The sequence below is a fragment of the Streptantibioticus silvisoli genome (assembly GCF_027947535.2).
Lineage (GTDB): Bacteria > Actinomycetota > Actinomycetes > Streptomycetales > Streptomycetaceae > Streptantibioticus_C > Streptantibioticus_C silvisoli.
Genome location: NZ_JAAGKO020000030.1, coordinates 1 through 57,671 on the forward strand (window position 1 = coordinate 1; position 57,671 = coordinate 57,671).

General features: G+C 70.3%; 43 protein-coding genes, 4 tRNA genes and 2 pseudogenes. 34 read left to right on the plus strand and 15 right to left on the minus strand.

Annotated elements, in window-relative coordinates; genetic code table 11:
* Positions 1-312: 312 nt before the first annotated feature.
* The 3 genes from POF43_RS20185 to POF43_RS20195 form a co-directional block, all read right to left on the minus strand.
* Positions 313-972 (minus strand): LuxR C-terminal-related transcriptional regulator, encoded by a 660-nt coding sequence (locus POF43_RS20185; RefSeq protein ID WP_282699129.1) that lies wholly within the window; start codon positions 970-972, stop codon positions 313-315.
* A gap of 118 nt (positions 973-1,090) precedes the next feature.
* Positions 1,091-2,428 (minus strand): sensor histidine kinase, encoded by a 1,338-nt coding sequence (locus POF43_RS20190; RefSeq protein WP_372516075.1) that lies wholly within the window; start codon positions 2,426-2,428, stop codon positions 1,091-1,093.
* A 174-nt stretch (positions 2,429-2,602) separates the two neighbouring features.
* Entirely contained in the window at positions 2,603-3,802 is a 1,200-nt protein-coding gene (locus POF43_RS20195; RefSeq protein WP_271324903.1) for a sensor histidine kinase, read from the minus strand.
* A 270-nt stretch (positions 3,803-4,072) separates the two neighbouring features.
* Between POF43_RS20195 and POF43_RS20200 the strand changes: the two genes are divergently transcribed.
* From POF43_RS20200 to POF43_RS20260, 13 genes and pseudogenes are all read left to right on the plus strand, one after another.
* Complete coding sequence (locus POF43_RS20200) at positions 4,073-4,474, plus strand: NADH-quinone oxidoreductase subunit A (RefSeq protein ID WP_271317011.1); 402 nt, start codon at positions 4,073-4,075, stop codon at positions 4,472-4,474.
* Positions 4,465-5,136, plus strand: a pseudogene (locus POF43_RS20205) (NADH-quinone oxidoreductase subunit B); the annotation flags it as partial. The gene POF43_RS20200 and the pseudogene POF43_RS20205, both read left to right, overlap by 10 nt.
* Before the next feature lie 230 nt (positions 5,137-5,366).
* Positions 5,367-6,632: an NADH-quinone oxidoreductase subunit C gene (locus POF43_RS20210; RefSeq protein WP_282704688.1), complete on the plus strand. Its 1,266-nt coding sequence runs from the start codon at positions 5,367-5,369 to the stop codon at positions 6,630-6,632.
* 14 nt (positions 6,633-6,646) lie between these two features.
* Positions 6,647-7,591: a complex I subunit 1/NuoH family protein gene (locus POF43_RS20215; RefSeq protein ID WP_303658465.1), complete on the plus strand. Its 945-nt coding sequence runs from the start codon at positions 6,647-6,649 to the stop codon at positions 7,589-7,591.
* The gene (locus POF43_RS20220; RefSeq protein WP_271324245.1) at positions 7,588-8,310 is read left to right on the plus strand and encodes a NuoI/complex I 23 kDa subunit family protein; all 723 of its coding nucleotides are present in this window, start codon (positions 7,588-7,590) and stop codon (positions 8,308-8,310) included. The genes POF43_RS20215 and POF43_RS20220 overlap by 4 nt, the downstream gene beginning before the upstream one ends.
* Positions 8,307-8,855, plus strand: coding sequence for an NADH-quinone oxidoreductase subunit J family protein (locus tag POF43_RS20225; protein ID WP_271315107.1), 549 nt, complete (start codon positions 8,307-8,309; stop codon positions 8,853-8,855). Before POF43_RS20220 ends, POF43_RS20225 begins: the two co-directional genes overlap by 4 nt.
* Positions 8,855-9,271: an NADH-quinone oxidoreductase subunit NuoK gene (gene nuoK, locus POF43_RS20230; protein ID WP_271324244.1), complete on the plus strand. Its 417-nt coding sequence runs from the start codon at positions 8,855-8,857 to the stop codon at positions 9,269-9,271. The genes POF43_RS20225 and nuoK overlap by 1 nt, the downstream gene beginning before the upstream one ends.
* Positions 9,268-11,484: pseudogene (locus POF43_RS20235) on the plus strand (NADH-quinone oxidoreductase subunit 5 family protein); the annotation flags it as partial. The gene nuoK and the pseudogene POF43_RS20235, both read left to right, overlap by 4 nt.
* A 92-nt stretch (positions 11,485-11,576) precedes the next feature.
* Positions 11,577-13,136: a complex I subunit 4 family protein gene (locus tag POF43_RS20240; protein WP_271315104.1), complete on the plus strand. Its 1,560-nt coding sequence runs from the start codon at positions 11,577-11,579 to the stop codon at positions 13,134-13,136.
* Complete coding sequence (locus POF43_RS20245) at positions 13,136-14,683, plus strand: NADH-quinone oxidoreductase subunit N (RefSeq protein WP_271324242.1); 1,548 nt, start codon at positions 13,136-13,138, stop codon at positions 14,681-14,683. The genes POF43_RS20240 and POF43_RS20245 overlap by 1 nt, the downstream gene beginning before the upstream one ends.
* Positions 14,684-14,823: 140 nt before the next feature.
* Positions 14,824-15,684, plus strand: coding sequence for a zinc metalloprotease HtpX (gene htpX, locus POF43_RS20250; RefSeq protein WP_271315102.1), 861 nt, complete (start codon positions 14,824-14,826; stop codon positions 15,682-15,684).
* A complete protein-coding gene (locus POF43_RS20255; protein WP_271325665.1) occupies positions 15,681-16,073 on the plus strand; it encodes a YccF domain-containing protein in 393 nt (130 codons plus the stop codon). The genes htpX and POF43_RS20255 overlap by 4 nt, the downstream gene beginning before the upstream one ends.
* A 211-nt stretch (positions 16,074-16,284) precedes the next feature.
* Complete coding sequence (locus POF43_RS20260) at positions 16,285-17,235, plus strand: nuclease-related domain-containing protein (protein WP_271325666.1); 951 nt, start codon at positions 16,285-16,287, stop codon at positions 17,233-17,235.
* A gap of 258 nt (positions 17,236-17,493) precedes the next feature.
* On the opposite strand, the gene POF43_RS20265 is transcribed toward POF43_RS20260, so the two are convergent.
* The gene (locus tag POF43_RS20265) at positions 17,494-17,982 is read right to left on the minus strand and encodes a YajQ family cyclic di-GMP-binding protein (RefSeq protein WP_271318134.1); all 489 of its coding nucleotides are present in this window, start codon (positions 17,980-17,982) and stop codon (positions 17,494-17,496) included.
* Between the two features lie 205 nt (positions 17,983-18,187).
* Between POF43_RS20265 and POF43_RS20270 the strand changes: the two genes are divergently transcribed.
* Positions 18,188-18,272, plus strand: a tRNA-Tyr gene (locus POF43_RS20270).
* Positions 18,273-18,428: 156 nt separating this feature from the next.
* Here POF43_RS20270 and POF43_RS20275 read toward each other — a convergent pair.
* The gene (locus POF43_RS20275) at positions 18,429-19,793 is read right to left on the minus strand and encodes a tyrosine-type recombinase/integrase (RefSeq protein WP_271324677.1); all 1,365 of its coding nucleotides are present in this window, start codon (positions 19,791-19,793) and stop codon (positions 18,429-18,431) included.
* Positions 19,794-19,856: 63 nt separating this feature from the next.
* Entirely contained in the window at positions 19,857-20,030 is a 174-nt protein-coding gene (locus POF43_RS20280; protein WP_271324676.1) for a helix-turn-helix transcriptional regulator, read from the minus strand.
* A 146-nt stretch (positions 20,031-20,176) separates the two neighbouring features.
* Here POF43_RS20280 and POF43_RS20285 point away from each other — a divergent pair, with 146 nt between their 5' ends.
* Positions 20,177-23,020: an NACHT domain-containing protein gene (locus tag POF43_RS20285; protein WP_271324675.1), complete on the plus strand. Its 2,844-nt coding sequence runs from the start codon at positions 20,177-20,179 to the stop codon at positions 23,018-23,020.
* A 974-nt stretch (positions 23,021-23,994) separates the two neighbouring features.
* Here the strand turns inward: POF43_RS20285 and POF43_RS20290 are convergent.
* The 7 genes from POF43_RS20290 to POF43_RS20320 all read right to left on the minus strand — a co-directional run bounded on the left by POF43_RS20290 (position 23,995) and on the right by POF43_RS20320 (position 34,614).
* Entirely contained in the window at positions 23,995-26,436 is a 2,442-nt protein-coding gene (locus tag POF43_RS20290) for a glycosyltransferase family 39 protein (protein ID WP_282704689.1), read from the minus strand.
* 614 nt (positions 26,437-27,050) lie between these two features.
* On the minus strand, positions 27,051-28,040 hold the full coding sequence (locus POF43_RS20295; RefSeq protein ID WP_271317644.1) for a zinc-dependent alcohol dehydrogenase family protein: 990 nt from the start codon (positions 28,038-28,040) through the stop codon (positions 27,051-27,053).
* Positions 28,037-28,924, minus strand: a complete 888-nt coding sequence (locus POF43_RS20300) for a carbohydrate ABC transporter permease (RefSeq protein WP_271317643.1) — start codon at positions 28,922-28,924, stop codon at positions 28,037-28,039. Before POF43_RS20300 ends, POF43_RS20295 begins: the two co-directional genes overlap by 4 nt.
* Positions 28,921-29,889, minus strand: coding sequence for a carbohydrate ABC transporter permease (locus POF43_RS20305; RefSeq protein WP_372516079.1), 969 nt, complete (start codon positions 29,887-29,889; stop codon positions 28,921-28,923). Before POF43_RS20305 ends, POF43_RS20300 begins: the two co-directional genes overlap by 4 nt.
* A gap of 29 nt (positions 29,890-29,918) precedes the next feature.
* The gene (locus POF43_RS20310; RefSeq protein WP_271318636.1) at positions 29,919-31,307 is read right to left on the minus strand and encodes an ABC transporter substrate-binding protein; all 1,389 of its coding nucleotides are present in this window, start codon (positions 31,305-31,307) and stop codon (positions 29,919-29,921) included.
* A gap of 226 nt (positions 31,308-31,533) precedes the next feature.
* A complete protein-coding gene (locus tag POF43_RS20315; protein ID WP_271318735.1) occupies positions 31,534-32,295 on the minus strand; it encodes a DeoR/GlpR family DNA-binding transcription regulator in 762 nt (253 codons plus the stop codon).
* Between the two features lie 939 nt (positions 32,296-33,234).
* Positions 33,235-34,614 carry an amidohydrolase family protein gene (locus POF43_RS20320; protein ID WP_271324875.1) on the minus strand — a complete coding sequence of 460 codons (1,380 nt, stop codon included), beginning with the start codon at positions 34,612-34,614 and terminating at the stop codon, positions 33,235-33,237.
* A 269-nt stretch (positions 34,615-34,883) separates the two neighbouring features.
* On the opposite strand from POF43_RS20320, the gene POF43_RS20325 reads away from it, so the two are divergent.
* The 8 genes from POF43_RS20325 (at position 34,884) to POF43_RS20360 (ending at position 40,128) form a co-directional block, all read left to right on the plus strand.
* Positions 34,884-34,956, plus strand: a tRNA-Thr gene (locus tag POF43_RS20325).
* Positions 34,957-35,029: 73 nt separating this feature from the next.
* Positions 35,030-35,102, plus strand: a tRNA-Met gene (locus POF43_RS20330).
* An 84-nt stretch (positions 35,103-35,186) separates the two neighbouring features.
* Positions 35,187-35,351, plus strand: coding sequence for a 50S ribosomal protein L33 (rpmG, locus tag POF43_RS20335; protein WP_004571794.1), 165 nt, complete (start codon positions 35,187-35,189; stop codon positions 35,349-35,351).
* Positions 35,352-35,516: 165 nt separating this feature from the next.
* Positions 35,517-35,969 carry a MaoC family dehydratase N-terminal domain-containing protein gene (locus tag POF43_RS20340; RefSeq protein WP_271324877.1) on the plus strand — a complete coding sequence of 151 codons (453 nt, stop codon included), beginning with the start codon at positions 35,517-35,519 and terminating at the stop codon, positions 35,967-35,969.
* Between the two features lie 2 nt (positions 35,970-35,971).
* On the plus strand, positions 35,972-36,406 hold the full coding sequence (locus tag POF43_RS20345) for a MaoC family dehydratase (RefSeq protein WP_271316487.1): 435 nt from the start codon (positions 35,972-35,974) through the stop codon (positions 36,404-36,406).
* A gap of 296 nt (positions 36,407-36,702) precedes the next feature.
* The gene (locus POF43_RS20350; protein ID WP_271324876.1) at positions 36,703-37,284 is read left to right on the plus strand and encodes a TetR/AcrR family transcriptional regulator; all 582 of its coding nucleotides are present in this window, start codon (positions 36,703-36,705) and stop codon (positions 37,282-37,284) included.
* Between the two features lie 77 nt (positions 37,285-37,361).
* Complete coding sequence (locus POF43_RS20355; protein ID WP_271316489.1) at positions 37,362-38,834, plus strand: MFS transporter; 1,473 nt, start codon at positions 37,362-37,364, stop codon at positions 38,832-38,834.
* A 238-nt stretch (positions 38,835-39,072) separates the two neighbouring features.
* Positions 39,073-40,128 carry a UDP-N-acetylmuramate dehydrogenase gene (locus tag POF43_RS20360; RefSeq protein ID WP_271316490.1) on the plus strand — a complete coding sequence of 352 codons (1,056 nt, stop codon included), beginning with the start codon at positions 39,073-39,075 and terminating at the stop codon, positions 40,126-40,128.
* Positions 40,129-40,206: 78 nt separating this feature from the next.
* Here the strand turns inward: POF43_RS20360 and POF43_RS20365 are convergent, their stop codons facing one another.
* A complete protein-coding gene (locus POF43_RS20365; protein WP_271314066.1) occupies positions 40,207-41,220 on the minus strand; it encodes an adenosine deaminase in 1,014 nt (337 codons plus the stop codon).
* 101 nt (positions 41,221-41,321) lie between these two features.
* On the minus strand, positions 41,322-42,560 hold the full coding sequence (locus POF43_RS20370) for a pyridoxal phosphate-dependent aminotransferase (protein ID WP_271324673.1): 1,239 nt from the start codon (positions 42,558-42,560) through the stop codon (positions 41,322-41,324).
* A 264-nt stretch (positions 42,561-42,824) separates the two neighbouring features.
* Between POF43_RS20370 and POF43_RS20375 the strand changes: the two genes are divergently transcribed.
* The 11 genes from POF43_RS20375 (at position 42,825) to POF43_RS20425 (ending at position 57,538) form a co-directional block, all read left to right on the plus strand.
* Positions 42,825-42,897 (plus strand) — tRNA-Trp (locus tag POF43_RS20375).
* 107 nt (positions 42,898-43,004) lie between these two features.
* Positions 43,005-43,310 (plus strand): preprotein translocase subunit SecE, encoded by a 306-nt coding sequence (gene secE, locus POF43_RS20380; protein ID WP_271314064.1) that lies wholly within the window; start codon positions 43,005-43,007, stop codon positions 43,308-43,310.
* A 78-nt stretch (positions 43,311-43,388) separates the two neighbouring features.
* Positions 43,389-44,318, plus strand: coding sequence for a transcription termination/antitermination protein NusG (gene nusG, locus POF43_RS20385; protein WP_271314063.1), 930 nt, complete (start codon positions 43,389-43,391; stop codon positions 44,316-44,318).
* A gap of 166 nt (positions 44,319-44,484) precedes the next feature.
* Complete coding sequence (gene rplK / locus POF43_RS20390) at positions 44,485-44,919, plus strand: 50S ribosomal protein L11 (protein ID WP_271314062.1); 435 nt, start codon at positions 44,485-44,487, stop codon at positions 44,917-44,919.
* A gap of 209 nt (positions 44,920-45,128) precedes the next feature.
* Positions 45,129-45,851: a 50S ribosomal protein L1 gene (gene rplA / locus POF43_RS20395; protein WP_271314061.1), complete on the plus strand. Its 723-nt coding sequence runs from the start codon at positions 45,129-45,131 to the stop codon at positions 45,849-45,851.
* 120 nt (positions 45,852-45,971) lie between these two features.
* Complete coding sequence (locus POF43_RS20400) at positions 45,972-46,865, plus strand: SCO4651 family lipoprotein (RefSeq protein ID WP_271324672.1); 894 nt, start codon at positions 45,972-45,974, stop codon at positions 46,863-46,865.
* Between the two features lie 387 nt (positions 46,866-47,252).
* Positions 47,253-47,816, plus strand: coding sequence for a 50S ribosomal protein L10 (gene rplJ, locus POF43_RS20405; protein WP_271314059.1), 564 nt, complete (start codon positions 47,253-47,255; stop codon positions 47,814-47,816).
* 87 nt (positions 47,817-47,903) lie between these two features.
* Positions 47,904-48,281 (plus strand): 50S ribosomal protein L7/L12, encoded by a 378-nt coding sequence (gene rplL / locus POF43_RS20410; protein WP_271314058.1) that lies wholly within the window; start codon positions 47,904-47,906, stop codon positions 48,279-48,281.
* A 598-nt stretch (positions 48,282-48,879) separates the two neighbouring features.
* On the plus strand, positions 48,880-52,365 hold the full coding sequence (gene rpoB, locus POF43_RS20415) for a DNA-directed RNA polymerase subunit beta (protein ID WP_271314057.1): 3,486 nt from the start codon (positions 48,880-48,882) through the stop codon (positions 52,363-52,365).
* Between the two features lie 122 nt (positions 52,366-52,487).
* Entirely contained in the window at positions 52,488-56,387 is a 3,900-nt protein-coding gene (locus POF43_RS20420; protein ID WP_271314056.1) for a DNA-directed RNA polymerase subunit beta', read from the plus strand.
* Between the two features lie 419 nt (positions 56,388-56,806).
* On the plus strand, positions 56,807-57,538 hold the full coding sequence (locus tag POF43_RS20425) for a DUF4097 family beta strand repeat-containing protein (RefSeq protein WP_271318708.1): 732 nt from the start codon (positions 56,807-56,809) through the stop codon (positions 57,536-57,538).
* The last annotated feature ends 133 nt before the right edge of the window (positions 57,539-57,671 follow it).

The following is a 57,671-nucleotide window of genomic DNA, read 5'->3' on the forward strand; positions in this document are numbered from 1 at the left end:
GGGGGGCGGAGGGGAGCCTGGGGGAGTGGTGGCCGAAGCAGGCGGGAGCGGTCGCCGATGCGGTCGGAAAATCGGACGGGCGCCGGGCCGATCAGCAGACCCGAGCCGGCCCGGCCCCGCCGGAAGGCGGACGCGAACCGGCCCACCCCCCGCCGGAAGGCGCACGCCCACGCGGACGCGAGCCGGCCCACCTCCGCCCGAAGGCCGGTGCGCAAGTCGCCCGGCCGCGCCGCGAGGCAGACGCGGACGCGGACGCGAGCCGCCCGGCCCCCGCCGGAGAGCGCGCGCACCCGCACGCGGACCTCGGCCCGGTCAGGAGTTGAGATACCGCAGTACGGCGAGGACCCGGCGGTGGTCGCCGACGCTGGGGGCCAGGCCCAGCTTGAGGAAGATGTTGCTGACGTGCTTCTCCACCGCGCCGTCGGAGACCACGAGCTGCCGGGCGACCGCCGAATTCGTCCGGCCCTCCGCCATCAGCCCCAGCACCTCGCGCTCGCGCGGCGTCAGACCGGCCAGCACGTCCTGCTTGCGGCTGCGGCCCAGCAGCTGGGCGACCACCTCCGGGTCCAGCGCGGTGCCGCCGGCCGCGACCCGTACGACCGCGTCGACGAACTCGCGCACGTCGGCGACCCGGTCCTTCAGCAGGTACCCGACGCCGCGGCTGGACCCCGCCAGCAGTTCGGTCGCGTACCGCTCCTCGACGTACTGCGACAGCACCAGGACGCCCAGCGCGGGGTGGTCCTTGCGCAGCCGCACCGCGGCCCGCACCCCTTCGTCGGTGTGGGTCGGCGGCATGCGCACGTCGGCCACCACCACGTCGGGCAGCTCGCCGGCCGCCGCCAGCCGCTCGATCTCCGCCAGCAGCGCCTCCGCGTCACCGACCCCGGCGACCACCTCGTGGCCCCGGTCGGTCAGCAGCCGGGTCAGGCCGTCCCGCAGCAGGACCGAGTCCTCGGCGATCACCACGCGCACGCTGTCCACCACGACTCGTTTCCCCCACGTCGCCTCGGTCGGGACCCGTCGGGCCTCCCGTCGGCCCCCAGCATCGCAGCAACCGGACGCTCCCCGCCGCGCTCCCGCCGAACGGGCCTCACACCCGCCACGGCAACTCCGCGGTGATCCGGGTCGGACCGCCGGCCGGTGAGTCGACCACCAGCAGGCCGTCGACCGCGTCGAGGCGTTCGGCGAGTCCGGCCAGTCCGCTGCCGGCGTCGGGTGAGGCGCCGCCGCGGCCGTCGTCGCGGACCTGGAGCATCAGCCGGTCGCCGGACCGCCACACCTCCACCCCGGCCCGCGTCGCACCGCTGTGCTTGCTGACGTTGGCCAGCAGCTCGCAGACCGTGAAGTACGCGATGCCCTCGATCGCCGGCACCGGACGGCGCGGCAGTTCCACCAGGACGTCCACCGGTACGGTGCAGCGGGCGGCGATGGAGGACAGGGCGGCGTCGAGGCCGCGGTCGGTGAGGACGGCGGGGTGGATGCCGCGGGCGAGGTCGCGCAGTTCGGCGAGGGCGAGTTTGACCTCGCCGTGGGCGTCGCCGACCATGCGGGCGGCGGTTTCGGGGTCTTCGAGGAGTTTTTCCTTGGCGAGGCCGAGGTCCATGGCGAGGGCGACCAGGCGGGCCTGGGCGCCGTCGTGCAGGTCGCGTTCGATGCGGCGCAGGTCGGCCGCCGCGGTGTCCACCACGATCCCGCGGTCCGACTCCAGCTCCGTCACGCGCGTCGCCAGCCGCGACGGCCCCAGCAGCCCGGTCACCAGCAGCCGGTCCACGCCCGTCAGCCCCCGCACCACCCACGGCGTCAGCAGCACCAGCACCAGTCCCACGACCGCGGTCGACAGCACCTCGAACCACGACGACAGGTACCAGCCGCCGCCGTGCCCGTCGCCGTAGACCTGCAACCCCGGCTCACCGGCGTACGCGGGGAAGACCCAGCGGTACGCCGGGTACGCCAGCATCGACCAGCCGGCCGACCACAGCGGCACGACCACGCAGAACGTGAACAGGCTCCACGGGAACGCCAGCACCGCGTACAGCGCGTGCCGCCACGACGGCCCCGACTTCAGCTGGCCGCCGATCCACCCCACCGGCCCCGGCCGCCCGAACCGCACCGGCTCGGGACCGGCCACGTCCACCCGCAGCAGCGCCCGCGCCCTGGCCCGTTCCACCACCCCGATCGCCCGGCAGCCGTACAGCGCGCCCGCCAGCAACGGGACGCCGATGAACGTGATCATCAGACCGGCGCCCACCGACAGCGCGGCCACCACGTAGACGAAGCACGCGATCGCGATCGGCAGCCCCAGCAGGACGTACAGCATCTCCCGCCACATCCGCCCGCCCAGCGGCGCGCGCACCACCTCCGGAATCCTCCGGCCGCGCCCCTCACGGGCGGCCGTGCGGTCGTACCCGCTCATCGTCGCCCCGGTCATCGTCGTACCCCTGTCCCCTCGGGTTGTCGGATCGTCATACGTGGTGGTCGAACCGCCGGAACGTCCGCGTGGCGGTCGGCTCGTCGGCGGTCATCCGTGGTGGTCGAACCGTTCGGATGGTCATCCGTGCTGGACGAAGCGTTCGCATCGTCATACGTGGTGGTCGTCGCAACGTCATCCGTGGTGGTCGAACTCGCGCTCGCGCCACGGGAGTTCGGCGGTGACCACGGTGGGGCCGCCGAGCGGTGAGTCGACGACCAGGACGCCGTCGACCGCGTCGAGGCGTTCGGCGAGTCCGGCCAGTCCGCTGCCGGCGTCGGGTGAGGCGCCGCCGCGGCCGTCGTCGCGGACCTGGAGCATCAGCCGGTCGTCGGACCGCCAGACGTCGACCGACGCCGACCTCGCACCGCTGTGCTTGCTGACGTTGGTCAGCAGTTCCGAGGCGGTGAAGTACGCGATGCCCTCGATGGCGGCGGCCGGCCGGCCGGGCAGGTCGGCGACCACCCGGACCGGTACGGTGCAGCGGGCGGCGATGGAGGACAGGGCGGCGTCGAGGCCGCGGTCGGTGAGGACGGCGGGGTGGATGCCGCGGGCGAGGTCGCGCAGTTCGGCGAGGGCGAGTTTGACCTCGCCGTGGGCGTCGCCGACCATGCGGGCGGCGGTTTCGGGGTCTTCGAGGAGTTTTTCCTTGGCGAGGCCGAGGTCCATGGCGAGGGCGACCAGGCGGGCCTGGGCGCCGTCGTGCAGGTCGCGTTCGATGCGGCGCAGGTCGGCCGCCGCGGTGTCCACCACGATCCCGCGGTCCGACTCCAGCTCCGCGATCCGCCGCTCCAGCTCGTCCGACGGCGACAGCAGCCCGCGGGCCATCGCCCGGTCCGCGTTGGCCATCCCGCGCGCCACCCACGGCAGCAGCGGCCAGCCGACGAACAGCATCACCAGCGTCACGGTGAACGTCACGATGCCCCACGGCAGCCGGACGAAGAAGTACAGCGCGTGCCGCCAGGCCACCGGGTCCTTCACCGCCGCCCACAGCCAGCCGAAGAACCCCAGCCGGTCCATCCGCAGCCGGCGCGGTTCGCCGATCCGCACGCCCAGCAGCGCGCGTACCCGCCGCCGTTCCAGCCGGCCCGCCAGCCGGCAGCCCGACAGGCCGAGCGCCAGCAGCGGCAGCCCGATCACGGTCACCGCCAGGCCGGTGCCGAGCGCCAGCGTGACCACCACGTAGACGAAGCCGAACACGTCGACGGGGAAGTTGGTCAGCAGGTGCGCGACCTCCTTCCACGTCTCCTTGGCGAACGTGGCCCGCACGGGCGGCAGAGGATCGTCGGCTTCGCCGTCCGGATGCTGCGGCGTGCCGCTGGCAGGGGTGCTCATGACGACCACCCTGCCCGTCCCCCGACCTGTCCCGCCATGGGGAGGGTCGGTGGACGAGGGTGGGGTTATCCCCAGTCGTTGACGCGAGGTGTACGGACCCGTGACACCGTGTTCGCCGTGCGGGAACTGGGAACCGCCCGGTCCGGTGGGCGGTTCCCCCTTCCGTGACCCGGCAGTACAGGCTTTAGACTCCGGTGCGTACAGATCGTCTAAAGATTCGCCCAGCTCACTGGACCCGGTTGGACGAACGCGAACGGATGAGGGGTGTACGTGCCGGAGTCGACCGTGCCGACCATCAGCGCGGCGGGCTACTTCCACACCTACTCGTTGGTGGGTCTGGTCGCGGTCGTCGGTGTGCTGTTCGTGACCGTGGCGTTCACGACCGGGCACCTGCTGAGGCCGATGGTGCCCACCCGCGAGAAGATGCTCACCTACGAATGCGGAGTCGACCCGGTGGGCGACGGCTGGGCGCACACCCAGATCCGCTACTACGTGTACTCGTTCCTGTACGTGATCTTCGCGGTGGACGCGATCTACCTCTTCCCGTGGGCGACGGTCTTCGCCGCCCCGGGCTTCGGCGGCAGCACCCTGGTCGAGATGTTCGTCTTCCTCGGCTTCCTCGCCGTCGGTCTGCTCTACGCATGGAAGAAGGGCGTCCTGGAATGGGCGTGACCGATCCGGCGGGCGGGCCTGTGCCCGCCTCCGCCGACCCGCAGCCGGCCACCGAGCCGCAGCCGACCTTCCTGCCGGAGCCCAGACGGCTCGGCACCCTGGCCCGGCTCGCCCCCGAACCGATGAAGGTGGTCCTCAACTGGGGCCGCCGCTACAGCCTGTGGGTCTTCAACTTCGGACTCGCCTGCTGCGCCATCGAGTTCATCGCCGCCTCCATGGCCCGGCACGACTTCATCCGGCTCGGCGTCATCCCGTTCGCCCCCGGCCCCCGGCAGGCCGACCTGATGATCGTCTCGGGCACCGTGACCGACAAGATGGCCCCGGCCGTCAAGCGGCTCTACGAGCAGATGCCCGAGCCGAAGTACGTCATCTCCTTCGGCGCCTGCTCCAACTGCGGCGGCCCCTACTGGGACTCCTACGCGGTCACCAAGGGCGTCGACCAGATCATCCCGGTCGACGTCTACGTCCCCGGCTGCCCGCCGCGCCCGGAGGCCCTGCTCCAGGGCATCCTCAAGCTCCAGGAGAAGATCGCCCGCGAGTCCCTCGGCGACCGCTACGGTTCCCCGGCCGGCCCCGGCCCGTCGGCCGCGGCGCTCGGCAGCGGCCTGGTAGCGGCTCCGCCGGCTCCGGGAGCGGCGGGGGCACCGGCGGCGACGCCGGACGGGCCGGCGGTGGCGCCGGGTGGCTCGGCGGTGACTCCGGACGGCTCGGCGGTGGCGCCGGGTGGCTCGGCGGTGACTCCGGACGGCTCGGCGGTGGCGCCGGGTGGCTCGGACGTGACGCCGGACGAGGCGAGGGCAACGTTGGACGGACCGAGGTCTACGCCGGACGGGCCGGCGGCGACGCCGGATCAGCCGAGGTCGAAGCCGGGCAAGCCGGGGGAGGAGCGCCGGTGACCGACTTCGACCGGCTGCCGCAGGACGCCGCCGAGCTGTTCGGCGCCGGTGCCACCGCGGCGGAGGCCTACGGCCTGCTCACCGTCGACGTGCCCCCCGCCGCCTGGCTCGACGCGCTGCGCACCGCACGCGACACCCTGCGCTGCGACTACTTCGACTGGCTCAGCGCCGTCGACGAGCCCGGCACCGGCTTCCAGGTCTGCGCCCACCTCGCCGACGCCGGCCGCGGTGGCGTGCGGCACCTGGTGATCCGCACCACCGTCCCGCACGACAAGCCCGAACTCCCCACCGCCGTCGGGGTGTTCGCCGGTGCCGCCTGGCACGAGCGCGAGACCCACGAGATGTTCGGCGTCGTCTTCGCCGGCCACCCGCACCTCGTCCCGCTGCTCCTGCCGGAGAACTTCGAGGGGCACCCGCTCCGCAAGGACTTCGTGCTCGCCGCCCGGGTCGCCAAGGCATGGCCCGGCGCCAAGGAACCCGGCGAGTCCTCCGCCGACCACGCCGGTACCAAGCGCCGCCAGATGCTGCCGCCCGGCGTCCCCGACCCCAACGACTGGGGCCCCCTCAAGGGCCAGCTCCCCCCGGCCCCGGCCCGCCCGGCCCGCGCCACCGCCCGCCCCGCCCGCCCGGCCCGGACAACGGAGGCGCCCGCCCCCGGCGAGGCCGCCGGCGCCACGACGGACACCGGCACGCCCCGTCCCCCGCGCCCCGCCACCGACCGACCCGCCCGCCGCTCCCGCAGCGTCACCGAGGGCAGCGCCAGCCAGCGCCCGCCGGCGCCGCTGGTGGAGCCGGTGGAGCCGAAGGGGGAGGCGGAGCCGGTGGAGCGGAAGGGGGAGGCGGAGGCCCCGGCGGTGGAGCCGAAGACGGAGGCCGTGGAGCCGAAGTCGGAGGCGGAGCCGGCCAGGCGGAAGACGTCAGCCGTGGAGCCGAGGACGGAGGCGGAGCCGGCCGGGCGGAAGACGTCAGCCCCGGTCGAGCCGAAGGCAGAACGCCCGCGCCGCCGCACCGACAACGCCCCCTGGGCCACGGAAGCCGACCCGCCGGCCACGCAGGCCGACCCGACGCCGACCGAGCCCGCGCCCGGTGAACCTGCTAAACCCGGTGCCCCCGGTGAGCAGACCCCCGCGTCGGAGCAGCCCGCCGCGCCGGCCGGCCCCGCCACCGGTGAATCCGCTGAACCGGCGGAACCTGCTGAACCCGCGGAGCAACCCCCCTCCGGTGACGCCCCGCGCGGTGAGAACGAAGGCGAGGAGCGGTGAACCCCACCCTCGACATGGTGCTGCGCGCGGTCGGCGTGCTCGTCGTCTTCATGGTGCTGCCGCTCACCGTCGGGCAGGCCGAGCACAAGGTGATGGCCCACATGCAGGGCCGGCTCGGGCCGATGTACGCCGGCGGTTTCCACGGCTGGGCCCAACTCGTCGCCGACGGCGTCAAGTTCGTCCAGAAGGAAGACATCGTGCCCACCGGCGCCGATCGCCGGGTCTTCCAACTGGCGCCCGTGGTCGCCCTGTTGCCGTACCTCGTAGTGCTGATCGCGATCCCGGTCGGCCCGCACGGCTTCGTCGGCGCGACGGTCGACGCCGGGCTGTTCTTCGTCCTGGCGATGATGGGCGTCGGCGTGCTCGGTTCGCTGATGGCCGGCTGGGCGTCCGCCAACAAGTTCTCCCTGCTGGGAGCGCTGCGCAGCGCCGCGCAGTTGATGGCGTACGAACTCCCCATGCTGCTGGCCGCCGCCTCCGTCGCGATGGCCGCCGGCACGGTGTCGCTGCCCGGTCTGCTGTCGGCGTTCCACTGGTGGTGGATCCCGTGGCAGCTCGTCGGCGGCCTGGTGTTCTTCACCGCCGGGCTCGCCGAGCTCCAACGGCCGCCGTTCGACATGCCGGTGGCCGACTCCGAGATCATCTTCGGCGCCTACACCGAGTACACCGGCCTGCGGTTCGCGCTGTTCCTGCTCGCCGAGTACGCCGGCATCGTCGTGCTGTGCGCGCTGACCAGCGTGCTCTACCTCGGCGGCTGGCACGGACCGTGGTCCGGCAGCGTCGGCTGGCTGTGGACGCTGGTCAAGACCGGCCTGCTGGCGTTCGTCGTCATCTGGCTGCGGGTCAGCTACCCCCGGCTGCGCGAGGACCAGTTGCAGAAGTTCGCCTGGACGGTGCTCATCCCTCTCTCCCTTCTCCAGATCGCGCTCACCGGCATCGTCAAGGTGGTGATCTCATGAGTCCCATCCCCGGTCACGGCCTGGCCAAGGGCCTTGCCGTCACCCTGCGGACGATGACCCGCAGGACGGTCACCCAGCAGTACCCCGAGACCCTGCCCGAACTGCCGCCCCGCTCGCGCGGCGTCATCGGGCTGTTCGAGGAGAACTGCACCGTCTGCATGCTCTGCGCCCGCGAATGCCCCGACTGGTGCATCTACATCGACTCCCACAAGGAGACGACGCCGGCCGCCGCCCCCGGGGGCCGCGAGCGCAGCCGCAACGTCCTCGACCGCTTCGCCATCGACTTCTCGCTCTGCATGTACTGCGGTATCTGCATCGAGGTCTGTCCTTTCGACGCGCTGTTCTGGTCACCGGAGTTCGAGTACGCGGAGACCGACATCCGCGAACTCACCCACGAGCGCGACACCCTGCGCGAGTGGATGTGGACCGTCCCGCCCCCGCCGGCCCTCGACCCGGCCGCCGAGGAGCCCAAGGAACTCGCCGCCGCCCGCAAGTCCGTCGACAAGCTCGCCGCGGAGGCACGGGTCGCGGTGCAGGCCCCACCCGCTCCGGCCGCCCAGCCCGCTTCAGCCGCCCAGCCCGCCAAGGGCGCGACGGCCGCGACGGACGCGAACACCAAGGACGCGACGGACCCCAAGGACGCGACGGCCGCCAAGGACGCGACGGAGCCCAAGGACGACAAGGGCCCCAAGGACGACAAGGGTGGTGAGCGGCCGTGAACCTCGCCGTCGCCTCGCATCCCGGATTCCTGTCGCCGACCGGGGTGGAGATCACCTTCGTGCTCGTCGGACTGATCACCCTCGGCGCGGCCCTGGTCACCGTCACCACCAAGCAGTTGGTGCACGCGGCGCTCTGGCTGGTCGTCGCGCTCGGTGGGCTGGCCGTCGAATACCTGCTGCTCACCGCCGAGTTCATCGCGTGGGTGCAGGTGCTGATCTATGTCGGTTCCGTCGTCGTCCTCCTGTTGTTCGGGCTGATGATGACCAAGGCGCCCATCGGGCGTTCCCCGGACGCCGATTCGGACAACCGCTGGACCGCGCTCGCCGTGGCGGTCCTGGCCGCCGCGACCCTGGTGTGGGTCGTGGTGGACGCGTTCCGCTCGACCTGGGTCTCCCTGGGCGGCGCCGCCCAGGGGTCGACCGAGGTGACCGGCGAATTCCTCTTCCGGCAGTGGGTGCTGCCGTTCGAGGCACTGTCCGTCCTGCTGCTCGCCGCGCTCGTCGGCGCGATCGTCCTTTCCCGGCGCGACAGCAGGGAGCGCTGATGCACCTCGCCTATCCGGCAGTCCTCGCCGTCCTCCTGTTCTGCGTCGGCCTGTACGGGGTGCTCGCCCGGCGCAACGCGATCCTCGTCCTGATGTCCGTCGAGCTGATGCTCAACGCCGTCAACCTCAACCTCGTCGCGTTCGACGTCTGGCTCCGCGACACCCTGCACGCGGGTCAGGCGCTCACGCTGTTCACCATCACCATCGCCGCCGCCGAGATCGGCATCGGGCTGTCGATCGTGCTGCTCGTCCATCGCAACCGTGGGACAGCGGACGTGGACAAGCTGACCGACCTCACCGACACCGGTACGGAACCCGGCTTCGACTCCGGCTCCGCCAGCATGGCACCCACCACTGACAATTCCGTCGAAAGCGCCACCGACCAGGCACTTCCCGCCGGGGGGCAGACCGCGTGACCCTGACCAGCCTCGCCGTCCTCGCACCCCTCCTGCCGTTCCTCGCGGCCGTCGTCGTCCTGGTCAGCGGGCGGAGCGCGCCCGCGTTCGTCCGGCCGCTGGCCGTACTGCCCACGCTGGCCGCGTTCGCGCTCACGGTCGTGGTGGCGGTCCGCCAGGGCACCGGCCCGGCCACCGACGCCGGCATGCGGCTGACCCCGACCGGCTCGGTGCCGATCGACCTCGCGCTGCACCTCGACGGCTTCTCCGTGCTCATCGCCGTCCTGGTCGGCCTGGTCGCCACCTGCGTGCAGATCTACTCCACCGGCTACCTGCGCGACGACCCGCGCTACGCCTCCTACAGCGCGATGGTCTCGCTGTTCACCGCCGCCATGCTGACGGTCGTCTACTCCGGTGATCTGATCATGCTGCTGGTGGGCTGGGAGGTCATGGGCATCTGCTCGTACTTCCTGGTCGGCCACTACTGGGAGACGTCCGAGGCGCGCGACGCGTCGCTGAAGGCGTTCCTGACCACCAAGCTCGGCGACGTGCCGTTCCTCATCGGCCTGTTCGCGCTGGCCGGCGAGACCGGTACCTTCCGGATCAACGGCATCCTCACCGGTGTCTACGCCGGCCAGATCCACCACCCGACCCTCATCGCGCTGCTGCTGCTCGCCGGAGTGGCGGGGAAGTCGGCGCAGTTCCCGCTGCACACCTGGCTGCCGGACGCCATGGCCGGTCCGACGCCGGTGTCCGCGCTGATCCACGCGGCCACCATGGTCGCGGCCGGCGTCTACTTCGTGGCCCGCCTGCTGCCGCTGTTCGAACTGTCCGCCGCCGCGATGGCCACCCTCGCCGTGATGGCCGCCATCACGATGATCGGATCGGCGCTGGCCGCCCTCGCCCAGGACGACATCAAACGCGTGCTGGCGTACTCCACCATCGGCCAACTCGGCTACATGATGGGCGCCCTCGCGGTCGGCAACCGTTCCTCGGCGGTCTTCCACCTGCTGACCCACGGCGCGTTCAAGGCACTGCTCTTCCTCGGCGCCGGCGTGGTCATCCACGCGGCCGGCACCAACTCGCTGGCCGCGATGTCCCGGATGCGCGACCTGCGCACCCGGGTGCCGGACGCGATGTGGACCATGGGCGTCGGCCTGGCCGCGCTCGCCGCGATCCCGCCGCTGTCCGGCTTCTTCTCCAAGGAATCGATCCTGCGTGCCGCCGAGCACGCCGCCGGCGGCCACCAGGGCGGTGTGCCGTCCGCCGTCGGCTGGACCGTGCTGGTCGCGGCCCTGCTGACCGCGCCGCTCACCGGCGCGTACGCGACCCGGCTGTTCCTGCTGGCCTTCCGCGGCTCGGGCGGCGCGGCGCCGGCACCGCACCGCGTCCCCGTCGTCATGAACACCGTGCTGTGGGTGCTGGCCATCCCCTCCGTCGCGCTGGGCGTCGCGGTCGGCGCGCTGCCGAAGTGGTTCGACGGCACCGCGCTGACCCCGACCCTGGCCACCGCCGTCCTCGGCGCCGGCCTGGCCCTCATCGGCGTGCTGCTGACCTACGCCGCCTGGCGCGTCGCCGCCTCCCGGGCCGTCCCGCTCACCGCGGTCGCCGCCGGCCCCGCGCCCGGCACCCTCACCGCACCCGCCTCCACCGCCCGCCCCGGCACCGCAGCCCCGGCACCGGAAGCCGCCCCAGCACCGGACACCACGCCGGCACCCGACGCCGCCCCGCCGCCGGACACCGCCCCGCCCGAAGCCGCGGGAGCGCCCGCGCCGGAGAAGGCGTCCGCACCGGAAACGTCGTCCGCGCCGGAGAAGCCGTCCGCGCCGGAAGCGTCGACCGCGCCGGAGAAGGCGTCCGCGCCGCAGAAGCTCCCCGCGCCGGAGACCCGGGCCGAGACCGCGGCGATCGAGGCCGCGCAGGCCGCCGCCGTGGCCGCTGCCACCGGTGAACCCGCCGCCACCGAGGCCGCCGCCATCGCCGCCCACCCCGTGGTCTACGGCGACATCGCCGGCGCCGCCGACCCCGCAGACCCGGGCCGGCTACTGCTGGGCCCGCTGCACCGGCACGCCGCCCACGGTTTCCATCTCGACGCCGTGTATTCGGCGCTGTTCGTCCGCCCGGTGACCGCCGCCGCGAGCCTGGTGCGTTTCCTCGACCGCGAGGTCGTCGAGACGTACGTCAGCGCCGCGGCCGGCACACCCCGCGTCCTGGGCGCCCTGGTGCGCCGCGCGCAGACCGGCAACGTGCAGACCTACCTCAGCGTGCTGCTGGCCGGCTCCCTGGTGCTGGCCGCCGTCGCCGTCCTCGTCGCCGGAGCGTGAGCGTGAACGACACCGTCCTGAGCCTGCTCGTCGCCGCGCTCGTCGTGCTGCCGCTGCTCGGCGCCCTCGCCGCCCTGCTGCCCGCACCCCCCGGGCTGCGCGGCCGCAACCCCGACCAGGCCGTCCTGCGGCACGGCGTCGTCGTCACCGGGCTCGTCCTGGTGCTGGCCGTCGTGCTCGCCGTCGGCTTCGACCACGGTCACGCCGGCCGTATGCAGGGCACCACCGATCTCGACTGGATCCCCGCGCTGCGCGTCCACATCCACCTCGGGGTGGACGGCGTCTCCCTGCCGCTCGTCGTGCTCACCGCCCTGCTCACCTTCCTGTGCGCCCTGCACGCGTACTTCAAGACCCCCGAGGGCCCGACCCCCAAGGCGTTCGTCGCCCTGGTGCTGCTCCTCGAAGCGGGCACCATGGGGACCTTCGTCGCGCTCGACCTGATCCTGTTCTTCCTCGCGTTCGAGATGGTCCTCATCCCGATGTACTTCCTCATCGCCCGCTGGGGCGGTGAGAAGCGCGAGCGCGCCGCCCTCCGTTTCATCCTGTACACCCTGCTCGGCTCGGTCGTCATGCTGCTCGGCCTGATCCTCATCGGCGTCAGGGCGGGCACGTTCGACATGGTGTCACTCGCCACTGACAACGGCTCAGGACTCAGCCGCGGCACCCAGATCGTCGCCGCCCTCGCGATCATGGCCGGCCTCGCCGTCAAGGCCCCCATGTGGCCGCTGCACAGCTGGCTGCCGGACGCCCACACCGCCGCGCCCACCACCGGTTCGGTCCTGCTGGCCGGCGTCCTGCTGAAGATGGGCACCTACGGATTCGTCCGTATCGTGCTGCCCATCACCCCGCGCGGCGCCCACCTGTTCGCGCCGTACCTGGGCGCCCTGGCCGTCATCGGCATCCTCTACGGCTCGCTGGCGTGCCTGGCGCTGGTACGACAGGGAACCGGCGGTGACCTCAAACGGCTCATCGCCTACTCCTCCGTCAGCCACATGGGCTTCGTGCTGCTCGGCATCTCCACCCTGACCGCGACCGGCGTCAACGGCGCGCTGTTCGCCAACGTCGCCCACGGCCTCATCACCGGCCTGCTGTTCTTCCTGGTCGGTGCCGTCAAGGAGCGCTACGGCACCACCGACCTCGACCGGTTGTCCGGGGCCACCGGCGCCGCCCTGTACGGCCGCGCGCCACGCCTGGGCGGCCTGCTGGCGTTCGGCGCGGTCGCCTCGCTCGGCCTGCCGGGGCTGGCCGGCTTCTGGGGTGAACTGCTCGCGATGTTCGGCGCCTTCCACCCCGCCGCCGGCCTCGATCGCGCCGCATACCTCACGTTCCTGGCCCTCGCCGCGTTCGGCACCCTGCTGACCGCCGCGTACCTGCTCAACGTCGTACGGCGGGTGTGCATGGGCGACCGACGTTCGGAAAACGTGACGCTCACCGACGTCCGGGGCTTCGAACTCGCCGCCTGGACCCCGCTGGTGGCCCTCACCGTGCTCGCCGGGCTGTGGCCCGCCCTCCTCCTCGGCCTGACCGACCCCGCCGTACGCACCCTCCTCGGAGGCAGTTGATGACCGCCCTCGCCGCGGGGGCCGTCCAGTCCGTCGACTGGATCGCCATCGCACCTCCCGTGATCGTCGCCGTCACCGGGCTGGCCGTGCTGATCGCCGACCTCTTCGTCACGCCGGCGCGCAAACCACTCCTGGGGGTGATCTCCGCCGCCGGCCTGGTGCTGGCCGGGCTCGCCCTGCTCCCGCTGCTGCGCGGCGACCGCGCCACCTTCTGCGTGGCCGGCGCGCCCACCCAGTGCTCCTACGTCGCCGACCACTTCACCGTCGTCGTGCAGCTGCTGGTGATCGGCGGGGCGCTGCTGACCGTGCTGCTGTCGATGCGCGACACCCGCGGCCTGCCGGCCGGCGAGTTCTGGTTCCTGCTGCTGGCCTCCGCCTCCGGCGCCGCGCTGCTGCCCGCCTCCCGCGACCTGGCCACGCTCATCGTCGCGCTGGAGGTCGTCTCGCTGCCCGCGTTCGCCCTGGTCGGGCTGCGCCGCGGCGACCGGCTGGCCGGTGAGGCGGCGCTGAAGTTCTTCCTGTCCTCGGTGACCGCCACCGCCGTCAGCCTGCTCGGCGTGAGCTTCGTGTACGCGGCCACCGGCACGCTGCACCTGGCGGCCGTCGCCACCGCCCTCGCGCACGGCACCGGGCAGCTCACCGTGCTGGCCCGCACCGGCGCGATGCTCACCCTCGTCGGCTTCGCCTTCAAGCTCGCCGTCGCGCCCTTCCACTTCTGGGTCCCCGACACCTACGCCGGCGCGCCGGTGCCGGTCGCCGCGTACCTGTCGGTGGTGAGCAAGACCGCGGGCTTCGCCGGGCTGATCCTGCTGACGGTCGTCGCCTTCCGCCCGTACGCGCACCTGTGGGCGCCCGCGCTGGCCGTGCTGGCGGCGCTGACCATGACCACCGGCAACGTCGCCGCCCTGCGCCAGCGCCCCGGCCACCCGCGCTCCGCGGTGCGGCTGCTCGCGTGGTCCTCCATCGCCCAGGCCGGATACCTGCTGGTCCCGATCGCGGCCGCCGGGTACCGCGCCGACCCCGCCCGTGACGTCGGCACCACGCTCAGTTACGCGCTGATGTACGCGGTCGTCAACCTGGGCGCCTTCGCCGTCGTCGTCCTGGTGACCGGTGGAGGGCGCTCCGCGCGGCTGGCCGACCACCGGGCGCTGTTCGCCACCCGGCCGCTGGCCGCGCTGGCGCTGGCCTTCTTCCTGCTGTGCCTGGCCGGGCTGCCGCCGGGGATCATCGGACTGTTCGCCAAGGTCGCCGTCTTCACCAGCGCCGTCCAGGCCGGTCTCGGCTGGCTGGCCGCCGTCATGGCCGTCAATGTGGTCATCGCCCTGTACTACTACCTGCGGTGGACCGGGTTGCTCTTCGCCCGCCCGGAAAGCGCCCCGATGATCACCCCCACGGATGATTCCGGCGCCGGCACACTGACGGCCCCGTCCGTCGCCCGGATTCCGTTTCCGCTCGCCACCGCCATCGGCCTGGCCGCGCTGACCGGCGTCGCCCTGTCCGGCGCCCCCCAGCTCATCCTCCGGTTCGCCACCAGCACCCTCTTCTGACCCGCCCTCCCGTCCCCCGTCCGGGCGACCGGCGGCCCTCGCCGGGGGAACCGGAGACTTCCGCATGGCGTTGACCGGTACGGAAGGTTCCACTGGAGCCTGGAAGACACCCCGTCATCGCACGCCTGGGGAGGACGACCGTGCACCGCCGGCACAACGGGCTCAGGACAGCCGTACTGCTCGGAGGACTGTCCGCGATCATCGTGGTGATCGGCGGCACCTTCGGCCGTACCGGGCTGATCGTCGCCGTGGTCCTCGCGCTGGGCGTCAACGCGTACGCGTACTGGAACAGCGACAAGCTGGCTCTACGCGCGATGCGCGCCCGCCCGGTCAGCGAGATCGAGGCCCCCACCCTGTACCGGATCGTCCGCGAGCTGTCGACCGCCGCCCGCCGGCCGATGCCCCGGCTCTACATCTCGCCCACCGAGGCGCCCAACGCGTTCGCCACCGGCCGCAGCCCGCGGCACGCCGCCGTCTGCTGCACCGACGGCATCCTGCGGATACTCGACGACCGCGAGCTGCGCGGCGTCATCGCGCACGAGCTCAGCCACGTCCACAACCGCGACATCCTGATCTCCTCGGTGGCCGGCGCGCTCGCCTCCATGGTGGTCTTCCTGGCGAACTTCGCCTGGCTGATCCCGATCGGCCGCTCCGAGGACGACGACGGCCCCGGCATCGTCGGACTGCTGTTGATCATGCTCCTGGGCCCGCTCGCCGCCTCCATCGTCCAGCTCGCCGTCAGCCGCTCCCGCGAGTTCCAGGCCGACGCCTCCGGCGCGCTGCTCACCGGCGATCCGCTCGCGCTGGCCTCGGCGCTCAGGAAACTGGAAGCGGGCACCCGGCACCTCCCGCTGCCGCCCGAGCCGCGCCTGGAGACGACCAGTCATCTGATGATCGCCAACCCGTTCCGCACGGGGGACGCCTCGAAACTGTTCTCCACCCACCCCCCGATGGCCGAACGCATCGCCCGCTTGGAAGAAATGGCAGGTCATCGCCCATGAAGACGATCCTGAACGTCATCTGGCTGGTGCTGTGCGGCCTGTGGATGGCCCTCGGCTACCTGGTCGCCGGTCTCATCATGTGCCTGCTGATCGTCACCATCCCGTTCGGCATAGCGGCGTTCCGCATCGCGGGCTTCGCCCTGTGGCCCTTCGGCCGCACCACGGTCGAACGCCGCGACGCTGGCGGCGCGTCCCTCATCGGCAACGTCATCTGGCTCGTCCTGGCCGGCTTCTGGCTCGCCATCGGCCACGCCCTGACCGGTGTCGCGCTGTGCGTCACCATCGTCGGCATCCCGCTGGGCATCGCCAACTTCAAGCTCATCCCGCTCTCCTTGATGCCGCTGGGCCGCGAGATCGTCCCCACCGACCGCCCGTTCGCCACCCGGTAGCCGGCGCGCCGCCCGGTTGCCATGGGTGATCCGGCGGCGGGAGCGGCCGGACGCCCGCCGCCCCGGCGCCATACGGGCCGGCGGAAGCCCGCCGCAACGCCGCGTCCGGCACCGGCCGGGCCCTGGGCCGTCGGCCGGTGGCCCAGTTCCTACGAACGCGCAGTCATACGATCAGCCACCCCTGCCTTTCGTCACCAGGAGTGATGCGGACGTGACCGACTTACGCGTGGTCCCGTGGAAGCGCTACGGACACGACCGGCTGTACGTGAACGATGCCGATGCCGGGGGAGAGAAGGTCGCCTGGCTGGACCGCGGCACCGGCCGGCTCACCGTCCTGGTCGAAGCGCACCGGGAAGCGGCGGTCCGCGCCCTGGCGCCCTACCTCTCCAGCACGGCACCGCCGGCGTCGCCACCCCGGCGCCCACCGGCCACGCCACGGCAGCCGGCCGCCACCCCGGCGGCCCCGTCGGCCGCTCCGCGGCGTCCGGCCGGTCCCACGCGCCCGGTGAGCGTCCCCGCCGCGCGAACCGCCGCCGGCCCGGTGCCGTCCCCGAACCCCGACCTGGCCGCCAACCGGCCCGGTGAGGCGCTGCTGGCGAAGATCGACGAGCTCGCCCCGGGCTTCTGGCGTTCCGTGCTGAACCTGCTGCTGGGCAGGCGTTCGCAGGCCGACAGCTGGCGCAAGGGGCTGGCCGGTGAACGTGCGGCAGCCGTCGAGCTGGACCGGCTGGCCGGGCGCGGCTGGCGGGTGCTGCACTCGATACCCCTGCCGCGCGGGGTCGACATCGATCATCTGCTGATCGGCCCGGGCGGCGTCTTCTCGTTCAACACGAAGCACCACCCCGGCGCCCAGGTCTGGGTGGGCGACGAGGCGGTCAAGATCGGCGGCCAGGCGTACCCGTACGTCCGCAAGGCCCGCGCCGAGGCACGCCGGGCGTCAGCCGCCCTGAGCCGCGCCTGCGGTTTCGAGGTCCCCGTCGAACCCGTGCTGGCCTTCGTCGGCACCGACCGGCTCACGGTGGTCGCGTCCCTGAGGGATGTGCGCGCCATCGGCCACCGCGAGATCGCTGCGCTGGGCCGGGCGGGTGGCGTCTGGAGCCGGCGGCAGGCCGAAGTGATCTACGCGGCGGCCCGCGAGCGGGGGACGTGGTCCGGGGCGTGAGGGGGCCAGTCCCGGGTGCGGGGCGTGAGGGGGTGTTCTTGGGCGTGAGGTGGATTTCGGGGCGTGAGGTGGGCTTCGGGGCGCGGAGCCGGCCGGTCCCACGCGGAGGGGGCGGTCGGGGAGACGGCTGACGTCAGCGGTGGTTGGTCGACGACCCGAGCAGGGGGCTGAACGGGCCGGACGTCGCCGTTGGGAGAGGGGGTGAACGGGTCGGGTCGGACGCCGTCCCCACCGAGTAGGTGATGAACGGGCCCGTTGTCAGCGGTAGTTGACGTACTGGAGGGCGAAGTCGAGGTCCTTGCCCTTCAGCAGGGCCTGGACCTCCTGAAGGTCGTCGCGGCTCTTGGAGGAGACACGCAGTTCGTCGCCCTGCACCTGCGCCTTGACGCCCTTGGGCCCCTCGTCGCGGATGATCTTTGCGACCTTCTTCGCGTTGTCCTGGGAGATGCCCTCCTCGATCGACGCGACGATCTTGTACTCCTTGCCGGATGCCTGCGGCTCTCCGGTGTCCAGCGCCTTCAGCGAGATGCCACGCTTGACGAGCTTCGTCTCGAAGACGTCGAGGATGGCCTTGACCCGCTCCTCGGAGTTCGCCCGCATCTCGATCTTCTCGCCCGACCAGTCGATCGAGGCGCCCACGTTCTTGAAGTCGTAGCGCTGCGAGATCTCCTTGCCTGCCTGGTTCAGGGCGTTGTCGACCTCTTGCCGCTCGACCTTCGAGACGATGTCGAAACTGGAGTCGGCCATGTTCAGTTGGCTCCTTGCGTCATATGCGTCGGCTGCGCCGCGATGTCCTCCGTGCGGCCCCGGGCCCCGGGCCCGTCCCCGCAAGAGTAGCCACCACCGGCCCCCGGCACCCTGATCAACCGGGTAGCGGACCACCCCCTGCGATCAGGTATCGTTACGTCGTCGCCAAGGGAGACCGCGCAAGCGAATCCCACCACGACACCCCGGCGGTGTGCCCGAGTGGCCAAAGGGAGCAGACTGTAAATCTGCCGGCTCAGCCTACCCAGGTTCGAACCCTGGCGCCGCCACCAGATCAGAAGGGCCCGTGACCAGCGAAAACGCTGGATGCGGGCCCTTCTGGCATGAGCGGGCCATGTGGACGGTACGTGGCCGGAATCCCGGTCTGTCTCACCCGATCCCACGTGCTGACCACCGCTTGTGGGGCAGGCGTGGGGCACGCCCCACGGTCACTCCCAGGTCTCCAGCGCCTTGTCGATCCGGTCGTTCGCCATGCTCGTCGCGCCGTCCAGACACTTCGCGTAGACCTTCAGCAGGACCGCGACGGAGTGGCCGGCCCGCCGGGCGACCTCCACCGGATCGACCCCGGAGTTCAGCCACAGGGAGACGCACGCGTGCCGCAGGTCGTACGGCCGCGCGGCCAGCGGTGACGCCTGCTGCTCCGGCGGCATGAACGCCTTCCGGGTCCGCGCCCACACCTCCCCGTACCCGCTCTCCTGCACCAGGCCCCCGCGACTGGTCTGGAACAGGCGGCCGTCGTCAGTCGTGCCGTACGTCATCAGGTGGTCGCGCAGCATCGTGACCAGCACAGGAGGGATCGGCACGTGGCGCACCTCCTTGCGCGGGCGCCACTTGAGGCCCCGCACGTCGTGGGAGTCGCCGGTGTCGGTCCACGCGCTGCCCACGCGGGGGCGCGACCCGTCGATGTGCAGCGTGCCCCAGCCCTTGAGCGGGAGTTCGCAGTTCACGCGGCGGAGCCACACGGTTTCCGCCGGCCGCAGACCCGCGTGGTAGAGGGTCCCGAAGAACGCCCGGAGGTGCTGGCCCCGGTCGCCCTGCTCGGCCACGGCGTTCAGGAGCTTGCGCGCCTGCCGGGGGTTGACCACGCACCCGGGGTCCACCTGCTCCACCGGCGCCGGGATCGCCCACTGGACCTGGGGAAGCGGGTTGACCTTGAGCCGCCGGGCCTCCACCGCGAACCCGAGGGCGTTGTGGAAGATCGCACGCTTCCGCCGTACCACGGACGGCGCGTGCTGGCCGCCGTCCAACCGCACGGTGAAGGCGGTCAGCACCTTGCGGAGCAGCAGCGGGTCTTCCAGGTTGCTCATCGGCACGGTGTGCGCCGCGACCCAGTCGAGCACCTGCTGAACGTCTGTCGGCGGGTCCTCCCGCCACCGGTTCCAGTTGAACCCCCAGCCGTACAGGGCCCGCCGCAGCGTGCGGGCATCCGGCATGCCGCGATGCGTGGTGAACAGGGCCGGCGTCGCGCAGGCCATGGCTTCGGCGAGGGTGGTCCGTGTCTTGGCCGGGGCCGCCGGCCACTTCATCTCGATGTAGTCGCGGGCGTGCTGGTACCAGCTCACGTCGTTGCGCTTGCGCAGCTCCGACACGGGCACGCCGGTGGCCTCATCGAACGGTTCACCGAGCCTCACGGCGGTGAGCAGTTCAGCGCGCCGGCCGTCGGCAAGGGTCTTGGTCTTGAACGTCTGGGAGTGCGGGGTGTCGCCGACCTTCCAGCGCAGTTCGGCGGACGACTGGTTGCGGTCCTTGCGCTGGCGAACGGCCCAGATACGGACGTCGAACGTGTGGCCCACAGGGGGTCCTCGCATGTGGGAGGGGCCCGCCGGGCGTTCCGGCGGGCCCCTCCGAGGTGTGCGTCAGTAGGCGAGGGTGTCGAGGTTGCGAAGCCAGGCGTCGAGGTCGTCCCGGCGGAACCGGAGGTGGCCGTTCGGCAGCTTCACCGGGCGGGGGGCCTGGCCCCGGGCGCGCATCCGGTAGAAGGCGGCGCGGGACATGTCGAGTTCGGCGAGGACTTCGGGGAGGCGGAGCATGGGCGGCCGCCTGCGGGTGAGTGATCGGTCCAGTCCGCTCCCCGCGGTTCGGCTCCGGCCGGGCCTGCGCCCCGCCTCACTCCAGCCTGGCCAACGTCTAAGGCAAACCACTCCCGTGAAACGGCTACGCGCGGCAGGATGTTGATGTGGACTACGACCTGACGCGCCTCGGCAGCCGAGAGTTTGAACACCTCACGCAAGCCTTGGCGATACAGATCCTGGGCCCAGCGGTTCAGGCTTTCGGTGACGGACCCGACGGCGGACGTGAGGCAGAGTTTCACGGTAAAGTGACGTTCCCGGTCCCCGACCCCGAGGGTCCATGGGACGGACACGGCATTCTGCAAGCGAAGTTCCTGCAACGGCCGCGTGGTACGACACAGGATACGTCTTGGTTTTTTACCCAGGTTCGCAGCGAGCTACGGCAGTGGGCTGATCCCGAATCAAAGAGAGCCCGCGTCGGAGCTCTCCCAAATTATCTATTGTTTTCCACGAATGTAGTCCTATCTGCAGATCCAGAGACTGGCGGGATCGACTCATTCCAACGCATCACAAGAGAACTTGTTGATGAGTTAAAATTGCCAATCCGCGACATTCGAGTCTGGCATTTTGATCAGATGTGCCGCTATCTGGACAACTACCCGAACATTCGGCAAAGCTACAGTGCACTCACTACCGCGGGTGATGTCCTTTTTCGTTTGCGGGAATTTATCGAGGGGACGGCGGCGGAACTCGGTGAACTTCTTGCTAACCATAGTAGTAAGGAACTTTCCACTGATCAATGGCTGAAGCTGGGGCAAGCAGGAGAAGCAGATAATCAACGCCTCCCCTTGGCTGAGCTAGCGATTGACCCCACGGCTTCGTTTGTAACCTCCGATGGCAACCAGGAAAGTGTTGCCGTAGTGGGACATGTCATTTCGCATGGCGACACAATTCTGCGCTCAGTGAATTCTAAACAAGGGCCTCGTCATATTGCTCTAATCGGAGGGCCGGGACAAGGAAAGTCAACAGTCGGTCAACTTTTGTGTCAAGTCTATCGTGTAGCGCTACTTAAAGATGCAGCTGATCGACTAGACGATGAGACGGTCGAGATTCTTAACATCTTTTCTGGAGAGATGCAGAGAATGGGCCTGGGCATGCCCGCTGCACGAAGATGGCCTATTCGCATCAACCTCAGTGAGTATGCGGATGCTGTGGCAGGCGGTGAAATTATCAGCCTTCTTCGGTATCTCTCATCTAAAATCAGCCACAGAACACCGGATATCACGCCTGCTCAATTGCGTTCTTGGTTGAGGGCGTGGCCGTGGCTTCTGGTTCTAGACGGTCTCGACGAAGTAGCGTCCGCGCATGCTCGTGACATTGTTATGGAGCGGATAAACGATTTCCTTTTAGAGGCGAACTCAGTAGATGCAGATTTGCTAGTTGTTGCAACCTCGCGCCCGCAGGGATACAGAGAAGAGTTCTCTCCAAAGCGGTACGTCCACATGCGGCTGGAGCCCATGGGGGCAGAAGATGCCGTCTCGTACGCAGCGCAGCTTGTGCAAATGCGTCACCGTGGAGATCAGGAGACAGCTGAGCGTGTGTTGCGGCGCGTAGAAGAGGCCTCTGAGGAGGACCTAACGGCGCGTCTAATGAGATCTCCTCTCCAGGTTACGATCATGGCCATTCTACTTGAACGCCGTGAACGCGTACCTCAACAACGGTATCGCCTTTTTTATGATTACTATCAGGTCATCTATAATCGAGAGGCAGGTAAACTTGGGCCGACCGCAAGGCTCATTGATGAGCATCGAAATGCGGTGACCTATCTCCATGAACGTGCCGGATTTCTTCTGCAGATGAGATCTGAGAACGATGGCGAATCTGATGCGGTTCTATCGCGGGCCGAGCTATTTAGCATTATCGAAGATTACCTAAGAGGTGAGGGATTCGACGACGCAGATAGCGGCGTGCTGGCGAGTCGAATGGTCGATGCAGCCATGCGCCGTCTCATTCTGCTCGTCCCTCGCAAGCAAGATAGTGTCGGATTCGACGTGCGAAGTCTGCAAGAGTTCATGGCGGCGCGAGCAATCGTATCGGAAGAACCCGAGGGAGCGAGTGTGCTCCTCACCGCAATTGCTACATCTACCCACTGGCGAAACACGTGGTTGTTGGCGGCCGGACAGATCTTTCATGAACGACCTGCGCTGAGGGACAGGCTGGTTATGCTACTTGACGAAATCCAAGCGGAAAGTGAAATAAGTCTTTTCACCAAGCCGGGGTCGGATCTCGCAGTTGGCCTGCTTTCGGATGGCGTAGCTGCAAAGGCGCCTAGATTCCTTCGGGCTCTGACGAAGATAGCGCTGGAGCTTCTAGAAGACCCACTGGAGGAACTTGAGTGCCTGGAACTTTGTGAAGCTCTTTGGGATGTAGCCGCTGCCGATGACGCATCGCGCCGACTTATTGAGCGTACGGTTGACAAGAATGTGGAAGCTGGGGGACACAGGGCTGCCAATACGCTAGCAACGCTAGGCATTGCTTGGCATGATGAATCGGGTGCGCTGGCCTATCACGTGCGTAGGCATCTAGAGGTGGCGCGGATTAACCAAGATGACTTGGCATCCCTCCTTGGCTGCAAACTGCTGTGGCCTTCCTATCTGTTGAAGGGGCTCAATGATGGATCGATTGAATTCCACCATCGTTCTCCGATGCAGGTACTGAAACCATATCTGGCGCTTTCTGCTCTGGAGCGTTTCGAAGAAATATACGAAGAGATATTTGCGAGTGACCGAATCCAATTCTTGACCATTTCTCCTGGTCGAGAGGTTGCCCTCGGATATACGCCTTCGAAAGGTGCGAAGAGTGAGGATATTATCTTGGCTACGCCTATAGCTGAGGAGCTTGTATTTGCGGCGGAGGGGCTTCCGGTTGAGCTTTGGCAACTCAAATACCATATTCGTCAGATCTTTCGAGCTATGCAAGAGCGTGGACCCTCGGGTCTCGATGAGTCGTAATGCGGTCGCCAAGCGGCCAACGAGACTAAACCTCGAATGTGGTTGCAGTCTTAGTGCTATTCCCGTAGTGCTCGGGTGAATAAGTAACCCGGAGCAGAGACGATCGACAGAGCCTGGACTGTGGCATGAACGCATTGCCGCTGGCGGCCCTTAAGGGTAGAGAATCCCCCATGCGTCCCCGTAGCCAGCGGCTGACCGAAGAAATCCTGGTCAGAAGGGTTGAAGCTGGCCCGCTGTAAATCTGCCGGCTTAACCACCCGGATTCGAACCCTGGCGTCGCAAGAGGAACCGAGACTTCGTGCGACCTTGTAAAAGCGCAGGCCACACGGAGTTTCCTCCTTTTGCGCGGGGCATCGCGGTTCTCACGGGCTTGTCTCGCTCTGTCCGGTCCCGCCTCGTGATTTCCAGGAAAGGACGGTCCACCCGGCTCGTTCCACTCGCTGAGGGCTGTGTCGATCCGGTTGGCGCGCTCCTTGGCATTCGAGAGGACCTTGGCGTAGACCTCTCAGCAGCGGCGACGGCGCGGCCGGCCCGCCGAGCGGCCTCCACCGGGTTGACGCCGGAGCGGGACGCTGGGGTGCCAGGGCCGCACGGCCCCTTGGCCGTCCGCGAAGCGCGTTCCTCCTCGCTCAGGCCGCGGCTCCGGCCTTCGCCCGCACCTCCTCTGGCGGCCCCCCCGCAGCAGCCAGCCCGCCAAGGCACCCCCGTCCCCGGCGGCGTGCATCCGCAGCATGCGGACACAGACCGCCGGAGCCACACCACAGGGAAACCCCCTCACCCTCGCCCCCTCAAAACCCAAGACCCCAGCAATGGTTGCCGGGGCCCTGCGGTCCTGCCGTCTTACCGTGGCAACGACGTTGCCGCCTTACGTGCCACCCGAGCCACCCCGCCCACACCCCGCCATCCGTGGCAGCCGAGGCAGCCGTCGTTCCGAGTTCCTGCCGCGGCCGGGGGCGTGGTCGGCCCCGCAGGGGTCAGTGCTTCGGGGCGCAGTCGTAGACCGTTTCGCCGAGCACCGGGACGGACGGCAGGCTCGTGCAGTCCTTCGTGACCCACTTCGTGATGGCCGACGTCGGCGTGGTCGCCGAGCGGCCGCCGCCGCCGAAGCCGCCCCACGCGCCGCCGCCCCTGCCGGCGAAGCCTCCCGCCCCGGCGAAGCCGCCCGCGCCGGACGTCTGGGGAAGCAGGACGTAACGCAGTTGGCCCGTTGACGTCAGGTGCTGGAAGGCGGTGAGGGTGGGGAAGGGGACCTGGCCGCTGAAGCCGCCCAGGGCGAGGACGGGGGCGCCGGCGCTGAGGATGTACGGGGAGGCCGTGTTCCAGCTCGTCGTCGCGAACACGTACCGCGCCGAACCCTGGTGGGCCCGCGCGTACGACAGCATCGAGGCCTGACCGGCGGTCAGCGTGCCGCCGCCCATCCCGCCGCCCATGCGCCCGCCGCCCATCCCGCCGAACCCCTGGGCGCGCGCCTTCTCCATCGCTGCGGACCCTGCGGAGCCCATCCCGCCGAAGCCGCCGGGCCGGGCCGATCCGCTCGACGGGTTCGTCGGTCCCACCGAGCCCATCATGCTGGTCATACCGCCCGACTGGCTGAAGACCTGGGACGCCCACGCGCTCGGCGCCAGCAGGATCGCGGCGAGGCCCGCCAGCAGTCCGGCGAGCGCGACACGCCGGGCCCGGGTGCCGCTCGCGCCGCGCCGCCCGAACACCAGCAGCCCGACGGCGACCACCCCCAGCGCGATCACCGCGGGTGCCAGCCACGGGGCGAACGAGCTGAACTGGAAGCAGAGGTACGCCGCCCACGCCACCGTCGCCGCCACCGCGCCGGGCAGCACCCACGCGCGCCGCCCGCCGTCCCGGAACGCCCGCCACATCGCCGTGGCGCCCGCGCCGGTGAGCGCGGCCAGCGGCACCGCGACGACGCCCATGTAATACGTGTGCCCGCCGACGCTGCCCGCGCTGAAGACCAGGAAGTACGTCACCAGCCAGACGCCCCACAGCACGAAACCGGCGCGCAGCCGGTCCTTGCGCGGACGCCGGCCGCGCCACAGCAGCCCGGCGACGAGCGCGATCGCGGCGAACGGGTAGAGCCAGCCGGTCTGCGAGGCGAGCGACGTGCCGAACATCTTCGACCAGCCGTCCTGCTGCCCGCCGAAGCCCCCGAAGCCGCCCCGCGCGCCCCCGGCACCCGCCCGGCCGCCCGCCGCGTCACCGCCGAACCCCGCACCGCCCGCGAACGCCCCGCGTCCGCCGGCACCCCCGGAAGCCTGCCCGCCGCTGCCGGTCGTACCGGTGCCCCGGCTGCCGGAGGCCCCGGTCGTACCGGACCCGTGGCTCCCGGCGGAGCCCGCCGTACCGGAGGCGTTCGCCCCGGAGCCGTGACTGCCGGCGGCAGCGCTCGCACCGGCCGCCCGCCCGCCGGCGGCCTTCCCGGCACCACTCGCCGCTGCCCCTTGCACCCCGGAGCCCTGCGTACCGGAGTCCTGCGCCCCGGAGGCCTGCGTACCGGAGCCTTGCGCCCCGGAGGCCCGCCCGCCGGAGGCGTTCGCCCCGAAGCCCTGCGCCCCGGAAGCCGTCGCGCCGGCGAACCCGCCGCGCCGCCCGGCGCCGCCCGCGCCGCTGCCCCCGCCGTGCCCGCCGCCCTGCGTCGCGCTGACGCTGCCCGTCGACGCCGCGGAGATCCCCAGGGAGGAGAAGCGGTTGAGGAAGTTGTAGCCGACGACCATGCTGAACGCGGAGTTGTTGGTGGTGCCGTCGATGTAGGGGCGGTCCTGGGCCGGGGTGAGGGTGGCCGCCAGCATCCAGGAGCCGGAGACGGCGATCGTCACGACACCGGCGACGGCGAGGTGGCCGAGGCGGCGCAGCCGGGCGCCCGGCGCGGCCAGCGCGTAGGCGAGGGCCAGCGCCGGCAGCACGGCCCACGCCTCCAGCATCTTCGCCTGGAAGCCCACGCCGACCCAGACGCCGGCCATCAGCAGCGGCCGCAGCCGTCCGGACTCCGCCGCGCGCCCGGTCGCGTCCGCGGCCAGCAGTACGCACAGGGTGAAGGCCGGGTCCTCGACCGCGGTGCGGAACAGCCCGGCCGCCACCGGGGTCACCAGGAACGCGGTGCAGGCGATGAGTGCCGCGTTCGGGCCGGCCCAGCGGCGTACCACCCGGAAGAGCACCAGGACGCAGCCGACGCCCTCCAGCACCTGGGGGAGGGTGAGCGCCCACGGGTGGAAGCCGAAGATCCGCGCGGAGACGGCCTGCGGCCACAGGAAGCCGGGGAGCTTGTCGAGGGTGATGGAGTTGCCGGGGTCGAACGAGCCGAAGAAGAAGCCCTTCCAGCTCTCCGTCATGCTCCGGACGGCGTTGGCGTAGAAGACGTGGAACTGGCTGTTCTCGATGCCCCACGCGTACACCAGCAGCGCCACGCCGCACAGCGCGATTAGCGCCGGTCTGCTGTACGCGGGCTGGTCCTCCGGGGATCTCCACGGCGCGCGAAAGCGGGGCGCGCTGCGGGGGACGGTGGGGGGGAGGACTGTGGTGGCCATGCCCGCAGTCTTCGGCACATCAAACGGACTAATCCGTCGTGCCGGGCCGTTTCAAGGGATTTTGAAGGCATTTCTCATCGGGCGGCCATCCGGGGGACGCGATGGTCGGGGACGGTGGCATCGCAGCCGTTCTCCGGCGGGAGAACGCGCAAGGGGCGTTCGTCCGACGAACGGACGAACGCCCCCAGCACCCGAAGCGGCCGGCGGCCACCCCGTCAACGTCAACGCGTAGGACAAGCACACCGGCCCGCCCCGCGTACAACGGTCCCTGGGACCAACAGCCCTTAGGACCAACAGCCCTTGGGACCAACAGCCCCTAAGACCGGCAGCCCGTACGACCAACAGCCCAGAGGACCAGCAGCCTGTAAGACCGGTGCACCCGTTCAACGCTCAGAACAACCGCACCGGTCAACAACCGCACCGGTCAACAACCGCACCGGTCACCATGCGCACCGGTCAACAACCGGCCCCGCCGCGGACAGCGCGAGGCAGCGTTACGGCAGGACCTGGATCTTGCGTCCCTGGCCCGCCTTGAAGCGGTCGATCGCGGACGCGTAGTCCTTCAGCGGCAGGCGGTCGCTGATGAAGATGTCCGGGTCCAGCACACCGGTCGCGAACAGGTCCGCGGCCCGCTCGTAGCTGTGCAGGACAGCCATCGAGCCGGTGATGGTGATCTCCTGGTTGTAGATCTTGTACGGCTCGATGGTCGCTCTGGCCGCGTAGTCCGCGACGCCGAACTGGAGGAACGTGCCGCCCTTGCCGACCCGGCCCAGACCGTCCTGGATCGCGGCGGCGTTGCCGGTGGCGTCGACCACCAGGTCCCAGCCGTAGGGCCGTTCGATCTCGTCCGGGGAGGCGGCGGTGATGTCGCAGCCCAGGGTGCGGGCGGTGGACAGCCGGTCCGCGTTGAGGTCGACCACGTCGACGCTCGCCGCACCGGTGCGCTTGGCCAGCTCCAGCATCATCAGGCCCATCGTGCCGGAGCCGTAGATCAGCACCCGGGAGCCGAGCTGGGAGCGCAGCACGTCGTAGCCGCGCACCGCGCAGGACAGCGGCTCGATCAGCGCGGCGTCCTCGGTGCGGATGTGGTCGGGCAGCTTGACGCAGTTGGCCACCGGTGCGACCGCGAACTCGGCCGCGCCGCCACCGGTGGTGACGCCGATGCCGCCCCAGCGCTCGCAGAGGTTGTTCTTGCCGAGCCGGCAGTAGTGGCACTCGAAGCAGTACAGCGACGGGTCGACGCCGACCCGGTCGCCGATCCGCACCTCGGTGACCGCCGAACCGACCGCCACGACCTCGCCGGCGAACTCGTGCCCGGGCACCAGCGGCAGCGACGGGGCGAACTCGCCCTGGAGGATGTGCAGGTCGGTGCCGCACAGGCCGCAGGCCGCCACGTCGATGACGACGTCGCGCGGTCCGGGCGACGGGTCCGGCACCTCGGCGATCTCCACCGTGCCGATCCCGGTGATGACGGCTGCCTTCATTTGACGGCTCCCAGCGACAGGCCCTGGACCAGCTTGTCCTGGGCGGCGAACCCTGCGATCAGTACCGGCAGGGAGATGCAGACCGCGGCGGCGCACACCTTCGCCAGGAACAGGCCCTGGCTGGTGACGAAACCGGTGAGGAAGACCGGCGAGGTACCGGCGACGACGCCGGTCAGCACCCGGGCGAACAGCAGCTCGTTCCAGCTGAAGATGAACGAGATGAGCGCCGTCGCCGCGATCCCCGGCATGGCCACCGGTGCCACGATGCGGGTCAGGACGGTCGGCAGCCCGGCGCCGTCGATGGAGGCGGCCTCCAGCATCTCCACCGGCACCTCGGCCAGGAACGACCGCATCATCCACACCGCGATCGGCAGGTTCATCGACGTGTAGAGGATGACCAGCAGCCAGATGTTGTCCAGCATGTGGATGTTCTCGGCGATCAGGTAGATCGGCAGCAGGCCGGCCACCGCCGGGAGCATCTTGGTCGACAGGAAGAAGAACATCACGTCGGACCACTTCTTCACCGGCTTGATCGACAGCGCGTACGCCGCCGGGATCGCCAGCGCCAGCACCAGCAGCGTCGACATCACGCTGGCCGTCAGCGAGTTGAGCAGCGGCGGCCACGGCGACAGGCCGCCGCCGGCGCCGAAGAACTCCCGGTAGCCCTGAAGGGTCAGCGGCGCGGCGAGCGACGGGGGATTGGTGGCCGCCGCCTGCTCGCTGTGGAAGGAGGTCAGCAGCATCCACAGCGCCGGCAGCACGAAGAGCACGCCGACCACCCAGGCCACCACGCTCCACACCACTCCGGTGCGCCGCTTGCCGGGGCGGCTGCCCGCGGCGGAGGCGGCACGGGCCGCCGCAGGTGTCATGGTCGCGGCACTCATCGGCCGGCCTCCTCGCTGAGCAGGGACGAGACGGTACGCAGGGCCAGCGTCGCCACGATGATCGAGGCGATGACCACCACGACACCCTCGGCGGACGCCTGGCCGTAGTCGTGCGCCTCGTAGAACGTCTGGTAGATCGTGTAGGGCAGGTTGCCGGTGCCCAGGCCGCCGGAGGTGAGGGTGAAGACGGCGTCGAAGTTCTGCACCACGTAGACGCAGCCGAGCAGCGCGGCCAGCTCCAGGTAGCGGCGCAGGTGCGGCAGGGTGAGGTAGCGGAACACCTGGAAGGGGCCGGCGCCGTCGACGGTGGCGGCCTCGACGGCGTCCATCTGGCGGGACTGGAGTCCGGCCAGCAGGATCAGCATCATGAACGGCGTCCACTGCCACACCAGCGATGCCTCGATCGACATCAGCGGCACCTTGGAGACCCAGTCGGGCTGCGGTGCGTTGTGGCTGCCGAACAGCTGCCAGACCCAGTTCAGCACGCCGTTGATCACACCGTAGGTGGCGTTGTACATCGCGTGCTTCCACAGCAGCGCCGAGGCCACCGGCACGATGAGGAACGGGGTGATCAGCATGGTGCGGACGATGCCGCGGCCCTTGAACTTGCGGTCCAGCAGCAGCGCCAGGCCCAGGCCCAGCAGCAGCGAGACCACGACGACGGCCAGCGTCAGCTCGACGGTGGTCAGCACCGCCTTGCGCAGCATCGGGTCGGTCAGCACCGTGGCGTAGTTGGACAGCCCGGTGAACTTGCGGTTCTGCGGCGACAGCGCGTTCCACTGGGTGAAGGAGATCACCAGGGTGGCGACGAACGGCAGCTGCGTGACGATGATCATGAAGATCAGCGCGGGCATCAGCGGCGCGCGCCGGGCCCAGCCCAGGGCTCGCTCGCTACGGCCCGGCGTCGGGGCGCGGCCGATGCGGGTGGGGGTGGTGGGGGCGGTGGTCAGGGTTGGCGAACTCATGGCGGCTCTCCGCGGGTCGTGGGGCGGGCTCAGCGGTAGTGCGCGGCCACGGCGGCCGCCAGTTTCTGGCTCTCGTTCAGCGCGGACGGCACGCTCGTCTGGCCGGCGATCGCCGAACTGAGGTTCTGTGAGACCCGGTCACCGAGCGCGGCGAACTCGGGGATGCCGACGAACTGGATGCCGGTCGCGGGCCGCGGCTGAACACCCGGGTTGTCCGGGGTCGCGGAGTTCAGCGCCTGCTGGGTGGCGCCGGCGAACGCGGCGGACGCCTTGATGTACGCGGGGTTGGTGTAGAGCGAGTTGCGGGTGCCCGGCGGGACGCGGGACCAGCCCAGCTCCTTGCCGGCCAGGTTCAGGTAGCCCTTGCTGGTGGCCCAGGAGATGAACTTCCACGCGTCGGCCTGGTGCGTGCTGGCCTTCTGCATGGCGAACGCCCACGAGTACAGCCAGCCGGAGTTCTTGGTCTGCTCCACCGGCGCCGGGACGTAACCGACCTTGCCGGCCACCGGGGAACCGGCGCCGTCCAGCGAACCGGCCGCCGACGTCGCGTCGTACCACATGGCGACCTTCGACTGCTCGAAGTCGTTGAGGCACTCGGTGAACCCGGACTCCGCAGCGCCCGCCTCACCGTGCTTCTTCAGCAGGTTGACGTAGAACTCGGTCGCCTTGGTGAACGCCGGGCTGTTGACCTCGGCCTTCCAGTCCTTGGTGAACCAGGTGCCGCCGAACGTGTTCACCACCGTGGTCAGCGGTGCGATCATCTGACCCCAACCGGGCTCGCCGCGCAGGCAGATGCCCTTCATGCCCGGCTTGGCACCGTCCGCCTCGGCGGCCAGCGTCGCCACCTGCTGCCACGTCGGGTGCGCCGGCATCTTCAGGCCCTTCGCCTGGAAGATGTCCTTGCGGTACATCAGGAACGACGACTCGCCGTAGAACGGCTCCGCGTACAGGTTGCCGTCCGACGCGGTGAGCGCCTTGCGGATCGGCGCCAGCACGTCCGCCTGGTCGTACCCCGGCGTCTTCGCCGCCAGCGGGTTCAGCGGCACCAGCCAGTGGTTGCGGGCGTAGAACGGGATCTCGTAGTTGCTGATCGTCGCCACGTCGTACTCGCCGGCCTGGCTGGAGAAGTCCTGGCTGATCTTGTCGCGGACGTCGTCCTCGGGAAGCATCGTGAAGTTGACCCGGATGCCGGTCTCCTTCGTGAAGTGCTCCGCCGTCAGCTTCTGAAGGTCCACCATCTGCGGGTTGTTCACCATCAGGACGTTGATGGTGTGCCCACCCGACCCCCCGCCGAGTTCGTCGCCGCCCGCGCCGGCGCAGCCGCTCAGCAGCAGACCCGCGACGGCCACCAGCGCGGCCGGCCGGGCGAACCGCAGCGGCCGACGCCGCCGTGACGGTGGTGACGATGATGTGGTCATCAGATCCTCTTTCTTGGGGGGGCGCGGGACTTCCGGAGACGGGGGCCTCAGGGATCTTCGGCCCGGCACCTCGGGGGGAAAACGGACGGAAAACGGTCACGAGGGAACGCGTGGGGGCGCGACGGCTCCGCCGGGCGGCGGTCGACGCCCGGACGGGGTGCGCGCTATGGGGAGTTGGGGGGAAGGTCAGGGGGAGAGGGAGATGGGGCAGGACCGGGCGGCGAGGTCAGACGCGCAGGACGTGCGGCCCCAGCAGGCTGTAACGGTGTGCCTCGGCCGCCGACAGCCCGGTGTCGGTGACCACCGCCTCGAAGTCGGAGACCTCCGCGAACCGGCAGAAACTGCTGGCGCCGAACTTCGTGTGCGTCCCCACCAGCACCCGGCGGCGCGCCGACTTCACCGCCTGCGCCTTCACCGCCGCCACCGCCGGATCGGGCGTCGTGAGCCCGAACTCCCGCGAGATGCCGTTGGCCCCGACGTACGCCAGATCGATGACGAACGACGAGAGCATGTCCGTGGTCCAGTCGCCGACCGTGGCCAGGGTCCGGCCACGCACCCGGCCGCCCAGCAGCAGCACGGTGATGTCGTCCGACTCCGCCACCGCCGCGGCCGTGGCCAGCGACGCGGTCACCACGGTCAGCCGGCGCCCGGCGGGCAGCAGGCCGGAAAGCAACTGCGGGGTGTAGCCCTCGTCGACGAAGACGGTCTCCGCCTCCCCGAGCAACCCCACCGCGGCCGCCGCGATGCGGCGCTTCTCCGCCACGTGCAGCACCTCGCGGCGCGCCAGACTCGTCTCGAACCCGGCGCTCTCCACCGGGTACGCGCCCCCGTGGGTGCGCCGGACCAGTCCTCTGCGCTCCAGCTCACTCAGATCGCGCCGGATCGTCTCGGGCGCCACCTGGAACCGGGCCGCCGCGCCCGAGACCTCCAGACGTCCGTCCTGCCGGGCGAGAGTGAGCAAGCGGTGCTGGCGGTCGGCCGCGGTCATCGTGCCTCCTGCCTCCTCGTTCCGCTGTCGGACGCCATGCCCGGACGGACGTGACGCCAGCCCGGGCGGTGCGACCGAGCGGGCGCCCGTTCGGGTCCGGTCGGGCCCGTTCGGGGCTGTTGCAGAGTTATACCGCCCGGCTCAAGCCTGTGAGGTGTCCATGACGGCGTGACTTCCGCCCGTTTCCACGGAAGCCCACCCGATATCCCTCCTGGTGGCAGCGGTACGCCGGGCACCCGCTTGTGGGTTTCCGCCGGATTAATGCCCGCTTCGCGCCCGTTTCTACTCCCCTGAGCGCCCCTCGTACGCCACGCGGTGACGACCCACGCCAGGTCAACGCCCCTTCCGCGTACGCCGTGTGATCGACCGTACGCGCAGAGTGCGCAAGGGGTGCCGCTCCGTGGTCGCCGACCGGATGCCCGATGAGCCCGGGCAGGCGCCCAGAACCGCGCGGGGTGAGCGGAAGGCGGCCGGCGCCGGCCGGAGAACTGCGGGGGCGCGGGCCGGAGCGTGGGCGGGGGCTGCGGGGGCGGCGGGGGCGGCGGGTGCGGCGGGTGCGCCGAAGCCGGGCTGAAGGCGGCAGGCCGAAGTGAAGCCGAAGCCAGGCTGAAGGAAGCAGGCCGAAGTGAAGCGGGCCGAAGTGAAGCCGAAGCCAGGCTGAAGAGATGCCCAGGCTGAAGAGATGCCCAGGCTGAAGAGATGCCCAGGCCGAAGTGAAGCAGGCCGAAGAGAAGCCGGACCCGGGCCGGAGAGAAGCCGGGCCGGTGAAGCCGGAGCCAGGCCGAAGAAGAGCCCAGGCCGAAGAGATGCCCAGGCCGAAGTGAAGCAGGCCCAAGAGAAGCCGGAGCCAGGCCGGAGAGAAGCTGGGGCCGAAGTGAAGCCGGAGCGAAGCCCGGGCCGAAGAGATGCCCAGGCCGAGGAGAAGCCGAAGGCCAAACGTCAGGTGTCCGTGCGTGATTGACGCGGCAGGTCGAGCGCCGCTGCCGTGTCGCAGTCCGCGTACTCGCGTACCGCGCTCGTGCGGGAGACGACGCGGCCGCGGTGGATGACGATGCGGCTGTACGCCAGCGACAGCACCGCGTCGAGCCGGGGGCCGCGAACGGCGAGGAGTTCCGCGGGGAAGCCGGCCTCGACGCGGACCTCGGGCAGGCCGAGCGTGTCGCGGGCCCGGGAGGCGACCGCGTCGTAGGCGGTGCGCACCCCGCATTCACCGTGCGACGCCAGCAGGAACGCCGCTTCCAGCGGGTCGCCGCGGCCGACCGGGTTCGCCGCGTCCCGCAGGCTGCCGCTGCCGGCGCTCACCCGGACCCCGGCGGCCCGCAACTCGCGGAAGACGCCGGGCCCGTGGCCGCCGCCGGGCCGGCCGCCGCGGCCGGGGGCGCCGCAGCCGCCCTGCGGCAGGCAGACCACCGCGACGCCGGCCGCCGACAGCTGGCCGGCCGCGCGGCGGGCCGCCTCCGGGCGCATCATGGCGAGCCCGGCGCAGCCGGAGAGCGTCACGCCGGGGCGCAGGCCGCCGGCCATCGCGGTCAGCCGGGCGAGCCGGGCCGGGTCGGCCGCGTCGGTGTGCAGGTCGACCGGGCAGCCGAACTCGCAGGCCACCGACAGCGCGGCCTCCGCGTAACCGGTGGGGTCCGGGTCGAGGTCGGGGCAGCCGCCGACCACGTCGGCGCCCATCTTCACCGCGTCGCGCAGCACCGCCAGGCCGTCGCCGCCGGCCGCGCCGGTGAGCAGCCGGGGCATGGCCACCGCGGTCAGGTCCACCAGGCCGCGCAGTGACCGTTTGGCCTGGAGCACCGCCTCCAGCGCGGCCAGCCCCTGGACGTCGCCGACCCGCACATGGGTGCGTACCACCGTCGCGCCGTGGCCGAGTTGGAGCAGCGCGGCCTCGGTGACCCGGCGTTGGACGTCCTGCGCCGCGTCGCTCGGCGGGCCGGCCGGGTCGGCGGTGAGCGCGGTGTCGAGGTGGGCGTGCGGTTCGGCGGGGGCCGGCAGCAGCAGGTAGCCGGTGAGGTCCACCCGGCTTCCGGTGCCGCCCTGGGCCGGGCCGTCCGCGGTCCGGCGGCCGTCCCGCAGCGCCGTGCCGCCGAGCAGGCCGGCCGGGCCAGTGCCGGGCGGCTGGCCGGCCGCCGACCCGGCGGTGAGGCTGCCCGCGGTGCCGACCGCCTCGATGCGGCCGCCGCTGAGCCGGACGTCCACCACGCGGCCGTCGCCGAGCCGGGCACCGGTGAGCAGCAGCACGGGTGCGGCGCCCGGCCCGTCACCCGGCTCGCCGGAGCCGCCCGGCCGGTGCGGCTGCGGAGGGACACTCTCGGTCATCGCGCTCCTGCGGTCCGGGACGGTGGCGCCGGTTCGGTGCGCGCTGTCACGTCTCGACCTTAGGACGCGGTGAGCGGCCGCGGGCGCAGGAGGGAAATAGTCGTACCGGTGCGGTCGGCCACCCCCAGTGACCTGGGCCCGGACCGTCCGCGGCCCCCCGCCGCGCACCCCTCCTACGACCCGTTGCCGGGGGTGAGTTGCGCCACGTCGGCGGGGACCGTATTTGGATTTCACGTACGGCTGCGGACCGTGTAATGTCTTCCTCGCTCGCCCCAATAGCTCAGTCGGTAGAGCGTCTCCATGGTAAGGAGAAGGTCTACGGTTCGATTCCGTATTGGGGCTCAGGTGAGAAGGGAATCTCGTTTGCCCACCGCCGGTTCTGCCGGTGGTAGGTCGACGAGGTTCCCCTCATCAAGGCGGTGTAGCTCAGTCGGTAGAGCAAGCGGCTCATAATCGCTGTGTCACCGGTTCAAGTCCGGTCACCGCTACTCCCTGTAGCCGATTGTGGGATCGGTCCTTCGATCGGCTACTCTTCCTGCGTTCACACCTAATGTCCGTCAAGGAGCACTCACGTGGCTGCCACCGATGTCCGCCCGAAGATCACGCTGGCCTGCGTGGAGTGCAAGGAGCGGAACTACATCACCAAGAAGAACCGGCGTAACGACCCGGACCGTCTTGAGATGAAGAAGCACTGCCCGCGCTGCAACGCGCACACCGCGCACCGCGAAACCCGCTGACCCTGGTCGGCGCGTAACGCGCTGGAAGACATACGCCGCGAGGCCGTCCCCGTCCCAGGGGGCGGCCTCGCGGCGTTTCTCCGCTCCGCGCTCCGCGCCGGCTGCCGGGCGCCGGGTTTCCGATGATCGTCCGACCGTATGTCCGTAAGCTTTCCGGAGGTGCCGATGCCGCTCGACCAGTCCTTCGTCGGGCGTACCTACCCGCCCACCGCCCCGTACGAGGTGGGCCGGGAGAAGATCCGCGAGTTCGCGGTCGCCATCGGCGACGCCAACCCCGCGTACACCGATCCGGCGGCCGCGCGTGCGCTGGGTCACCCGGACGTGATCGCGCCGCCGACCTTCCCGTTCGCGCTGAGCTACCAGGCGGCCCAGCAGGTGCTGGAGGACCCGGAACTCGGGCTGGACTTCAGCCGGGTGGTGCACGGCGACCAGAAGTTCCGCTACACCCGGCCGGTGCGGGCCGGCGACCGGCTCGTGGTGACGGTGAGCATCGAGTCCATCAAGTCGATGGCCGGCAATGATCTGATGACCGTGAGCGGCGAGGTCCACGACGCGGACGGCGAGCACGTGGTGACCTCGCTGATGATGCTCGTCGCCCGTGCCCCCGAGGAGGTATGAGCGTGGCCGCCAAGTTGACGTACGACGAGGTCGCGACCGGCACCGAACTGCCGCCCGGCGTCTTCCCGGTGACCCGCGCCACGCTCGTGCGGTACGCGGGCGCCTCCGGTGACTTCAACCCGATCCACTGGAACGAGAAGTTCGCCCTGGAGGTCGGACTGCCGGACGTCATCGCGCACGGCATGTTCACCATGGCCTCCGCGATCCGCGTGGTCACCGACTGGGCCGGCGACCCGGGCGCGGTCGTCGACTACGGGGTGCGCTTCACCAGGCCGGTGGTCGTCCCCAACGACGACAAGGGCGCCGTCATCGAGATCACCGGCAAGGTGGCCGCCAAGCTGGACGACGAGGCCCGCACGGTCCGCGTCGACCTGACGGTCACCGCCGCCGGCCAGAAGGTCCTCGGCATGGCCCGCGCGGTCGTCCGCCTCGCCTGACCCCCGGTGCCTCCGGCGGCGGTCACCCACCTCCGCCGGAGGCCCGCGAGCTGCACCGGGGCCGAACCCGGGCCGAACCGGGCCCGTCCGGCCGACACCGACCCGGAGCGCGCCGGCCCGGGCCCCGAACCGGCGGACCCCGGCCCGTGAAGACGCAAGCCCCGGCAAGCCCCGGCCCCCGAAGCGGCGGCCGCCGACCGGTGAAGACCCCGGCCCCGGCAGGCCCCGGCCCCGGGAAAGCTCTCAGCAGAGCACACCCACTTGACGAGTTAGTTAGTGAGTAATAACTTATAACCATGGCGAGCAGAGGACCCAGGATGTCGGCCGAGGAGCGGCGCGAGAGCGTCGTGCGGGCGGCGTACACGGAATTCGCCCGTACCGGGTACCACGGCACCTCGACCGAGGCCATCGCCCGGCGGGTCGGCGTTTCGCAGCCGTACCTCTTCCGGCTCTTCCCCGGAAAGCAGGCGCTGTTCCGCGCGGCCGCCGAACGCTGTTTCGACGTGACGCTGGCCACCTTCGAGAAGGCCACCGAGGGGCTGAGCGGCCACGACGCCAAGGAAGCGATGGCCGAGGGGTACGCCAAACTCATCCTGGACCGCGACGTGCTGCTGATGCAGATGCAGCTCTACGTGGCCGCCGCCTCCGCCGAGAACCCCGAGCTGTCGGAGTTCATCCGGCGGCGCTGGACCGGGCTGTGGGACTTCGTGCGGGGCCGCACCGGCTCCACCGACGAGGAGCTCACCCACTTCTTCGGCACCGGCATGCTGATCAACGTCCTGGTCTCCCTGGGCATCCCGCCCGGTGACCGGTGCTGGAACGCGCTCGGCGACGACTGCAAGATCGCCGCCCGGGAACTGCTCGCGCTGACCGACTGACCCCCGCCCTCTTTCCGGAGAGGGCATACGTGTGACCACGATAAGTAGTGATCGATAACTAAGCACCAGGGGAAGGCATGAAGACAACCACCACACCGCGGCCGGCCGACACCGCGCCGCCGCGCGGCCGGGCCGGCGTCATCTGGGCCCTGGTGATCACCAGCGTCGCCGGGTTCATGGCCGCGCTCGACAACCTCGTGGTCACCACCGCACTGCCCTCCATCCGCAAGGACCTCGGCGGGCAGCTGTCCGACCTGGAGTGGACGGTCAGCGCCTACACCCTCACCTTCGCCGTGCTGCTGATGTTCGGCGCGGCGCTCGGCGACCGGTTCGGCCGCCGCCGGATGTTCCTCACCGGTCTGACGATCTTCACGGTCGCCTCGGCCGGCGCCGCGCTCTCCACCGGCATGGACCAGCTCATCGCCGCCCGCGCCATCCAGGGCTCCGGCGCGGCGATCATGATGCCGCTGACCCTCACCCTGCTGTCCGCGGCCGTCCCGGCCCGCCGGCGCGGCATGGCCTTCGGCATCTGGGGCGCGGTCAACGGCCTCGCCATAGCCAGCGGCCCGCTCATCGGCGGCACCCTGACCGAACACCTGTCCTGGCACTGGATCTTCTGGCTGAACGTACCGATCGGCATCGCCGTGCTGCCGTTCGCCCGGCTGCGCCTGCGCGAGAGCCACGGCCGCGCCCTGCGCATCGACCTGCCCGGTACCGCCCTGGTCAGCCTCGGCCTGTTCGGCATCGTCTACGCGCTGATCCGCGGCAACGCCGACGGCTGGACCAGCCCGCTCATCCTCGCCATGCTCGCCGCCGGCGCCGTCCTCGTCGCCGCCTTCGTCCGCTACGAACTGCGCGCGGCCCACCCCATGCTGCCCATGCGGCTGTTCCGCGACCGCGGCTTCAGCGCGATCAACGCCGCCAGCCTGCTGATGTTCCTCGGCATGTTCGGCTCGGTCTTCCTGCTCAGCCAGTTCCTCCAGGGCGTGCAGGGGTACACGCCGATCCAGGCCGGCCTGCGCATGCTGCCGTGGACCGCCATGCCGATGGTCGTCGCGCCGATCGCCGGCACGCTGTCCGACCGGATCGGCGGCCGGCCCGTCATCGCCATCGGCCTCGCCCTCCAGGCCATCGGCCTCGGCTGGTTCGCGGTCATCATGTCGGTCGACGTCTCCTACGCGGCGCAGGTGCCGGCGCTGGCCGTCAGCGGCATCGGCATGGCCATGTACTTCTCGCCCAGCGCGAACGTCCTCATGGGGACCGTCGCCCCGCACGAACAGGGGATCGCCTCCGGCGCCAACAACGCCGTCCGCGAGATCGGCGGAGCCCTCGGCGTGGCCGTCCTCGCCTCCGTCTTCTCCGCCAACGGCTCCTACGCCTCCGGCCAGTCCTTCGTCAACGGGATCACCCCGGCGCTGTGGACCGGGGCCGTGGCGGTCGCCGTCGGCGCGGTCGCCGCGTTTCTCCTCCCCAGGAGGCCCCGGGCGGCGGACGCGAAGGCGGAGGAGAAGTCCCCGGTCGGCGCGTCCGCTGCGGCCACGGCGTCCTAGGCCGGCGCGGGGTCCGCGGGACGGCTCCTGCCGGGGGCGGGCGGCGGTGCGGTTCCTCCGGGGCGGTCACCGGTGCGGTTCCTCCGGGGCGGCCGGCGGTGCGGCGGAGGGGGCGGTGGCCGGTGAGGGCGGAGGTCTTCCACCGGACCGCCTGCCGCCGGATCAGGCGGTCCGGCGGGCGGCCGGACCGCCGGCGGGCTCACCGCGGCCGGGATCGGTGTCCGGTTACGCTGGCCCCGTGCGAGTAGACCTTGACGCGCCGATCGCGCCGTATACGACGTTCCGTCTGGGTGGGCCGGCGGCCCGCCTGGTGACCGCGACGACGGACGAGGAAGTGGTCGGCGCGGTCCGGGAGGCCGACGCCGCGGGCGTGCCGGTGCTGGTCATCGGCGGCGGGAGCAACCTCGTCGTGGCCGACGGCGGCTTCGCCGGCACCGCGGTGCGGATCGCGACGCGCGGATTCGAGCTGAACGGCACGGAGCTGGAGCTCGCGGCGGGGGAGACCTGGACGGACGCGGTCGACCGCACCGTCGAGGCGGGACTGGCCGGCGTCGAGTGCCTGGCGGGCGTGCCGGGGTCGGCGGGCGCCACCCCGATCCAGAACGTGGGCGCCTACGGCCAGGACGTCTCCTCCACGGTCACCGGCGTCACCGCGTACGACAGGACGGCCGGCGAGATCGTCACGCTGACCGCCGGGGAGTGCGCCTTCGCCTACCGGGACAGCCACTTCAAGCGCAGCCCCGGCCGGTACGTGATCCTGCGGGTGCGTTACTCGCTGGAGGACGCCGGCGGGATGTCGACGCCGGTCAGGTACGCCGAGGTCGCCAGGACGCTCGGTGTCGGGCCGGGGGAGCGGGTGGCCCTCGCCCACGCCCGGGACACCGTCCTGCGGCTGCGGGCCGGTAAGGGCATGGTGCTGGACGCGGCGGACCACGACACGTGGTCGGCGGGTTCGTTCTTCACCAACCCGGTGCTGGACGCGGACGCGCACGCCGTCTTCCTGGACCGGGCGCGGACCCGGGTCGGGGCGGACGTGCCGGTACCGGGCTGGCCGGACGCGGACGGGCGGGTGAAGGTGCCGGCGGCCTGGCTGATCGAACGGGCCGGGTTCACGAAGGGCTACGGCTCCGGGCCCGCCACGATCTCCACCAAGCACACCCTCGCGCTGACCAACCGCGGCGCCGCCAAGACCGAGGACCTGCTCGCGCTGGCCCGTGAGGTCCGCGACGGCGTGCAGGACGTCTTCGGGGTGACCCTGGTCAACGAACCGGTGATGGTCGGCGCGACCCTCTGATCCGCTGATCCGATCATCGCCCCAGCTCCCTCAGCCACCGCCGCCCCCAGCCGCCGCCTCAACCCCGGCCCGCCCCTCCTAAGGCTTCAACCACTCGTCGATCCCGGTGAGCAGCCGCTCCCGGACGTCCGGCGGTGCGCAGGAGCCGCGGACCGACTGGCGGGCCAGGTCCGCCAGCTCCGCGTCGGTGAAGCCGTGCGCGTCGCGGGCGATCTCGTACTGGGCGGCGAGCCGGGAGCCGAAGAGCAGCGGGTCGTCGGCGCCGAGGGCCATCGGGACGCCGGCCGCGTAGAGCGTGCGCAGCGGCACGTCCTCGGGCTTCTCGTAGACGCCCAGGGCGACGTTGGACGCCGGGCAGACCTCGCAGGTGATGCCGCGGTCGGCGAGCCGGGCCAGCAGGGCGGGGTCCTCCGCGGCCCGTACGCCGTGGCCCACCCGGCTGGCGTGCAGGTCGTCCAGGCAGTCGCGGATGCTGTGCGGGCCGGCCAGCTCGCCGCCGTGCGGGGCCGCGATCAGGCCGCCCTCCCGGGCGATGGCGAAGGCCCGGTCGAAGTCGCGCGCCAGGCCGCGGCGTTCGTCGTTGGACAGGCCGAAGCCGATGACGCCCCGGTCGCGGTGGCGCACCGCCAGCCGGGCCAGCGTGCGGGCCTCCAGCGGGTGCTTCATGCGGTTGGCGGCCACCAGGACCGCGATGCCGACGCCGGTGTCGCGGGAGGCGGTGTGCACCGCGTCCAGGATGATCTCCAGGGTCGGGATCAGCCCGCCGAGCCGGGGGGCGTACGAGGTGGGGTCGACCTGGATCTCCAGCCAGCCGGAGCCGTCCTTGACCTCTTCCTCGGCCGCCTCGCGCACCAGCCGCTGGATGTCCTCGGGGGTGCGCAGGCACGAGCGGGCGATGTCGTACAGCCGCTGGAAGCGGAACCAGCCGCGTTCGTCGGTGGCCCGCAGTTTCGGCGGCTCGCCGGAGGTCAGTGCCTCCGGGAGGTGGACGCCGTACCGGTCGGCCAGCTCCAGCAGGGTGGACGACCGCATCGAACCGGTGAAGTGCAGGTGCAGGTGGGCCTTGGGAAGCAGAGTGACATCGCGCGCCATTCCCAGATCCTGCTACAGATCGGCCCCCGACCGGTACCCGATCATCCGATCGGTGCGCGCGGGCGGGGGCCGGCTGCGAACCCCTGAACGGGGTCCGTACGTCAGTCGCGGGCCTCGGACAGCAGCTTCTGGAGCCGCGAGACGCCCTCGGCGAGGTCCGCGTCGCCGAGCGCGTAGGACAGCCGCAGGTACCCGGGAGTGCCGAACGCCTCACCGGGGACCACCGCGACCTCGGCCTCCTCCAGGATCAGCGCGGCCAGCTCGACCGAACTGCCCGGACGGCGGCCGCGGATCTCCTTGCCCAGCAGCGCCTTCACCGACGGGTAGGCGTAGAACGCGCCCTCCGGCTCCGGGCAGACGACGCCGTCGATCTCGTTGAGCATCCGGGTGATCGTGCGGCGCCGCCGGTCGAACGCGGTGCGCATCTCGTCGACCGCGGACAGGTCGCCGGTCAGGGCGGCCAGGGCGGCGGCCTGCGCGACGTTGGAGACGTTGGAGGTGGCGTGCGACTGGAGGTTGGTCGCGGCCTTCACCACGTCCTTCGGGCCGATCAGCCAGCCGACCCGCCAGCCGGTCATGGCGTACGTCTTGGCCACGCCGTTGACGATGACGCACTTGTCGCGCAGCTCGGGGACGGCCACCGGCAGCGAGGTGAAGGTGGCCTCGCCGTAGACCAGGTGCTCGTAGATCTCGTCGGTGAGCACCCACAGGCCGTGCTCGGCGGCCCAGCGGCCGATCTCCTCGACCTGCTCGCGGCTGTGCACCGCGCCGGTCGGGTTGGACGGCGAGACGAACAGCAGCACCTTGGTGTGCGGACCGCGGGCGGCCTCCAGCTGTTCGACGCCCACCCGGTACCCGGTGGTCTCGTCGGCGACCACCTCGACCGGCACGCCGCCGGCCAGCCGGATCGACTCCGGGTAGGTGGTCCAGTACGGCGCCGGCACGATGACCTCGTCGCCCGGGTCGAGGATCGCCGCGAACGCCTCGTAGATCGCCTGCTTGCCGCCGTTGGTCACCAGGACCTGGGACGGGTCGACCTCCAGGCCGGAGTCGCGCAGCGTCTTGGCGGCGATCGCCTTCTTCAGCTCGGGCAGCCCGCCGGCCGGGGTGTAGCGGTGGAAGCGCGGTTCGCGGCAGGCGGCCACCGCGGCCTCGACGATGTAGTCGGGGGTCGGGAAGTCCGGCTCGCCGGCGCCGAAGCCGATGACCGGCCGGCCCGCGGCCTTGAGTGCTTTGGCCTTGGCGTCCACGGCCAGCGTGGCGGACTCCGAGATCGAGCCGATACGGGCCGAGACCCGTCGGTCGGTGGGGGACGTAACGGGGGGAGTAGCTGCGCTCATGCGCCTCATCGTCGCAGACCTGCCCGGCCGACCGGAAAGCTCCCGGGCCCCGCTACCCGTGCGGGTGAGCCGGAGAAACGCCACCACGCGGGGGCGCCGCCGCCAACTGGCGCTGTGGTGAGGGACGATGCCGAACTTCCGGCAGTTCACGTTCGACGCCCGGCCGATCTACCCGTACACTCAACCCTCGTGGTCCTCGGCGAACGCGGATCCGGCCTGCGCACTCAGTGCGTCGCGACGGATGCGCTACGTTGGGGGACGCAAAGGGTCGTAGCTCAATTGGTAGAGCACCGGTCTCCAAAACCGGCGGTTGGGGGTTCAAGTCCCTCCGGCCCTGCGAGGCACGTTCGTCCTACGGACGTGAGTACGCGTACGTTGGTAAAAGTATCGCCGTGCAGCCGGGCAGGCACGGCTTGGCCCCGACCCGGATTCAGGTGAGGACGAGTGACGGAAGCCCTGGGCTCCACCGCGACGCCTGAAAGTGGCCGGCCGGAGGACGACACCGACGAATTCCTCGACGACAAGTCGAAGAAGAAGCGCGGCGGCAAGCGCGGCAAGAAGGGCCCGTTCGCAAGGATGGGGCTGTTCTACCGGCAGATCGTCGCGGAGCTGCGGAAAGTCGTCTGGCCGCCCCGCAAGGACTTGATGTCCTACACCACCGTCGTCATCGTCTTCGTCGCCGTCATGATCGGTATCGTGACCTTGATCGACTGGGGTTTCTCCTCCCTCATCAAGTACGTCTTCGGCTGAGAACCCCGCGAGGAGCGCCCTCGGGGGCGCCCTTTCGCATGTTCCATTCTTTGAAAAAGTCAGGAAGAAGCAGCCATCGTGTCCGACCCGAACCTGAACGAAGCCGACCAGCCCGTCGAGCACCACGACGCGGCCGACGAGGCTGAGGCGACGGCCGTCACGGCCGAGGTCGAGGACACCGACGCTGCCGACGTGGCGGAGACCGCCGACGCCGAGCCCGAGGACGCCGACACCGGGGCGACCGACGAGGACGCCTCCGACGAGGCTGCCGACGAGGACGAGGCGGAGTCCGACGAGGACGACGACGCCGAGGCGTCCGAGGACACCGACGCCGAGGACGCTTCCGACGAGGAAGACGCTTCCGACGAGGACGGCGACGAAGAGCCGGCCGAGGAAGAGCCCGTCGTCGACCCGGTCGCCGCGTTCCGTGAGGAACTGCGCACCCTGCCCGGTGAGTGGTACGTCATCCACACCTACGCCGGCTATGAGAACCGCGTGAAGGCCAACCTGGAGCAGCGCGCGGTCTCCCTGAACGTCGAGGACTACATCTACCAGGCCGAGGTGCCGCAGGAAGAGGTCGTCCAGATCAAGAACGGCGACCGCCGCACCGTCCGCCAGAACAAGCTGCCCGGCTACGTGCTGGTGCGCATGGACCTGACGAACGAGTCCTGGGGCGTCGTCCGCAACACCCCCGGCGTCACCGGCTTCGTCGGCAACGCGTACGACCCGTACCCGCTGACCCTGGACGAGATCGTCAAGATGCTCGCCCCGGAGGTCGAGGAGCAGGCCGCGGCGGCCGGTGGCGGCGCGCAGAAGAAGAAGGTCGAGGTCCAGGTCCTGGACTTCGAGGTCGGCGACTCCGTCACCGTCACCGACGGCCCGTTCGCGACCCTCCAGGCGACGATCAACGAGATCAACGCCGACTCCAAGAAGGTCAAGGGCCTGGTCGAGATCTTCGGCCGGGAGACCCCGGTCGAGCTGTCCTTCGACCAGATCCAGAAGAACTAGCCGTCGCGCGGCCCCGGCCGTGCCCCCTCGCTTCCGTCCAGGTCAGGCCACGCTTCCAGGTGGTCTGACCTGCTCGGTTTCAAGCCGCGCCGAGATACCCGTTATCGTGGTGCGGCATGCCTGCCCGCAGGCATGAATCACTCTCGATTAGGACCCGGAGAGAGCAATGCCTCCCAAGAAGAAGAAGATCACGGGGCTGATCAAGCTCCAGATCAACGCCGGCGTCGCCAACCCGGCCCCGCCGGTCGGCCCCGCGCTGGGCCAGCACGGCGTCAACATCATGGAGTTCTGCAAGGCCTACAACGCCGCGACCGAGTCGCAGCGTGGCATGGTCGTGCCGGTGGAGATCACGGTCTACGAGGACCGTTCCTTCACCTTCATCACCAAGACCCCGCCGGCCGCGCGCCTGATCCTCAAGGCCGCCGGTGTGGACAAGGGCTCCGGCGAGCCGCACGTCAAGAAGGTCGCCAAGATCACCCGCGACCAGGTCCGCGACATCGCCACCACCAAGATGCCCGACCTGAACGCGAACGACCTGGACGCCGCGGAGAAGATCATCGCGGGTACCGCTCGTTCCATGGGCATCACCATCGAGGGCTGACACCCGAACCCACGCAGTGGCCGGCCGAGCGAAGCGAGGTCGTCCGCGGAGCGGGCGAGCAGGAAGCCCGAGCGATGTGGGCTGGGGCTGACATCCCGCGCCCGAGTGGCGAGGGACCTCGGTGACGTCCCCGTCGCCCGTTGTTCATCCGTGGGAGGGTCGTGCGCGGCCCGGCACCACGAACTCCATTCCGTATTCCAGGAGACGCAGTGAAGCGCAGCAAGAACCTCCGCGCCGCGGAGGCCAAGATCGACCGCGAGCGGCTGTACGGCCCGCTTGAGGCGGTTCGTCTCGCCAAGGACACCTCGTCCACCAAGTTCGACTCGACCGTCGAGATCGCCATGCGCCTGGGTGTCGACCCGCGCAAGGCCGACCAGATGGTCCGTGGCACCGTCATCCTTCCGCACGGCACCGGCAAGACCGCCCGGGTCCTGGTCTTCGCGACCGGTGACCGTGCTGCGGCGGCGGAAGCCGCGGGCGCCGACATCGTCGGCTCCGACGAACTGATCGACGAGGTCGCGAAGGGGCGTCTGGACTTCGACGCCGTCGTCGCCACCCCGGACCTCATGGGCAAGGTCGGCCGCCTGGGCCGCGTGCTCGGCCCCCGTGGCCTGATGCCGAACCCGAAGACCGGCACCGTGACCCCGGACGTGGCCAAGGCCGTGAACGAGATCAAGGGCGGCAAGATCGAGTTCCGCGTCGACAAGCACTCCAACCTGCACTTCATCATCGGCAAGTCGTCGTTCGGTGAGCAGCAGCTGGTGGAGAACTACGCCGCGGCGCTCGACGAGGTTCTGCGCCTCAAGCCGTCGGCCGCCAAGGGCCGTTACATCAAGAAGGCCGCCATCAGCACCACGATGGGCCCCGGCATCCCGCTCGACCCGAACCGCACCCGCAACCTCATGGTCGAGGAAGACCCGGCCGCGGTCTGAGCTGTTCCGACAGCTTGAATGATCTGTACAGGCTGTGCGAAGGGGCCCGGAGTGTCACTCCGGGCCCCTTTCGCATGCGCTAGCGTGCTTCGCGTCGGTTTTTCTAGGGGGAGGCACTCCATGAAGCACGCAGGATTTCGCACGGCCGCCGCGGGGGTCGCGGCCGTCGCCGCACTGGGCACGCTGTCGGCCTGTGGCGGCCACAGCACCAAGGCGTCCGCCAACGGCTCCTCCAGCAGCGGCAGCACCACGGCCGCCAGCCCGCTGGCGGCGCTGCGCGCGGCCGTCACCAACACCAACCAGCAGCAGTCCGCCAAGGTCGACGGCACCACCAAGACCAACCAGATGAGCGTCACGATGAAGGGCACGCTGGACTGGTCCCAGGGCATGAGCGGCAACATGACGCTCAAGATGAGCGGCGCCCAGGCGTCCTCGGCCACCGCCCAGCTCGGCACCGACGGCGCCATGCAGGCGCGCTACACCCCGGACGCCATGTTCGTGGACATGGGCCCGACGATGGCCAAGTCCGACGGCGGCAAGCCCTGGATGAAGTACTCCTACGACGCGCTGGCCAAGCAGCTGGGCGCCTCCGGCGACGCGATGAAGGAGGAGTTCCAGAACAACAACCCGACCCGCTCGGTGCAGATGCTGATCGCCTCCGGTGACGTGAAGTCGCTGGGCTCCGCGACCGTCAACGGGGTGGCGACCACGCACTACGCGGGCGTGGTGGACGTCGACAAGCTGCTCGGCGCGCAGCCCGGCCTGGACGCCGCGACCGTCAAGCAGCTCCAGGGCCAGCTGAAGTCGCAGGGCATCAAGAACGACCACATCGACGTCTGGGTCGACGGCCACGGGCTGCTGGTGGAGAAGGTCGAGAAGTGCGCCATGAGCAGCGGCACGATGAACTCCACCGCCTTCTACACCGACTACGGCGTCAAGGTCACCGTCACCCCGCCGCCGGCCTCGCAGACGATGGACGTCTCCAAGATGCTGGCGCAGCAGGGCAAGTCCTGACGCGGTCCGCCCGACCCGCCGCCCGACCCGCCGTCCGGCCCGCCCGACCCGCTGGTCCGCCGGCTGGCTGACCCGGGCCGTCCGGTGCCGGGACATCGCGCCGGTTCCGGGGCGGATTTGCTCCGGCGCGGGCCGTTCACGTATGGTCCTCGTGAAGCCAAAGACCGCTGGTCGCTGTCCTTCCCCAAGGTTTCAGGGGGTTGGGTGGCCGAAGGAATCCGCTGGGTGCGGACGGCCTGCGCAGGTGTTCATGAGGATGTACTCCCGGATGCGGTTCGTCCGGTCGAGATCACGCCCCGTGCGCCTGCGCCGGGGCGTTCCGTTTGTCCCGGGGCCTCCTCCTTCAGTCCGCGCGGTCCGCAACCACCCGGAAGGAGGCCGAGGCTCATGGCGAGGCCCGACAAGGCTGCCGCGGTTGCCGAGCTGACGGACAAGTTCCGCAGTTCGAACGCCGCTGTGCTGACCGAGTACACCGGTCTCACCGTGGCGCAGCTGAAGCAGCTGCGCCGTTCGCTCGGTGAGAACGCTCATTACAGCGTCGCGAAGAACACGCTGTCCAAGATCGCGGCCAACGAGGCCGGGATCACCCAGCTCGACGACCTGTTCGCGGGTTCGACGGCGATCGCCTTCGTCACCGGTGACCCGGTGACCTCGGCGAAGGGTCTGCGCGACTTCGCGAAGGAATTCCCCGCCCTGGTCATCAAGGGCGGCGTCATGGACGGCAAGACGCTGTCCGCCGACGAGATCAAGAAGCTTGCGGACCTCGAGTCCCGCGAGGTGCTGCTCGCCAAGCTGGCCGGCGGCATGAAGGCGTCCATGGCCAAGGCCGCGGCGACCTTCCAGGCCCCGCTGTCGAAGTTCGTCCGTACCGCGGACGCGCTGCGCAGCAAGGTCGAGCAGGGCGGTGCCGACAACACGGCTCCCGCCACCGAGGACGCCGCGGCCGAATAAGGCCCGCAGCCCACCCTCGGAACGGGCCGAGTATGCCCGCCGAAATACACCCCCGGCACCAGCCGAATTAGTGGAAGGACCGCCATCATGGCGAAGCTCAGCCAGGACGAGCTGCTCGAGGTCTTCGGTGAGATGACCCTGATCGAGCTCTCCGAGTTCGTGAAGGCCTTCGAGGACAAGTTCGACGTCGAGGCCGCCGCCCCGGTCGCCGCTGCCGCCGCTGCCCCGGCCGCCGCCGAGGCCGTCGAGGAGCAGGACGAGTTCGACGTCATCCTCACCGGCGCCGGCGAGAAGAAGATCCAGGTCATCAAGGTCGTGCGTGAGCTGACCTCGCTCGGCCTGAAGGAAGCCAAGGACCTGGTCGACGGCACCCCCAAGCCGGTCCTGGAGAAGGTCAAGAAGGAAGACGCGCAGAAGGCTGCCGACTCCCTCAAGGCCGCTGGCGCCTCCGTCGAGGTCAAGTGACCCTGTCACGGCTCTGATGCCGTGACCAGCCCCTTCGTGGGCTGATCAGCCGCAGGGCGGCCACCCGTACGGGTGGCCGCCCTGCGGTGTTCCGGTGGTCGTCGAGCCGGTTGGCCGCCGTTGTCGGCGGACCCGGGTATGGTGATCAACGGTGGTCGTCGCGACCCCTCTCGAACACGGATCTGACGAACTCTCCGAGGATCTCCGAGGGGCGGGGGCCTTGACGAACCGCACGCAGCGCGCAATTCTCAGGACGCGTCGTAAGCCGTTCGCATCGCGAGGCATGGATCGACCGTGATCCGGGAATGACTGACGACGGAAGCGCAGGACCGTGATGTGGACCCGGGTCGGACCGGCTCCACCAGATGACGAGGGGGAGATGATTCGGTCTCCGAATCACTGCTCTGGACATCAGTGTGCCGAATGGCTACACTGACCCTTTGCGCTGCCTGTTAGCTGTCGCCTGGCCCGTCACCAGGGACCAGCATTCGTCTGAGCACCTCAAATACGGTGTCGTCCTCCATCGGGACGCCGTCGTACGGGCTCAGGGGGGACCGGTACGCGCGTAGTGAGTCCGAGCCCTCGGAAGGACCCCCTCTTGGCCGCCTCGCGCAACGCCTCGAACACCCAATCGAACAACGGCGCCAGCACCGCACCGCTGCGCATCTCTTTCGCGAAGATCAACGAACCGCTCGAGGTTCCGAACCTTCTCGCCCTGCAAACCGAGAGCTTCGACTGGCTGCTCGGCAACGCCGCGTGGAAGGGTCGTGTAGAGGCGGCGCTGGACAGCGGACAGGACGTCCCCACCAAGTCCGGCCTCGAGGAGATCTTCGAGGAGATCTCGCCGATCGAGGACTTCTCCGGGTCGATGTCGCTGACGTTCCGCGACCACCGTTTCGAGCCCCCGAAGAACTCGATCGACGAGTGCAAGGAGCGCGACTTCACGTACGCCGCCCCGCTCTTCGTCACCGCCGAGTTCACCAACAACGAGACCGGCGAGATCAAGTCGCAGACGGTCTTCATGGGTGACTTCCCGCTCATGACCAACAAGGGCACCTTCTGCATCAACGGCACCGAGCGTGTCGTGGTCTCGCAGCTGGTCCGCTCGCCGGGCGTCTACTTCGACAGCTCCATCGACAAGACGTCCGACAAGGACATCTTCTCCGCCAAGGTCATCCCCTCCCGGGGCGCCTGGCTGGAGCTGGAGATCGACAAGCGCGACATGGTCGGCGTCCGCATCGACCGCAAGCGCAAGCAGTCGGTCACCGTGCTGCTGAAGGCGCTGGGCTGGACCACCGAGCAGATCCTCGAGGAGTTCGGCGAGTACGAGTCCATGCGCGCCACCCTGGAGAAGGACCACACCCAGGGCCAGGACGACGCGCTGCTCGACATCTACCGCAAGCTGCGCCCGGGCGAGCCGCCGACCCGTGAAGCCGCCCAGACGCTGTTGGAGAACCTCTACTTCAACCCGAAGCGTTACGACCTGGCGAAGGTCGGCCGGTACAAGGTCAACAAGAAGCTCGGCAGCGACGCGCCGCTGGACGCCGGCGTGCTCACCGTCGAGGACGTCCTCGCGACGATCAAGTACCTGGTCAAGCTGCACGCCGGCGAGACCGGGACGACCGGCGACAACGGCGCGGCCGTGGTCGTCGAGGTCGACGACATCGACCACTTCGGCAACCGCCGCCTGCGCAACGTCGGCGAGCTGATCCAGAACCAGGTCCGCACCGGTCTGGCCCGTATGGAGCGTGTCGTCCGCGAGCGGATGACCACCCAGGACGTCGAGGCCATCACCCCGCAGACCCTGATCAACATCCGGCCGGTCGTCGCCTCCATCAAGGAGTTCTTCGGCACCAGCCAGCTGTCGCAGTTCATGGACCAGACCAACCCGCTGTCCGGCCTGACCCACAAGCGCCGCCTGTCGGCGCTGGGCCCCGGCGGTCTGTCCCGTGAGCGGGCCGGCCTGGACGTGCGTGACGTGCACCCCTCGCACTACGGCCGCATGTGCCCGATCGAGACGCCCGAAGGCCCGAACATCGGTCTGATCGGCTCGCTGGCCTCCTACGGCCGGGTCAACGCGTTCGGCTTCATCGAGACCCCGTACCGCAAGGTCGTCGACGGCCAGGTCACCCGTGAGGTGCACTACCTGACCGCCGACGAGGAGGACCGCTTCCTCATCGCGCAGGCCAACGCCGGCCTGGACGACAACGACACGTTCTCCGAGGCCCGCGTCCTGGTCCGCCGCCGCGGCGGCGAGGTCGACCTGGTGCCCGGCGCCGAGGTCGACTACATGGACGTCTCGCCGCGCCAGATGGTGTCGGTCGCGACCGCCATGATCCCGTTCCTGGAGCACGACGACGCCAACCGCGCGCTCATGGGCTCCAACATGATGCGGCAGGCGGTGCCGCTGCTGAAGTCGGAGGCGCCGCTGGTCGGCACCGGCATCGAGTACCGCGCCGCGGTCGACGCCGGCGACGTCATCACCGCCGAGAAGGACGGCGTCGTCCAGGAGGTCTCCGCCGACTACGTCACGGTGACCAACGACGACGGCACCTACACCACGTACCGCGTCGCGAAGTTCTCCCGCTCCAACCAGGGCACCTCCTTCAACCAGAAGGTCGTCGTGGACGAGGGCGCCCGCGTGGTGGCCGGCCAGGTGCTCGCCGACGGCCCGTCCACCCAGCAGGGTGAGATGGCGCTCGGCAAGAACCTGCTGGTCGCGTTCATGCCGTGGGAGGGCCACAACTACGAGGACGCGATCATCCTGTCGCAGCGCCTCGTGCAGGACGACGTCCTGTCCTCGATCCACATCGAGGAGCACGAGGTCGACGCCCGCGACACCAAGCTGGGCCCCGAGGAGATCACCCGGGACATCCCGAACGTCTCCGAGGAGGTGCTGGCCGACCTCGACGAGCGCGGCATCATCCGCATCGGTGCCGAGGTCGTGGCCGGCGACATCCTGGTCGGCAAGGTCACCCCCAAGGGTGAGACCGAGCTGACCCCGGAGGAGCGCCTGCTGCGCGCCATCTTCGGCGAGAAGGCCCGCGAGGTCCGCGACACCTCCCTGAAGGTGCCGCACGGCGAGATCGGCAAGATCATCGGCGTGCGCGTCTTCGACCGCGAGGAGGGCGACGAGCTGCCGCCCGGCGTCAACCAGCTGGTCCGGGTCTACGTCGCCCAGAAGCGCAAGATCACCGACGGCGACAAGCTCGCCGGCCGGCACGGCAACAAGGGCGTCATCTCGAAGATCCTGCCGGTCGAGGACATGCCGTTCCTGGAGGACGGCACCCCGGTCGACATCATCCTCAACCCGCTCGGTGTCCCGTCCCGCATGAACCCGGGGCAGGTCCTGGAGATCCACCTGGGCTGGCTCGCCAAGCAGGGCTGGGACGTCTCCGGCATCGCGGACGAGTGGGCCCGCCGCCTGGAGGCGATCGGGGCCGGCCAGGTCGACCCGGACACCAACGTCGCCACCCCGGTGTTCGACGGCGCCCGCGAGGACGAGATCTCCGGGCTGTTCGAGGCCACCGTGCCCAACCGCGACGGCGACCGCATGGTCGAGCCGTCCGGCAAGGCCCGGATGTTCGACGGCCGCTCCGGTGAGCCGTTCCCCGAGCCGATCGCGGTCGGCTACATGTACATCCTCAAGCTGCACCACCTGGTGGACGACAAGCTGCACGCCCGCTCCACCGGGCCGTACTCGATGATCACCCAGCAGCCGCTGGGTGGTAAGGCGCAGTTCGGTGGCCAGCGGTTCGGCGAGATGGAGGTGTGGGCGCTGGAGGCTTACGGCGCCGCCTACGCCCTCCAGGAGCTGCTGACCATCAAGTCCGACGACGTGCTCGGCCGCGTGAAGGTCTACGAGGCCATCGTCAAGGGCGAGAACATCCCCGAGCCCGGCATCCCCGAGTCCTTCAAGGTGCTCATCAAGGAGATGCAGTCGCTCTGCCTGAACGTGGAGGTGCTGTCCAGCGACGGCATGTCCATCGAGATGCGTGACACCGATGAGGATGTCTTCCGCGCTGCGGAGGAACTGGGTATCGACCTGTCCCGGCGGGAGCCGAGCAGCGTCGAAGAGGTCTGACGGGTTGCCGCCCGGCCTCCCCGGAGGCCGGGCGGCGATCCCGGACCCGTTCAGACCATGATTGAGACACACCCCCGGTCGTCGTACTGGCCGGGTAACCACGAAGGTGGGATTGACGAACAGTGCTCGACGTCAACTTCTTCGACGAGCTGCGGATCGGCCTGGCCACCGCGGACGACATCCGTCAGTGGTCGCACGGCGAGGTCAAGAAGCCGGAGACCATCAACTACCGCACCCTCAAGCCCGAGAAGGACGGACTCTTCTGCGAGAAGATCTTCGGCCCCACCCGGGACTGGGAGTGCTACTGCGGTAAGTACAAGCGTGTCCGCTTCAAGGGCATCATCTGTGAGCGCTGCGGCGTCGAGGTGACCCGCGCCAAGGTGCGCCGTGAGCGGATGGGCCACATCGAGCTGGCCGCGCCCGTCACCCACATCTGGTACTTCAAGGGTGTTCCCAGCCGGCTCGGCTACCTGCTCGACCTCGCGCCGAAGGACCTCGAGAAGGTCATCTACTTCGCGGCCTACATGATCACCTGGGTCGACGAGGAGCGCCGCACCCGCGACCTGCCCTCGCTGGAGGCCCAGGTCTCCGTCGAGCGCCAGCAGGTCGAGCAGCGCCGTGACTCCGACGTCGAGGGCCGGCAGAAGAAGCTGGAGGCCGACCTCGGCGAGCTGGAGGCCGAGGGCGCCAAGGCCGACGTGCGCCGCAAGGTGCGCGAGGGCGCCGAGCGTGAGATGAAGCAGCTGCGCGACCGCGCCCAGCGCGAGATCGACCGCCTCGACGAGGTGTGGAGCCGCTTCAAGTCCCTCAAGGTCCAGGACCTGGAGGGCGACGAGCTGCTCTACCGCGAGCTGCGCGACCGCTTCGGCACCTACTTCATGGGCGGCATGGGCGCCGCGGCGCTGCAGAAGCGCCTGGAGTCCTTCGACCTGGAGGAAGAGGCCGAGAAGCTCCGCGAGATCATCCGCTCGGGCAAGGGCCAGAAGAAGACCCGTGCCCTCAAGCGGCTCAAGGTCGTCTCCGCGTTCCTCCAGACCCGCAACAGCCCCAACGGCATGGTGCTGGACTGCGTCCCGGTCATCCCGCCGGACCTGCGCCCGATGGTGCAGCTGGACGGTGGCCGCTTCGCGACCTCCGACCTGAACGACCTGTACCGCCGCGTCATCAACCGCAACAACCGCCTGAAGCGGCTTCTCGACCTCGGCGCGCCCGAGATCATCGTCAACAACGAGAAGCGCATGCTCCAGGAGGCCGTCGACGCGCTGTTCGACAACGGCCGCCGCGGCCGTCCGGTCACCGGTCCGGGCAACCGCCCGCTGAAGTCGCTGTCCGACATGCTCAAGGGCAAGCAGGGCCGCTTCCGTCAGAACCTGCTCGGCAAGCGCGTGGACTACTCCGCGCGTTCGGTCATCGTCGTCGGCCCGCAGCTGAAGCTGCACCAGTGCGGTCTGCCGAAGGCGATGGCGCTGGAGCTGTTCAAGCCGTTCGTGATGAAGCGCCTGGTCGACCTGAACCACGCGCAGAACATCAAGTCGGCCAAGCGCATGGTCGAGCGCGGCCGCACGGTCGTCTACGACGTCCTCGAAGAGGTCATCGCCGAGCACCCCGTGCTGCTCAACCGCGCGCCGACCCTGCACCGCCTCGGCATCCAGGCCTTCGAGCCGCAGCTGGTCGAGGGCAAGGCCATCCAGATCCACCCGCTCGTCTGCACCGCGTTCAACGCGGACTTCGACGGCGACCAGATGGCCGTGCACCTTCCGCTGTCCGCGGAGGCGCAGGCCGAGGCCCGCATCCTGATGCTGTCCTCGAACAACATCCTCAAGCCCGCCGACGGCCGTCCGGTGACGATGCCGACGCAGGACATGGTCCTGGGTCTGTTCTTCCTCACCACCGACACCGAGGAGCGCGACGTCAAGGGCGAGGGCCGGGCGTTCGGCTCGGTCGCCGAGGCCATCATGGCCTTCGACGCCCGCGAGCTGTCGCTCCAGTCCCAGATCGACATCCGCTTCCCGGTCGGCACCATGCCGCCGCGCGGCTGGACCCCGGCGCCGCGCGAGGAGGGCGAGGACCCCTGGCAGCAGGGCGACCCGTTCCGGCTGCGCACCTCGCTGGGCCGGGCGCTGTTCAACGAGCTGCTGCCCGAGGACTACCCGTTCGTCGACTACTCGGTGGGCAAGAAGCAGCTCTCCGAGATCGTCAACGACCTGGCCGAGCGGTACCCGAAGGTCGTCGTCGCCGCCACCCTGGACAACCTCAAGGCGGCCGGCTTCTACTGGGCCACCCGGTCCGGCGTGACCGTCGCGGTCTCCGACATCGTCGTGCCCGAGGCCAAGAAGGGCATCCTTCAGGGCTACGAGGCGCAGGACGAGAAGGTCCAGAAGCAGTACGAGCGCGGCCTGATCACCAAGGACGAGCGGTCCAAGGAACTGATCATCATCTGGACCAAGGCGACCAACGAGGTCGCCGAGGCGATGAACGCCAACTTCCCGCGCACCAACCCGATCTTCATGATGGTCGACTCGGGCGCGCGCGGAAACATGATGCAGATGCGTCAGATCGCCGGTATGCGCGGCCTGGTGTCGAACGCCAAGAACGAGACGATTCCCCGTCCGATCAAGGCGTCCTTCCGCGAGGGCCTGACCGTGCTGGAGTACTTCATCTCCACCCACGGTGCCCGTAAGGGCCTGGCCGACACCGCGCTGCGTACCGCCGACTCGGGTTACCTCACCCGTCGTCTGGTGGACGTCTCGCAGGACGTCATCATCCGCGAGGAGGACTGCGGCACCGACCGCGGCCTCAAGCTGGCCATCGCCGAGCGTGCCGCCGACGGTTCGCTGCGCAAGTCCGGCGGGGTCGAGACCTCGGTGTACGCGCGCAGCCTGGCCGACGACATCGTCATCGACGGCAAGGTGCTGGCCCCGGCCGGCACCGACCTGGGCGACGTGCTCATCGACCAGCTGGTCGCCTACGGCGTCGAGACGGTCAAGACCCGCTCCATCCTCACCTGCGAGTCCGCCGTCGGCACCTGCGCCATGTGCTACGGCCGTTCGCTGGCCACCGGCAAGCTGGTGGACATCGGCGAGGCGGTCGGCATCATCGCCGCCCAGTCGATCGGTGAGCCCGGCACCCAGCTGACGATGCGTACCTTCCACACCGGTGGTGTGGCCGGTGACGACATCACCAAGGGTCTGCCGCGTGTCGTCGAGCTGTTCGAAGCCCGTACCCCCAAGGGTCTGGCGCCGATCAGCGAGGCGGCCGGCCGGGTCCGCATCGAGGAGACCGAGAAGACCCGCAAGATCGTCGTCACCCCCGACGACGGCAGCGAGGAGATCGCCTACGGCGTCTCCAAGCGCTCGCGGCTCGAGGTCGGCGAGGGCGACCACGTCGAGGTCGGCCAGAAGCTCATGGCCGGTACCGAGAACCCGCACGACGTGCTGCGGATCCTCGGCCAGCGCGCGGTGCAGATCCACCTGCTCGGCGAAGTCCAGAAGGTCTTCACCTCGCAGGGTGTGTCCATCCACGACAAGCACATCGAGATCATCATCCGGCAGATGCTGCGCCGCGTGACGATCATCGAGTCCGGCGACGCGGAACTGCTGCCGGGCGAGCTCGTCGAGCGCGGCCGGTTCGAGACCGAGAACCGCCGCGTGGTCGCCGAGGGCGGTCACCCCGCCTCCGGCCGTCCGCAGCTGATGGGTATCACCAAGGCGTCGCTGGCGACCGAGTCCTGGCTGTCGGCCGCCTCCTTCCAGGAGACCACCCGGGTGCTCACCGACGCGGCGATCCACGCCAAGTCGGACTCCCTGCTGGGCCTGAAGGAGAACGTCATCCTCGGTAAGCTCATCCCGGCCGGTACGGGCCTGTCCCGCTACCGCAACATCCGGGTCGAGCCGACCGAAGAGGCCAAGGCCGCGATGTACTCGGCCGTCGGCTACGACGACATGGACTACTCGCCGTTCGGCACCGGCTCCGGCCAGGCCGTCCCGCTGGAGGACTACGACTACGGGCCCTACAACACCTGAGTCGTCCCCCGCGCGTGAGCGCGTAGCACGCTGACAGGGCGGTCACCCCTCACGGGGTGGCCGCCCTTCGGCGTGTCGCGGAGGGGGTGGGGGTGTTGTGCGGGGGCGGTGCTTCTTGGGGTGGCGTGGTGGGGTTTGTGGTGGCGGGGGCGGTGCCTCTCGGGGTGCTGTGGTGGCCTGCGCGGTACGGGAGACGCGTGTCGGGGGGTGCCCCTCGGCGTACCGCGGCGGTCCTCGCCGTACGGGAAGTGTGCGAATCGGTGTGCGGGTCGCCTCAGGGGTGGCTCGTCCGCGCGGGCGAGCGGCGGATCCCCCCTGCGAGCGATGCCCGGGCGTCACCATCGGTGACAGGCTGAACGCGGAAACGGCACAACGATCCGGTCGGTCCCGCAGGCCGTCCGGCCAGGGGGAGACGTCTCATGAAGCGCACACCTGCCCGCACCGCGCCGGACCGCGCCCCGGCCGCCCGCCGCCGTGCCCCGGTCCTGCTGCTGCTCTGCGGTCCGGCAGCCGCCATCGCCTGCCTCAGCGCCTGCGACGTCACCGTCGTCGGGCAGCACAGCCGGACCGTCTCCTACGCCGTGAGCGCCCCGGTGCGCGCCCTGGTCGTGCACGACGACACCGGGTCCATCCACGTCACCCGGGGCGCCTCGGGTCTCCGGGTGACCGAACGCCAGGGCTACCGGGGGAAGACGGCCCCGCACACCACGCACGCGGTCGCCGCCGGCACCCTGACACTGGCCCACACCTGCCGCGACTGCTCGGTGAGCTACGACGTCCAGCTCCCGGCCGGCACCTCGGTCGACCTGCGGACCGACACCGGCAGCGTCGTCCTGGACGGCCTCAGCGGCCCGGTGGACGCCGCCACGGACACCGGGAGCGTGACGGCGACCGGCCTCACCGGCGGCCGGGCGCGGCTCACCACCGGGACCGGCAGCGTCAACGCCGCGTTCGGCCGCCCGCCGGCCACGCTGGACGCGACCGCCGACACCGGCAGCGTCACGCTCACGCTGCCCTCCGCCCCGGCCTACGCGGTGACCGCCGGCTCCGGCACCGGCCACGTGTCGGTCGGCGTACGCCGGGACGACTCCGCCCGGTACCGCGTCACGGCCCACACCGACACCGGCGACGTGGCGATACGCCGGGGGTGAGGGCGCGGACGCGTCATGGGTGAGCGGGATGGGGCCGGGGTGAGTGTGCTGGGGCCGGAGGTGCGGGTGCCGGCGCCGGCGGGAGCATGCGGCAGCGCCATGCGTGAGGGGGGTGGCGTCATGCGTGAGGGGG

Excerpts from the sequence above, each read along its gene's own strand:
- POF43_RS20265 (WP_271318134.1), bottom strand. The coding sequence starts at position 17,982 with ATGGCCGACTCCAGTTTCGACATCGTCTCGAAGGTCGAGCGGCAAGAG.
- POF43_RS20245 (WP_271324242.1), top strand. The coding sequence starts at position 13,136 with ATGACCGCCCTCGCCGCGGGGGCCGTCCAGTCCGTCGACTGGATCGCC.
- POF43_RS20195 (WP_271324903.1), bottom strand. The coding sequence starts at position 3,802 with ATGAGCACCCCTGCCAGCGGCACGCCGCAGCATCCGGACGGCGAAGCC.
- POF43_RS20305 (WP_372516079.1), bottom strand. The coding sequence starts at position 29,889 with ATGAGTTCGCCAACCCTGACCACCGCCCCCACCACCCCCACCCGCATC.
- POF43_RS20355 (WP_271316489.1), top strand. The coding sequence starts at position 37,362 with ATGAAGACAACCACCACACCGCGGCCGGCCGACACCGCGCCGCCGCGC.
- POF43_RS20365 (WP_271314066.1), bottom strand. The coding sequence starts at position 41,220 with ATGGCGCGCGATGTCACTCTGCTTCCCAAGGCCCACCTGCACCTGCAC.
- POF43_RS20310 (WP_271318636.1), bottom strand. The coding sequence starts at position 31,307 with ATGACCACATCATCGTCACCACCGTCACGGCGGCGTCGGCCGCTGCGG.
- POF43_RS20280 (WP_271324676.1), bottom strand. The coding sequence starts at position 20,030 with ATGCTCCGCCTCCCCGAAGTCCTCGCCGAACTCGACATGTCCCGCGCC.
- POF43_RS20220 (WP_271324245.1), top strand. The coding sequence starts at position 7,588 with ATGAGTCCCATCCCCGGTCACGGCCTGGCCAAGGGCCTTGCCGTCACC.
- POF43_RS20400 (WP_271324672.1), top strand. The coding sequence starts at position 45,972 with ATGAAGCACGCAGGATTTCGCACGGCCGCCGCGGGGGTCGCGGCCGTC.
- POF43_RS20425 (WP_271318708.1), top strand. The coding sequence starts at position 56,807 with ATGAAGCGCACACCTGCCCGCACCGCGCCGGACCGCGCCCCGGCCGCC.
- POF43_RS20340 (WP_271324877.1), top strand. The coding sequence starts at position 35,517 with ATGCCGCTCGACCAGTCCTTCGTCGGGCGTACCTACCCGCCCACCGCC.
- POF43_RS20215 (WP_303658465.1), top strand. The coding sequence starts at position 6,647 with ATGGTGCTGCGCGCGGTCGGCGTGCTCGTCGTCTTCATGGTGCTGCCG.
- POF43_RS20255 (WP_271325665.1), top strand. The coding sequence starts at position 15,681 with ATGAAGACGATCCTGAACGTCATCTGGCTGGTGCTGTGCGGCCTGTGG.
- rplL (WP_271314058.1), top strand. The coding sequence starts at position 47,904 with ATGGCGAAGCTCAGCCAGGACGAGCTGCTCGAGGTCTTCGGTGAGATG.
- POF43_RS20320 (WP_271324875.1), bottom strand. The coding sequence starts at position 34,614 with ATGACCGAGAGTGTCCCTCCGCAGCCGCACCGGCCGGGCGGCTCCGGC.
- nuoK (WP_271324244.1), top strand. The coding sequence starts at position 8,855 with ATGCACCTCGCCTATCCGGCAGTCCTCGCCGTCCTCCTGTTCTGCGTC.
- rplJ (WP_271314059.1), top strand. The coding sequence starts at position 47,253 with ATGGCGAGGCCCGACAAGGCTGCCGCGGTTGCCGAGCTGACGGACAAG.
- POF43_RS20190 (WP_372516075.1), bottom strand. The coding sequence starts at position 2,428 with ATGACCGGGGCGACGATGAGCGGGTACGACCGCACGGCCGCCCGTGAG.
- rplK (WP_271314062.1), top strand. The coding sequence starts at position 44,485 with ATGCCTCCCAAGAAGAAGAAGATCACGGGGCTGATCAAGCTCCAGATC.
- POF43_RS20300 (WP_271317643.1), bottom strand. The coding sequence starts at position 28,924 with ATGAGTGCCGCGACCATGACACCTGCGGCGGCCCGTGCCGCCTCCGCC.
- POF43_RS20370 (WP_271324673.1), bottom strand. The coding sequence starts at position 42,560 with ATGAGCGCAGCTACTCCCCCCGTTACGTCCCCCACCGACCGACGGGTC.
- POF43_RS20350 (WP_271324876.1), top strand. The coding sequence starts at position 36,703 with ATGGCGAGCAGAGGACCCAGGATGTCGGCCGAGGAGCGGCGCGAGAGC.
- POF43_RS20315 (WP_271318735.1), bottom strand. The coding sequence starts at position 32,295 with ATGACCGCGGCCGACCGCCAGCACCGCTTGCTCACTCTCGCCCGGCAG.
- POF43_RS20295 (WP_271317644.1), bottom strand. The coding sequence starts at position 28,040 with ATGAAGGCAGCCGTCATCACCGGGATCGGCACGGTGGAGATCGCCGAG.